Source organism: Roseovarius tibetensis (assembly GCF_050896375.1).
Classification (GTDB): domain Bacteria; phylum Pseudomonadota; class Alphaproteobacteria; order Rhodobacterales; family Rhodobacteraceae; genus Roseovarius; species Roseovarius tibetensis.
In genome coordinates, this window is sequence record NZ_JBPBBB010000022.1 from 1 (window position 1) to 56,940 (window position 56,940).

54 protein-coding genes and 4 pseudogenes are annotated in these 56,940 nt (G+C 59.9%); 34 read left to right on the plus strand and 24 right to left on the minus strand.

The features are described 5' to 3' along the window. Positions 1–132: 132 nt before the first annotated feature. Both ACROSR_RS13710 and ACROSR_RS13715 read right to left on the minus strand, forming a co-directional pair. A complete protein-coding gene (locus tag ACROSR_RS13710; protein WP_432685989.1) occupies positions 133–549 on the minus strand; it encodes a hypothetical protein in 417 nt (138 codons plus the stop codon). Positions 550–551: 2 nt separating this feature from the next. Next, a complete protein-coding gene (locus ACROSR_RS13715; RefSeq protein WP_432685991.1) occupies positions 552–761 on the minus strand; it encodes a hypothetical protein in 210 nt (69 codons plus the stop codon). A 75-nt stretch (positions 762–836) separates the two neighbouring features. Between ACROSR_RS13715 and ACROSR_RS13720 the strand changes: the two are divergent. Beyond that, positions 837–1,862 (plus strand): annotated as a pseudogene (locus ACROSR_RS13720) (integrase catalytic domain-containing protein); the annotation flags it as partial. A 315-nt stretch (positions 1,863–2,177) separates the two neighbouring features. Here the strand turns inward: ACROSR_RS13720 and tnpA are convergent. Continuing rightward, positions 2,178–2,642, minus strand: a complete 465-nt coding sequence (tnpA, locus tag ACROSR_RS13725) for an IS200/IS605 family transposase (RefSeq protein WP_432685993.1) — start codon at positions 2,640–2,642, stop codon at positions 2,178–2,180. 36 nt (positions 2,643–2,678) lie between these two features. Between tnpA and ACROSR_RS13730 the strand changes: the two genes are divergently transcribed. Beyond that, a complete protein-coding gene (locus ACROSR_RS13730) occupies positions 2,679–3,926 on the plus strand; it encodes an RNA-guided endonuclease InsQ/TnpB family protein (protein ID WP_432685995.1) in 1,248 nt (415 codons plus the stop codon). Here ACROSR_RS13730 and ACROSR_RS13735 read toward each other — a convergent pair. The 4 genes from ACROSR_RS13735 to ACROSR_RS13750 form a co-directional block, all read right to left on the minus strand. Then, positions 3,923–5,356 carry a hypothetical protein gene (locus tag ACROSR_RS13735; protein ID WP_432685997.1) on the minus strand — a complete coding sequence of 478 codons (1,434 nt, stop codon included), beginning with the start codon at positions 5,354–5,356 and terminating at the stop codon, positions 3,923–3,925. The genes ACROSR_RS13730 and ACROSR_RS13735 overlap by 4 nt on opposite strands. A gap of 10 nt (positions 5,357–5,366) precedes the next feature. Continuing rightward, on the minus strand, positions 5,367–5,972 hold the full coding sequence (locus ACROSR_RS13740; RefSeq protein WP_432685998.1) for a polysaccharide biosynthesis/export family protein: 606 nt from the start codon (positions 5,970–5,972) through the stop codon (positions 5,367–5,369). Between the two features lie 143 nt (positions 5,973–6,115). Then, on the minus strand, positions 6,116–8,572 hold the full coding sequence (locus ACROSR_RS13745; protein WP_432685999.1) for a tetratricopeptide repeat protein: 2,457 nt from the start codon (positions 8,570–8,572) through the stop codon (positions 6,116–6,118). Positions 8,573–8,704: 132 nt separating this feature from the next. Then, positions 8,705–9,385, minus strand: coding sequence for a sugar transferase (locus ACROSR_RS13750; RefSeq protein ID WP_432686000.1), 681 nt, complete (start codon positions 9,383–9,385; stop codon positions 8,705–8,707). Positions 9,386–9,967: 582 nt separating this feature from the next. On the opposite strand from ACROSR_RS13750, the gene ACROSR_RS13755 reads away from it, so the two are divergent. From ACROSR_RS13755 to ACROSR_RS13770, 4 genes are all read left to right on the plus strand, one after another. Next, positions 9,968–10,825 (plus strand): ExeA family protein, encoded by an 858-nt coding sequence (locus tag ACROSR_RS13755; protein WP_432686001.1) that lies wholly within the window; start codon positions 9,968–9,970, stop codon positions 10,823–10,825. Continuing rightward, positions 10,822–12,384 carry a GumC family protein gene (locus ACROSR_RS13760; RefSeq protein WP_432686002.1) on the plus strand — a complete coding sequence of 521 codons (1,563 nt, stop codon included), beginning with the start codon at positions 10,822–10,824 and terminating at the stop codon, positions 12,382–12,384. Before ACROSR_RS13755 ends, ACROSR_RS13760 begins: the two co-directional genes overlap by 4 nt. A gap of 132 nt (positions 12,385–12,516) precedes the next feature. Continuing rightward, on the plus strand, positions 12,517–13,335 hold the full coding sequence (locus tag ACROSR_RS13765) for a CpsD/CapB family tyrosine-protein kinase (protein ID WP_432686003.1): 819 nt from the start codon (positions 12,517–12,519) through the stop codon (positions 13,333–13,335). Positions 13,336–13,356: 21 nt separating this feature from the next. Next, on the plus strand, positions 13,357–14,217 hold the full coding sequence (locus ACROSR_RS13770; RefSeq protein WP_432686005.1) for a glycosyltransferase family 2 protein: 861 nt from the start codon (positions 13,357–13,359) through the stop codon (positions 14,215–14,217). A gap of 68 nt (positions 14,218–14,285) precedes the next feature. Here the strand turns inward: ACROSR_RS13770 and ACROSR_RS13775 are convergent, their stop codons facing one another. Then, positions 14,286–15,122, minus strand: coding sequence for a VPLPA-CTERM sorting domain-containing protein (locus ACROSR_RS13775; RefSeq protein WP_432686007.1), 837 nt, complete (start codon positions 15,120–15,122; stop codon positions 14,286–14,288). Between the two features lie 438 nt (positions 15,123–15,560). On the opposite strand from ACROSR_RS13775, the pseudogene ACROSR_RS13780 reads away from it, so the two are divergent. Further along, positions 15,561–16,346 (plus strand): annotated as a pseudogene (locus ACROSR_RS13780) (IS91 family transposase); the annotation flags it as partial. Between the two features lie 89 nt (positions 16,347–16,435). Here the strand turns inward: ACROSR_RS13780 and ACROSR_RS13785 are convergent. Next, positions 16,436–17,204 (minus strand): IS5 family transposase gene (locus tag ACROSR_RS13785; RefSeq protein ID WP_432686008.1). Its coding sequence is split into 2 segments (ribosomal slippage): positions 16,436–16,883 and positions 16,882–17,204, totalling 771 coding nucleotides; the frame shifts between segments, so codons are not numbered across the junction. A gap of 313 nt (positions 17,205–17,517) precedes the next feature. Then, a complete protein-coding gene (locus tag ACROSR_RS13790) occupies positions 17,518–19,185 on the minus strand; it encodes a hypothetical protein (protein ID WP_432686010.1) in 1,668 nt (555 codons plus the stop codon). Between the two features lie 199 nt (positions 19,186–19,384). On the opposite strand from ACROSR_RS13790, the gene ACROSR_RS13795 reads away from it, so the two are divergent. Continuing rightward, positions 19,385–20,689, plus strand: a complete 1,305-nt coding sequence (locus ACROSR_RS13795) for a UDP-glucose dehydrogenase family protein (RefSeq protein WP_432686012.1) — start codon at positions 19,385–19,387, stop codon at positions 20,687–20,689. Further along, entirely contained in the window at positions 20,689–21,687 is a 999-nt protein-coding gene (locus ACROSR_RS13800; RefSeq protein ID WP_432686014.1) for an SDR family NAD(P)-dependent oxidoreductase, read from the plus strand. The genes ACROSR_RS13795 and ACROSR_RS13800 overlap by 1 nt, the downstream gene beginning before the upstream one ends. 411 nt (positions 21,688–22,098) lie before the next feature. On the opposite strand, the gene ACROSR_RS13805 is transcribed toward ACROSR_RS13800, so the two are convergent. The 6 genes from ACROSR_RS13805 to ACROSR_RS13830 form a co-directional block, all read right to left on the minus strand. Next, entirely contained in the window at positions 22,099–22,509 is a 411-nt protein-coding gene (locus ACROSR_RS13805; protein WP_432686016.1) for a type II toxin-antitoxin system death-on-curing family toxin, read from the minus strand. After that, positions 22,506–22,733: an AbrB/MazE/SpoVT family DNA-binding domain-containing protein gene (locus ACROSR_RS13810; protein WP_432686017.1), complete on the minus strand. Its 228-nt coding sequence runs from the start codon at positions 22,731–22,733 to the stop codon at positions 22,506–22,508. The genes ACROSR_RS13805 and ACROSR_RS13810 overlap by 4 nt, the downstream gene beginning before the upstream one ends. Before the next feature lie 139 nt (positions 22,734–22,872). Beyond that, the gene (locus tag ACROSR_RS13815) at positions 22,873–23,070 is read right to left on the minus strand and encodes a hypothetical protein (RefSeq protein ID WP_432686018.1); all 198 of its coding nucleotides are present in this window, start codon (positions 23,068–23,070) and stop codon (positions 22,873–22,875) included. 1,274 nt (positions 23,071–24,344) lie between these two features. Next, complete coding sequence (locus tag ACROSR_RS13820) at positions 24,345–24,467, minus strand: hypothetical protein (protein ID WP_432686019.1); 123 nt, start codon at positions 24,465–24,467, stop codon at positions 24,345–24,347. A gap of 28 nt (positions 24,468–24,495) precedes the next feature. Next, positions 24,496–24,897 (minus strand): helix-turn-helix domain-containing protein, encoded by a 402-nt coding sequence (locus tag ACROSR_RS13825; RefSeq protein WP_432686020.1) that lies wholly within the window; start codon positions 24,895–24,897, stop codon positions 24,496–24,498. Between the two features lie 274 nt (positions 24,898–25,171). Further along, on the minus strand, positions 25,172–25,957 hold the full coding sequence (locus ACROSR_RS13830; protein ID WP_432686022.1) for a winged helix-turn-helix transcriptional regulator: 786 nt from the start codon (positions 25,955–25,957) through the stop codon (positions 25,172–25,174). Between the two features lie 359 nt (positions 25,958–26,316). Between ACROSR_RS13830 and ACROSR_RS13835 the strand changes: the two genes are divergently transcribed. From ACROSR_RS13835 to ACROSR_RS13845, 3 genes are all read left to right on the plus strand, one after another. Next, positions 26,317–27,138, plus strand: a complete 822-nt coding sequence (locus ACROSR_RS13835) for a metallophosphoesterase (RefSeq protein WP_432686024.1) — start codon at positions 26,317–26,319, stop codon at positions 27,136–27,138. Between the two features lie 174 nt (positions 27,139–27,312). Beyond that, positions 27,313–29,385, plus strand: coding sequence for a GumC family protein (locus ACROSR_RS13840; protein ID WP_432686090.1), 2,073 nt, complete (start codon positions 27,313–27,315; stop codon positions 29,383–29,385). Positions 29,386–29,484: 99 nt separating this feature from the next. Continuing rightward, positions 29,485–29,811, plus strand: a complete 327-nt coding sequence (locus tag ACROSR_RS13845; RefSeq protein ID WP_432686026.1) for a hypothetical protein — start codon at positions 29,485–29,487, stop codon at positions 29,809–29,811. A 113-nt stretch (positions 29,812–29,924) separates the two neighbouring features. Here ACROSR_RS13845 and ACROSR_RS13850 read toward each other — a convergent pair whose 3' ends face one another. The 5 genes from ACROSR_RS13850 to nusG form a co-directional block, all read right to left on the minus strand. Next, positions 29,925–31,316 (minus strand): polysaccharide biosynthesis/export family protein, encoded by a 1,392-nt coding sequence (locus tag ACROSR_RS13850; protein WP_432686028.1) that lies wholly within the window; start codon positions 31,314–31,316, stop codon positions 29,925–29,927. A 31-nt stretch (positions 31,317–31,347) separates the two neighbouring features. Beyond that, a complete protein-coding gene (locus ACROSR_RS13855; protein WP_432686029.1) occupies positions 31,348–31,920 on the minus strand; it encodes a YjbF family lipoprotein in 573 nt (190 codons plus the stop codon). 53 nt (positions 31,921–31,973) lie between these two features. Next, entirely contained in the window at positions 31,974–34,127 is a 2,154-nt protein-coding gene (locus ACROSR_RS13860) for a YjbH domain-containing protein (protein ID WP_432686031.1), read from the minus strand. 93 nt (positions 34,128–34,220) lie between these two features. Beyond that, complete coding sequence (locus tag ACROSR_RS13865) at positions 34,221–35,318, minus strand: MraY family glycosyltransferase (protein WP_432686033.1); 1,098 nt, start codon at positions 35,316–35,318, stop codon at positions 34,221–34,223. Between the two features lie 254 nt (positions 35,319–35,572). Continuing rightward, entirely contained in the window at positions 35,573–36,103 is a 531-nt protein-coding gene (gene nusG / locus ACROSR_RS13870) for a transcription termination/antitermination protein NusG (protein WP_432686035.1), read from the minus strand. Between the two features lie 291 nt (positions 36,104–36,394). Here nusG and ACROSR_RS13875 point away from each other — a divergent pair, with 291 nt between their 5' ends. The 20 genes and pseudogenes from ACROSR_RS13875 to ACROSR_RS13970 all read left to right on the plus strand — a co-directional run bounded on the left by ACROSR_RS13875 (position 36,395) and on the right by ACROSR_RS13970 (position 53,143). After that, positions 36,395–36,736 (plus strand): MarR family EPS-associated transcriptional regulator, encoded by a 342-nt coding sequence (locus ACROSR_RS13875; RefSeq protein ID WP_432686037.1) that lies wholly within the window; start codon positions 36,395–36,397, stop codon positions 36,734–36,736. Positions 36,737–36,916: 180 nt separating this feature from the next. Next, positions 36,917–37,147, plus strand: coding sequence for a type II toxin-antitoxin system VapB family antitoxin (gene vapB / locus ACROSR_RS13880; protein ID WP_432686039.1), 231 nt, complete (start codon positions 36,917–36,919; stop codon positions 37,145–37,147). A 120-nt stretch (positions 37,148–37,267) separates the two neighbouring features. Next, complete coding sequence (locus tag ACROSR_RS13885; protein WP_432686041.1) at positions 37,268–37,549, plus strand: PIN domain-containing protein; 282 nt, start codon at positions 37,268–37,270, stop codon at positions 37,547–37,549. 226 nt (positions 37,550–37,775) lie between these two features. Continuing rightward, the gene (locus tag ACROSR_RS13890; protein WP_432686092.1) at positions 37,776–37,943 is read left to right on the plus strand and encodes a BrnT family toxin; all 168 of its coding nucleotides are present in this window, start codon (positions 37,776–37,778) and stop codon (positions 37,941–37,943) included. Continuing rightward, positions 37,930–38,148 (plus strand): type II toxin-antitoxin system BrnA family antitoxin, encoded by a 219-nt coding sequence (gene brnA, locus ACROSR_RS13895; protein WP_432686042.1) that lies wholly within the window; start codon positions 37,930–37,932, stop codon positions 38,146–38,148. Before ACROSR_RS13890 ends, brnA begins: the two co-directional genes overlap by 14 nt. A 444-nt stretch (positions 38,149–38,592) precedes the next feature. Beyond that, positions 38,593–38,868, plus strand: a complete 276-nt coding sequence (locus ACROSR_RS13900; RefSeq protein ID WP_432686044.1) for a sugar phosphate nucleotidyltransferase — start codon at positions 38,593–38,595, stop codon at positions 38,866–38,868. Between the two features lie 46 nt (positions 38,869–38,914). Next, positions 38,915–39,649: a class I SAM-dependent methyltransferase gene (locus ACROSR_RS13905; RefSeq protein ID WP_432686046.1), complete on the plus strand. Its 735-nt coding sequence runs from the start codon at positions 38,915–38,917 to the stop codon at positions 39,647–39,649. 165 nt (positions 39,650–39,814) lie between these two features. After that, the gene (locus ACROSR_RS13910) at positions 39,815–40,090 is read left to right on the plus strand and encodes a UDP-glucose 6-dehydrogenase family protein (protein ID WP_432686094.1); all 276 of its coding nucleotides are present in this window, start codon (positions 39,815–39,817) and stop codon (positions 40,088–40,090) included. Positions 40,091–40,250: 160 nt separating this feature from the next. Then, the gene (locus tag ACROSR_RS13915; RefSeq protein ID WP_432686048.1) at positions 40,251–41,351 is read left to right on the plus strand and encodes a glycosyltransferase; all 1,101 of its coding nucleotides are present in this window, start codon (positions 40,251–40,253) and stop codon (positions 41,349–41,351) included. Positions 41,352–41,853: 502 nt separating this feature from the next. Further along, positions 41,854–42,611 (plus strand): IS5 family transposase gene (locus ACROSR_RS13920; RefSeq protein WP_432686050.1). Its coding sequence is split into 2 segments (ribosomal slippage): positions 41,854–42,172 and positions 42,172–42,611, totalling 759 coding nucleotides; the frame shifts between segments, so codons are not numbered across the junction. Between the two features lie 240 nt (positions 42,612–42,851). Beyond that, positions 42,852–43,535, plus strand: a complete 684-nt coding sequence (locus ACROSR_RS13925; protein WP_432686052.1) for a hypothetical protein — start codon at positions 42,852–42,854, stop codon at positions 43,533–43,535. Positions 43,536–43,717: 182 nt separating this feature from the next. Continuing rightward, a pseudogene (locus tag ACROSR_RS13930) lies at positions 43,718–44,083 on the plus strand (transposase family protein); the annotation flags it as partial. A 100-nt stretch (positions 44,084–44,183) separates the two neighbouring features. Then, on the plus strand, positions 44,184–45,452 hold the full coding sequence (locus ACROSR_RS13935; RefSeq protein ID WP_432686054.1) for an IS256 family transposase: 1,269 nt from the start codon (positions 44,184–44,186) through the stop codon (positions 45,450–45,452). Between the two features lie 33 nt (positions 45,453–45,485). Beyond that, positions 45,486–46,093: pseudogene (locus tag ACROSR_RS13940) on the plus strand (integrase core domain-containing protein); the annotation flags it as partial. A gap of 150 nt (positions 46,094–46,243) precedes the next feature. Next, positions 46,244–47,527 (plus strand): lipopolysaccharide biosynthesis protein, encoded by a 1,284-nt coding sequence (locus tag ACROSR_RS13945; protein WP_432686056.1) that lies wholly within the window; start codon positions 46,244–46,246, stop codon positions 47,525–47,527. Positions 47,528–47,741: 214 nt separating this feature from the next. Beyond that, positions 47,742–48,308, plus strand: a complete 567-nt coding sequence (locus ACROSR_RS13950) for an IS630 family transposase (protein WP_432686058.1) — start codon at positions 47,742–47,744, stop codon at positions 48,306–48,308. A gap of 154 nt (positions 48,309–48,462) precedes the next feature. Continuing rightward, positions 48,463–49,821, plus strand: coding sequence for an O-antigen polysaccharide polymerase Wzy (gene wzy / locus ACROSR_RS13955; protein WP_432686060.1), 1,359 nt, complete (start codon positions 48,463–48,465; stop codon positions 49,819–49,821). Between the two features lie 202 nt (positions 49,822–50,023). Continuing rightward, positions 50,024–50,854: a class I SAM-dependent methyltransferase gene (locus ACROSR_RS13960; RefSeq protein WP_432686062.1), complete on the plus strand. Its 831-nt coding sequence runs from the start codon at positions 50,024–50,026 to the stop codon at positions 50,852–50,854. A 79-nt stretch (positions 50,855–50,933) separates the two neighbouring features. Further along, complete coding sequence (locus ACROSR_RS13965) at positions 50,934–52,142, plus strand: glycosyltransferase (protein WP_432686064.1); 1,209 nt, start codon at positions 50,934–50,936, stop codon at positions 52,140–52,142. 26 nt (positions 52,143–52,168) lie between these two features. Beyond that, the gene (locus ACROSR_RS13970) at positions 52,169–53,143 is read left to right on the plus strand and encodes an NAD-dependent epimerase/dehydratase family protein (protein ID WP_432686066.1); all 975 of its coding nucleotides are present in this window, start codon (positions 52,169–52,171) and stop codon (positions 53,141–53,143) included. Between the two features lie 75 nt (positions 53,144–53,218). Here ACROSR_RS13970 and ACROSR_RS13975 read toward each other — a convergent pair whose 3' ends face one another. Beyond that, positions 53,219–54,124 (minus strand): tyrosine-type recombinase/integrase, encoded by a 906-nt coding sequence (locus ACROSR_RS13975; RefSeq protein WP_432686068.1) that lies wholly within the window; start codon positions 54,122–54,124, stop codon positions 53,219–53,221. Between the two features lie 434 nt (positions 54,125–54,558). Between ACROSR_RS13975 and ACROSR_RS13980 the strand changes: the two genes are divergently transcribed. After that, on the plus strand, positions 54,559–55,200 hold the full coding sequence (locus ACROSR_RS13980) for a hypothetical protein (RefSeq protein ID WP_432686070.1): 642 nt from the start codon (positions 54,559–54,561) through the stop codon (positions 55,198–55,200). Positions 55,201–55,202: 2 nt separating this feature from the next. Then, positions 55,203–55,817: a hypothetical protein gene (locus tag ACROSR_RS13985; RefSeq protein WP_432686072.1), complete on the plus strand. Its 615-nt coding sequence runs from the start codon at positions 55,203–55,205 to the stop codon at positions 55,815–55,817. Positions 55,818–56,213: 396 nt separating this feature from the next. Here the strand turns inward: ACROSR_RS13985 and ACROSR_RS13990 are convergent, their stop codons facing one another. Further along, positions 56,214–56,516, minus strand: a complete 303-nt coding sequence (locus ACROSR_RS13990) for a type II toxin-antitoxin system RelE/ParE family toxin (RefSeq protein ID WP_432686074.1) — start codon at positions 56,514–56,516, stop codon at positions 56,214–56,216. Next, positions 56,513–56,794: a type II toxin-antitoxin system ParD family antitoxin gene (locus ACROSR_RS13995; protein WP_432686076.1), complete on the minus strand. Its 282-nt coding sequence runs from the start codon at positions 56,792–56,794 to the stop codon at positions 56,513–56,515. Before ACROSR_RS13995 ends, ACROSR_RS13990 begins: the two co-directional genes overlap by 4 nt. Positions 56,795–56,940: the final 146 nt, after the last annotated feature.

Genomic DNA, 56,940 nt, shown 5'->3' on the forward strand with positions numbered 1-56,940 from the left:
GCGTTCGCTCGCCGGGCAATGCCGTGATCCTCGCGCTGGCGACGCACACAAGCCTCAAGGGTGCGACGATCTGCTTGGGACAGAAAACCGGGACGTATCATGGCCCCACATGAATCGCATGGCCTGCCAGCGTCAACTCAAAATCCGGGTTCCCGAGGACTCGCGGTATAACGCCTTTGCTGCCTCGGTCATTGTCAGCCATTCGCCATCTTTTTCAGCGGATCGGTAGACGTGGATGCCACGGACGCGCCGAACGGATGCGACGCGGTGCGCGGTCCAGGTTTTGCCTTGCCCGGTTGGCAAGCCCATCCGATTGAGCGACGCGGCGATATGCTCGTCAGACCAACGGCCCGCCATGCTGCGCATCACAGCCAACGCATCATCATTTGTCGCACACCCATGTTCCCCGGCTCGGGGCTTGCGCACGCGTAGCTCCGAGTGCTGGCCGCCCCGCCAGTGGGTCGTGAGGACGACGTCACGAACTGCATCGTCGACATCAACGATGATGTCGGCAATCAATGTGCGCAGCAACTGCTGACGCGCACGCATCTTCACATCAGGAGTATCCAGGCTGCCGACAGATTTTCGGCCATGTTGGCAAAAGCGGATGGGTCAACTTCGATGGTGGATGCGGTATCAGCCGGTTGGCGTGCTTCCAGATCCTGCACACGGCGCAACGCGATTTCCCAGTTCTTCTCCAGCTGGGCGGTGATCAGACGGTTGTAGCGCGACAAACTGGATAAGAAGACGCATTGCCGCACCAGAATTGTTCCCCAAAATAGTGCTGTTGCATCATTAGAAACGTTCCCGAGAGAGTTTCACTCAAGGGGACAGACATGAGGCGGATCAGCATGGGAACGATAGACGAACTTCTGGAGGCTTTGGCGGTGCGATACCGTGCCGCGACCCGGGCCGAAAAAGGTCGGATTCTGACGGAGTTCGCGGAGATCTCCGGATATCACCGCAAGCATGCAGAACGGCTGCTGCGACGTGACCATGTCGTGGACCGGTCGCGGTCCAGACCGGAACGCCGCATTTATGACGACGCGGTGCGCGAGGCGCTGGTCGTGCTCTGGGAAGCGGGTGACCGGATCTGCGGAAAGCGGCTGAAGCCACTCATCCCGTTGCTGATCCCGGCGATGGAGCGACATGGCCATCTTGCGCTGGACGAAACGGTGCGCCTGCGTCTGCTCGAGATCAGCGCAGCGACGAGTGACCGGATGCTCGCCCCGGCCCGGGCAGGCGCGTCAGGCGGAAGGCGACGGCGCAATGCCCACTCCTCGGCGGTGCGGCGCAGCGTGCCGGTCCGCACATTTGCGGATTGGAACGACCCCGCGCCCGGATACATGGAAGCGGATCTCGTGGCGCATAGCGGCCCGTCGGCAAGCGGGAGTTTCGTGCAGACGCTGACGTTGACCGATGTGGCGACAGGATGGACGGAATGTGCGCCTCTTCTGTTTCGCGAACAGGGCCTGCTGAGCGAAGTGATGACCGCGCTGCGCCCGGCGCTGCCATTTCCGTTGCTAGGCCTCGACACGGACAATGACAGCGTCTTCATGAACGAGACGATCAGGGACTGGTGCGAAGCTGCGCAGGTCGCGTTCACTCGCTCGCCCCCCTATCGCAAGAATGATCAGGCCCATGTCGAACAAAAGAACGGGGCGGTGGTGCGGCGGATGGTGGGCTATCGCAGATACGCCGGCATTGCCGCGGCCACCGAACTGGCACACCTCTATCGCGATATGCGGCTCTACGTGAACTTCTTCCAGCCCTCTTTCAAGCTGATGGAAAAGGCCCGCGACGGGGCCCGGGTGACGAAGCGCTATCACTCGCCGCTGACACCGTTCCAGCGAGTGCAGGCCCATCCCGCCGTCGCGCAGGAAGCCAAGGATGTGGATCGCCAGTATGTCTTGGTCCGCGCAGGCGGCCTGCGTGCGCGCAAAGGCCGATCCAATCATCTCGCTCAGGCTCACCGATGCGTTGCGCAGGAACCGGGTGAAGCGGATCTCGCCCGCTCGATCACCGCCGAGCCGACGCACCCGAGCGCCGCGTGCCCCATGCGAAACAAGCCGACCCAGTAAATCGGCTCCCCTGTTTCGAGGCGCCGATCCCCGAACCGACCCAAACTCAATCCATGATCTCCTCCATCTTTCTGAAAGAAAATAAGACCAAGTCACTCAGCGTAAGCGAGATGTGTGAATGTCATAGCCTTCAGGGAGGGGAGGAACGCGAGAGCGGCCCTTGGCCGCTTCCCGCTGTGATTTGACGTAATCAGCGATAACGGAGAGAGGCGCACCGCCGCAGCTGGCGGCGAAATAGGAGGGCGACCACAGGGCGCCCTTGTGGTAACGCCCGGTGATTTCGGGTCGGTGCTCGCGCAAGAGGCGGCTGGACACGCCCTTGAGGCTGTTGACCAGCCGGGACAGGGGGACCTTTGGCGGATAATGCACCAGCAGATGAACGTGATCGTCCTCGCCATCGCACTCTGTCAGTTCCGCCTCGAAGTCTCGGCAGACCTTGGCGAAGATGCCTTGCAGGTCATGAATCGCTGGTTCGGACAGCACGTCACGACGGTATTTCGTGACAAAGACCAAATGGACATGAAGCATGTGAACGACATGTCTTCCTGTTCTATAATCCATGCTTGTCTGCGTCAGACCAACTGATAAAATCTTTACATGATTTCTCGCGGCCATGTCTACAAGCTGAAACCCACGCCTGCGCAGTCGAATTTGTTCGCGCAGTTCGCAGGGGTGTGTCGTTTGATCTACAATCTGGCCCTTGAGCAACGGCGCGACCATTACCGCGCTTATCGTCGAGCCACCGGCCACGGCATCAGCTATCCGGCGCAAGCCCGTGAACTGACACAGTTGCGCCGGGACCATGACTGGATCGCGGCGGTCCATGTCACGCCTCAGCAGCAGGCCCTGCGCGATCTCGACCGGGCATATCAAAACTGGTTCAAGGGCCTCGCCCGCTACCCGTCTCCACGAAAGCGCGGGCGCAACGATACGTTTCGCTTTCAGGGCCGGGAGATCGAGACTCGCCGACTGAACGGTAAATGGTCTGAGGTCCGCCTGCCGAAGATAGGATGGGTGAAGTTCCGCGACACCCGCCCGCTGCGCGGTAAGATCAACAACGTCACGATCAGCCTTGCATCGAACGGCTGGCATGTCGCGTTCAGCCTTGCGATTGAGCACGAAGCCTTGGCGAATATCGCGCCTGCCGTCGGGATCGATCGGGGCGTGGCCAACACGCTCTCGCTGTCTACTGGGGAACATATGTCGATTCCGGCATCCCTTGCCGATCTGGATCGCAAGCAGCGCAGGGCGCAGCGCGTCCTGTCCCGGCGCAAGCGTGGGTCGAGACGCTACGCCAAGGCCAGACGGCGTGTGGCTGCCCTGTCGGCCCGCCGCGCCCGTATTCGGCGCGACTGGCATCATCGTGCCAGTCTCGATCTGTCGCGGCGCTTTGGCACGGTCGTGATCGAAGACCTGAACACCCGGAACATGACCGGTTCCGCCCGTGGGACGCTGGAAGAGCCGGGGCGTAATGTCCGGCAGAAATCCGGGTTGAACAGGGCGATCCTGGGTCAAGGCTGGCATATCTTTGAAACACTGCTGGTCTACAAGCTGGAAGAACGGGGTGGAGCGCTTTTGAAAGTGCCCGCCCACTACACCTCGCGCACATGCTCCGTGTGTGGCGCAGTGGACAGCCGGAGTCGCAAGAACCAAGCGAGCTTCGTCTGCACCACCTGCGGCCATCGAGACCACGCGGACAGCAATGCGGCCAAGGTAATCCTGCGTCGGAACACGGCGTCTATGCTCGTGGAGGAAGAGCATCGGCTCTCCGTTGAAACGAGAACTATCGGTGAGGCTGAGCGCCATACCGGAAATCTCCGGCCTTCAGGCCGGGGAAGATGTTAAGGGCGTACCGAGAAGCTCCGCTGCAGCGTCAGGAACACCCGGTTGGAGGTTGCCTCTCCGACGCTGTCCTCGTCGCGGATCCGGTATTCATATCCGGTCGAGAGCTGCCAGTCGCGGGTCAGGTCCCGGCGATAGGTGGCGCGCAGATCGGCGCGGATTGTGTCGTTCACCTGCGGGCCGCCGCCGGCGCGGGCCAGCTCGGCGAAATTGGCCGAGACCCCGATGCCGGAGAGGGAATTGATCTCGTAATCGTAACCGACCGAGGCGCGCGTGGTGCGCAGCTCGTTCGAGCGGTCGCTGGTCGTGACCTGCCGCTCGATCGAGGCGGTCAGCGTGCTGCGCAGTATCTCATGGGTGAAATCAAGGCTACCCACCGGGCGGATCGTGTCTGACACGTCGCTGGTCGCCCCGAGGCTGAGCGCGATCGCGCCACGCGGAAGGGGCAGGGTGCGGTTGAAGAGCAGGGTGGCGGTGCGACCGTTCTCGCTGCGGTCGAGGTTGAATGTCGTGCCGATCGTGCCGCGAGTCAGTTCGCGGGTCAGCCCGATGCGCCCGATCACCCCCTCCTCAGTGTCGAACCGGCGGAGACCGCTGAGGGTCTCGTCGGTCTCGATCCGCTGGAACCCCAGCGACAGGTCGAGCGTGTCCACCTGCGACAGCGCCTGGGTCAGGCCAAGATTGACGCTGCTGGTCTGCCGGTCGGTTCGCGAGTCATCTTCAGCGCTGTAATCCCTGTAATTCAGCACCACGCGCGCCTCGGTGATCGGGCTGAGGGTGAAGCGGGTCGTCCCCGACAGGCTGAGGGTCTCGCTGTCGAACAGATCGGGATCCGTGGTATTTTCATAGCCGCGGTCGCGGTAGCGCGCCGTCAGTATCACCCCCAGCAGGTCGTTGAGCCCGGTCTCGAGCCGGAACTGCGCCCCGATCTCTTGCTGGTCGCCCCGGTCTTGGGTGAAATCGGTCTCGTCCAGCGGGTCCTCTTCGAAGAGCGGGTCGTCTTCAGACAGGCGGCCTCGATCGAACGGATCGCGCGCCTCCACCGACGAGAAGCTGTAATTGGCCCCGAAGTTGAGCGTGCTGTTCACGCCTTGGCGCTGATAGCCAAGCCGCGCGTTGCGGTTGTCGAACGTGTTGCTGCTGGTCGGCGGCTCGACGGCGCGCAGGACCCCGCTCAGATCGAGGCTCAGCGTGTCATTGGGCCGCCGGTTGCGATAGCCGAAGGACAGCCGGTTGTCGAACAGATCGGCGCTGTCGCCGCCGCCGGGGCGCAGATCGTAATTGTCGGTGGCGCTGAGGGTGGAGCTGATCCCGAAGGTCAGCACCGGGCCGCCCGCCTCGGGGCCGTCGCCCTGCTGCGCCAGCACGGGCACAGCCCCCAAGGCCAGCACGGACAGGGCACCGGTGCCGATCAGGGCATATGTGCGTCTCACGTATTCCGCCTTATTCGAACAGGCGCCGCTCCGGGACGACGATCACGTCGCCCGGGGCCAGCACCGTCGTTCCGCTTATGCTGTTGTCACCGCCCATGCTGTTATAGTTGAAGCGGTAGACACGTTCCTGGCCGGTTTGCGGATCGATGCGGCGGAGCTGGATGCGCTTGCGGGCGGCAAAGCGCGACAGACCCCCCGCCTCGGCGAGGAATTGCAGCAGCGTGGTACCGGTCTCGACCTCGCGCAGGCCGGGCTGGTTCGCCTCGCCGATGATATAGACCTTCATCAGATCGACCGCCGTGTCGCGCTCTTCGCCTTCGGGGGCGAGAGAGGCCACCGATACGAGGACCGTCGGCTCGATCGCGAAATCGCCGGCCAGTCTCTGCGTGATGGTGTTCGCCACACCATCGACGGTGCGCCCGCCGGCCTGCAATGTGCCGGCCAGCGGAAAGCTGATCGATCCGTCTGGCAGAACCAGGACATTGCGCCCCAGTTCGGGGTCTTCGAGGACCTCGATCTGCAACGTGTCACCGGGCTGGATGCTGTAGCTGCTCTGCGCGGTGGCCGTCCCGGCCAGCCCCGCCATGACAAAAAGCGCTGCCAGAAATCTGATCATCTTGGTTCTCTGCCCCCGTATGGATTTTTATCCGGATCCTATGGCTCTTGTGCTAGGACATTTGACCAGATCGCGAAACATGCGAATGCAACAAATCCCGGGGCTGCGGCGGATTTGCAGCAGCGTCCCGGGGGCAAGCGGTGTCAGTTTCCCGCGTCGCTGTCCTCTGGATCGGCGCCTGACGGGGCGTCGAGCCGCGTGATCGCCGCCTCGACCTCGGGCATGAAGTCGGGGCCGGGGGCGTCGCCGACGATCTCGACCACGCGGCGGAACCGTTCCAACGCCTGTGCGTCGCGTCCCATTTCGTCATAGGTGCGCGCCAGATGATATTGCACCGTGGGGTCCGATGGCAGCCCCTGCGCGGCGGCTTCCAGCGCCGTGACAGCTGAATCAAGATCGCCGCGGCGGAAGGCGATCCAGCCATAGGTGTCCTGGAAGGCCGGCACGTCGCGCCCGCGCAGGCGACGTGCGATCTGATGCGCGCGTTCGAGGTCCTGCGCATCCTCGCGCCCGGTCGCCAGCAGGCTGGCCAAGTTGTTGGCGATGATCAGGTTGTCGGTGTTGGTCTCGTAGAGCCGATCGTAGATCGCGATCGCGCCCTCGATATCGCCCTCGCGCTCCAGCAGGCCGGCCAGCACCCAGTTGAGCCGCAGATCGTCGGGCACGGCTTCGATTCCGTCGCGCAGCACCTGGCGGGCTTCGGCATCGTTTTCCTGCACCGCGTGGATGTTGTAAAGTGCCAGCCAGAAACGCGGGTCCCGAGGCTCTGCCTCGATCAGCTCGCGAAACGCCGTCTGGGCGGCCTCGACCCGGCCCGTCACCGCCTGCACTGAGGCCATCAGGAAGCGCGCATTCAGGTCGTCGGGATTGGCGGCGAGGGTTTCGCGCGCATATTGCAGCGCGCCCTCTGCGTCGCCCTGCGCCAGGCGGGTGCGCACGATCGTCGCTGCCGCCCCGAGGCCGCGCGACCCTTCGCTGGCCAGCGTGTCGAGAAAGCTCAGAAGCTCGTCTTCGCGGTCCTGCGCGGCGAGCTGACGCGCGGTCAGCTCGTTGGCGATCCGTTCGGCCCGGTCGCCGTCCTGACGGCGCAGCGCCTCAATCACCTGGGTCAGGCGGGGCCAGTCCTGCTGGGTCATGTAGACATCGCCCAGGGCGTCCAGCAGGCCAACATGGCCCGACGCCAGGCGCAGCGCGTTGACCAGTATGGATTCGGCGCTGCGCATGTTCTCCTGGGACATCAGGTGCCGGGCATAGCGCAGGGTTTCCTCGGGTGCGTTGCCCGAGGCATCGACCGCGCGGCTCAGCATGTCGGCCATCAGGTCGCGATTGCCCGCGCGTTCATGCGCCTGCGCCATCAGGGTCATCGCCTCGGCATCGTTGGGGGTCTCGCCAAGTGCCGCGCGCAGGGCGACGATCGCCTCGTCGATGCGATCGCTGTCGATCAGCCAGCCGGCCCGCAGCTTGAGCGCCTCGGGGTTCTGCCCGTCCGCTTCGAGCACCTCCTCGACCAGCGCGCGCGCACCCACATTGTTGCCCGTGGTGTCCAGCATCCGGGCCAGCATCGTCATGATGCTGCGCCGCTCGTTCGAGGGCTCCATGCCGTCGATCAGCTCTTCCATTTCGGCGATGGCCTGGTCGCGGTCGCCCAGATCGAAGCGCAACCCGGCCCGCAGCGCGACCAGCCGCTCGGCCTCGGGCGGATCGCTTTCAAGGATGCGCTCGATCGCGTCCAGCGCGGTCTCACGGTCGCGGACCTCGGTGAGAAAGCGGATATAGGTGGTGATGTCCCCGATATCAGCCGGGGTCTGCTCGGCCCGCGCCCTGAGGAAGTCCTGCGCGGCCTCGGTATTGCCCTGCGACAGGTACCAGCGCACCAGGATGTTGGGCACGTTCGGGTCATCGGGGAACCGCGCGATCATGTCCTCGAGCTGCGCGCGGATCTTGCGCGTCTCGCCCAGCTGGTTGAGCACGCCAAGACGGATCGTGTAAAGCTGCCGGTCGTCGGGATCCTGAGCCAGCGCGGCGTCGATCGCCGACAGGGCCGCGGTCCAGTCCTGATCGCGGATGAGATCGTCGATCACCACCTGGCGCGCGATCATCAGGTCGGGATTGTCCTCGACCAGCGTCCGCGCCTTGCTCACCGCCTCGCGCCGGGCCTCGGCATCGCCGCCGCCCGACAGCGCGTCGCGGTAGGCGACGGTCGCGTTGACGGCTCGCACCACCGGGTCGTCGGGTGCAAGCTCTGCTGCAGCAGCACCGTGGCGGCGCGCCGAGTCCCAGTCGTTGACCCGCAGCGCCAGCTCGGCCATGGCGCGCTGGCCCGGCAGACTGTCGGGATATTGCTCCACCAGTCGGCCATACTGGCTGTACGCCTCGCGGATATTGCCACGCTCGCGCACCGCCTCGGCATAGCGCAGCCGCGCCTCGCGATGCTGCCCGTCGAGCTGGAAGACATTGCGGAATTCGACCAGGGCGCGGTCCACGTCGCCCTCTTCCAGCAATTCGAGCCCGGATTGATAATGCTGCTCGGCCCGTTCTTCGGCCGTGTCGCAAAAGGACAGAAGGCCCGCGGTGGCAAGCGCCAGAAAGGTCGTTTTCATCGTGTCAGTCGTCCTGCATGTTCACGCGCGCCTAATCGGCCCGCGCCTGTCGTGGAATCTACCGTGTCAGTCTAGCACGATATGGTCCGGATCGGGACGGGAAACATTCCCGTCCTTAACGCAAGGGACGGTTCAGTATCCGGTGCCGCGCAGGACCACCATCATCGTCCGGAAGAGGATGGCGACATCGCCGGTCAGCGACAGGGTGGCCAGGTAGCGGCTGTCGTACCCGGCCCGCGCGGCGAAGCTGGACTCGTTACGGTCCGAGATCTGCCAGGGGCCGGTGATGCCGGGGCGCAGGTCGAAATAGGCGGTGCCCGGATAAAGCTTTTCCTGGTCGATCATCATCGGCCGCGGCCCGACCAGCGACATGTCGCCCGTCAGCACGTTCCACAATTGCGGCAATTCGTCGAGCGAGCATTTGCGCAGGACCCGGCCCACGCGCGTGATGCGCGGATCGCATTTGAGTTTCTGGGTCTCGTCCCACTCGCGGCGCCCCTCGGGGCAGGCGTCGAGATGGCGCTCCAGCAGGGCGTCGGCCCCCGGCACCATGGTCCGGATCTTGAGCATGCGAAAGACGCGGCCGTCTAGCCCGATACGCCCTTGGCGATAGATCGGGTTATGCCCGTCAAGCGCGGCCAGCGCCATCAACACCAGGATGACCGGCAGCGTGATCGGCAGGGTCGCCACGACCAGCATGATATCAAGGACGCGCTTGGCACCGTTGCGATAGAGGGCGGGGCGCCGAGACGCCTGCCTGCGCTTGGCCACATCGCGCCGTGCCGAGGCCTCTGAATAATCCTGAAATGCCATTGCTGTATCCTCAGCTTTCCTAATCAACATCCAAAGTGCGTTTGCACAGTTACCTGACGTACGAAATGCGGATCAAGCCAAAGTTGCTTTCTTGGGTCGCGCATAACATACGGTCACCACCTCAATGCAAGAAACAATTACAAGTTCCCTCAAAACAAGATTTAATTTGACACGAAACGCAAGATTATCGCGGGCCCGCTTGAAATGCCTCATTTAAAGGTGTTTTTCTGGTGGCCTGATCAGGCCCGTTCGGGTCTTAAAACCGGAGTGTGGATGGCACGGCAACAAAGCCACGCGAAAGACAGGATCTTTTCCGGCCGTGTCGGCGCGATTCGCCTTGAAGGCGAGGGGCGCCGGGACGCGGGCGGGGGTCGAACAGGGCCGGTACGGGGCCGCCGTAGCCGCATCACGACCCCTGTGCCGCGTCACCAAAGCCGGGATTCTTCTGTTGCATAATCAACCTGTAACGGGCAAATGGCTTGCAGGCGGGACCGCGGATCCTGTCGGGAAATGCGTAGGCCATTTTCGTTTTCCGGGTGCCGGAGTGCAGGCCCGATTGCAGATTTCGTTTGAAAGACACCCATGAGACCGGAAACCCTTTACGCAGATCATTTCGGCCTCTCCGAGCGTCCGTTCACGCTGCTGCCGGATCCGGCATTTCTCTACTGGTCGAAGGCGCATCGCAACGCCTACACGATCCTCGATTACGGCATCTTCTCGCGCGCGCCGATCACCGTGATCACCGGTGAGATCGGCTCGGGCAAGACGACGCTGGTGCAGCACCTGCTGAAGAACACCGACGACACCATCACCGTCGGGCTGATCTCGAACGCGCAAGGCGGGCGCGGCGAGCTTCTGCAATGGGTGCTCAACGCGCTGTCGGTCGAGGTCTCGAACGAGGCCAGTTACGTGCAGAAGTTCCAGAAGCTGCAGGATTTACTGATCGCCGAGTATGCCGCCGAACGGCGCGTCGTGCTGATTTTCGACGAGGCGCAGAATCTGTCGGTCGAGGGTCTGGAAGAACTGCGCATGCTCACCAATATCAATGCCAACAAGGACGAGCTGATCCAGCTGATCCTGGTGGGGCAGCCGGAACTGCGCGACGTGATCCGCAGCCCCAAGATGAAGCAGCTGGCGCAGCGGGTGACGGCGAGCTTTCACATCCCGGCGATGGATGCCGAGACCGTGGCGCATTATATTCGGCACCGGCTATGTTCCGTGGGCGGGCGGGGGACTGAGTTCACCGAGGCCGCCTGCCGGATGGTGCATGCGCAGACCGAGGGCGTGCCACGGCTGGTCAACCAGCTTTGCGACATCGCCATGGTCTATGCCTGGAGCAACGACCAGACCTGCGTGACCGAAGAGACCCTGCAAAGCGTTCTGGATGACGGGCTGTTCTTCGCCACCACCGGACCCGCGCAAGAAAGCGACGCGAGATGAGCGAACTGAAATACTACTTCTCGATCTTCCTGAGGCGCCTGCATTACTTCCTGATGGTCGCGGTTGTGATATCGGCGGTCGCGGTGATCGCCGCCATCTCGCTGCCCCCGGCCTACGAATCCCAGACCCGACTTCTGGTGGAAGGGCCGTCGATCCCACGCGAACTGGCGGCCTCGACGGTGAATATCGGCTCCCGCGAGCAGCTCGAGATCATCGAACAGCGGCTGATGACCCGTGCCAACCTGCTCGACGTGGCGCGCAGCCAAAATGTCTTCGACAATATCGGCGGGATGAGCGCCGACGCGATCGTGGAGGGAATGCGGGCGCGCACCACCATCGAAGGTCCGGGCAGGCGGGACCCGTCGCCGATCCTGACCCTCACCTTTCAGGCGCGCCGCCCGGACATCTCCGCCGCGGTGCTCAGCGACTACCTGACCTTGATCGAGCAGCAGAATGCCGAGTTCCGCAGTGCGCGCGCCGGCAACACGCTGGAGTTCTTCCAGCAGGAGGTCGAACGGCTCGGTGCGGATCTGGACGCCCAGAGCGCCCGCATCCTGGAATTCAAGACCGAGAACTCGGAGTCGCTGCCCGAAAACCTTCAGCTTCGCCTGAATCAGCAGGCCTCCATGCAGGAAGAGATCCGCCGGATCGACCGCGACATCGCAGGGCTGCGCAACCAGTCCGAGCGTCTCGTGCAGATCTTCGAGGCCACGGGACAGGTAGAGTCCGGGGACGGGGGCAACCTGTCGCCCGACGAGCGGCGCCTGAGAGAGATGCGCGGGCAACTCGACGAGGCGTTGTCGCTCTATTCCGAGAGCAACCCGCAGGTGACAATGCTGCAGGCCCGGATCGATCGGCTGGAAGACCGCGTGGCGGCGCGCGCAGCCGAGCAAAGCGACACGCCCGAGGACGAGGCCGGAACGGATGAACCGACACGCGGATCGGCCACGCTCGAGTTGCAGCTCAACGAGATCGAGACCCGCATCTCGATGCTGCAGGAACAGCGTGCCGAGACCCGTGAGCGGCTGGACAACCTGAAGGAAACGCTTGAAAAAACGCCGGCTAACAGCGTCGCCCTCGACGAGTTGACGCGCAGCTATGCCAATATCGAGGAACAATACAACATGGCCGTCGACCGTCTCTCCCGGGCCAGCACCGGCGAGCGGATCGAATCGATGTCGCGCGGCGGGCGTATCTCGGTGATCGAGCCGCCCGCAACACCCAACCGACCTACCAAGCCGAACCGGGTGATGATCGCCGGGGGCGGCACCGCCTTCGGTCTCGTCGCCGGGCTGGCGCTGGTCGTGTTGATCGAACTGCTCAACGGCACGGCACGGCGGCCCGAGGACATCATCAAGCGGGTCGGGGTCCGCCCGCTGGCCACCATCCCCTACATGCACAGCCGCGGCGAGGTGGTCCGCAAACGCATGGTCAAGGGCATCGTCTACGTGACGATCCTTGTCGGTGTGCCCGCCGCGGTCTATGCGGTGCATGTCTTCTATCTGCCGCTCGACCTGCTGGCCGACAAGCTCATGAACCGGCTCGGGGTGCGCCTGTGACCGGTCGGTCCCACGCGGCCCTCCGGGAGTTCGGCATGGCCGTGACATGCCGAACCCTTTTGTCTTGCCGGGGTTTCGAACCGGAAACCTTCACCGGCCTTGTCCGGAATCGCCTTATCGGGAGCGCGTGACATGGAACGTATTCAGGAAGCACTGGCCAAGGCGCGGGCCGAACGCCAGCGGGGCAGCAGTTCGCGCGCCGATCATCCGGCCCCCGCCTCCCACAACCCGCAGGTCGAGGATGGCTGGCAGGCGCTGGCCCCCCTCAAGCGCGACATCGAGACGCTCAAGCGCAACCGGGTGGTCGCGGTCGAAAGCGGGCACGCGGCGGCACCCTACGACCTGTTGCGCACCAAGATCATGCACCAGGCCTTGACCAATGGCTGGCGCCGGGTGGCGATCGTCTCGCCCGATCCTGCCGCCGGCAAGACCACCACGCTCGCCAACCTCGCCTTCAGTTTCGAGCGTCAGCGCGACATGCGGGTGATGTGCGTCGATCTCGACCTGCGCCGCCCGAACCTGCACAAGGTGTTGGGGCAGACGATCGATCATACTATGGCCGATGTACTGGAAGGGCGGGTGCGCTTTGCCGAGCACGGGCTGCGCTTGGGCGAGCGCGTGGCCTTCGGTCTCAACCGCGGCCCCGCTTCGCGCCCGTCAGAGCTGTTGCTGAGCCGTGAGGCCCGCACCGCGCTGGACGCGATCGAGGAGGACTACGCGCCCGATCTGACATTCTTCGACATTTCGCCGCTCAATGTCAGCGACGACAACATCGCCTTCCTGCAGAATGTCGATTGCGCGCTGATCATCGCCGCCGCCGAGAAAACCCCGACCAACCAGATCGACCAGGCCGAGCGGCAGGTGGCAGAGCTGACCAACGTGATGGGGCTCGTGCTGAACAAGTGCCGCTATGTCAGCGAGGCCGACGGGTACAACTACCATTATCACTGACCGACGGACCCCGGACCGATCATGCCCGACATCGCGATCATCATCCCGCATTACAATGATGTGACGCGGCTGCATCGCTGTCTTGCGTCGCTGACCGAGAATGATCTAGTGGGCTGCGAAGTGCTGGTGGTCGATAACGGGTCGACGCAGCCGCTTGAGGATGTGCAAGCGGCCTTTCCCGCCATTCGCTTCGTCACCGAGCCTGAGAAGGGAGCAGCGGCCGCGCGCAATCGCGGCGTGGCCGAGACCGCCGCGCCCAGACTGATGTTCATCGATGCCGACTGCGTGCCCGCACCCGATTGGGTGACCGTGGGCCGCACGGTGATGGACCGTGCCGATCTAATTGGCGGGCGCGTCGAGGTATTCGATGAGACACCACCGCCTCGCAGCGGAGCCGAAGCATTCGAGGCGGTCTTCGCCTTCGATTTTCGTCATTACGTTGAAGTGCAGGGGTTTTCCGGCACCGGCAACCTGATCACACGGCGCGATGTGTTCGCGGATGTGGGCCCGTTTCGGGGCGGGATGTCAGAGGATCGCGACTGGTCATTTCGTGCCACCGCTAAGGGATATCGTCTGATTTACGAGGAACGACTGCGGGTTAGTCACCCGTCGCGGCAAGACTGGTCCATGCTTCGGGGCAAGTGGCGGCGGATCACGCAGGAGATGTTCGGCCAGACGGGGAGAGGGGCGGCGGCGCGGCTGAAATGGGCCCTCAAGGGGCTGATGATGCCCGCCAGCGCCCTCGTCCATCTGCCGAAGGTGCTGCGCAGTCCGCGCTTGTCGGGCTGGCGCGACCGGGCGCGCGCCGCGGCGACGCTGATTCGCCTGCGGCTGACGCGGATGGTCTGGATGCTGCGCCAGGCCGCGGGCCTCGGGATCTGAGCGGAAACGAAGAAGGGCCGCGCGGCGGCGTGGCCCTTCTTTTGCGTGCGGTGGGATGGCGTCCGGGATCAGCCGGCGCGCTTGCGCCGGCGCAGCGCGGCAAGCCCGCCGAGCCCCGCGATCATCAGCCAGCCGGCGGCCGGCAGTGGAACGGGCGCCACAGAGGCCGCATCTGTTAACTCAGCACCGCCGAGCACATCGGAAGAAATCCCACTTGTTTGAGTGCTCGACCCGGCGTCGAAATCGAGCGCGAAGATGCCACCCCCGCGTGAGACACCGAAGAGTTCGCCCAACTCGTCGAAAGCCAGGCCCACATAACGATTGAACCCTTTCTTCTCCGAAGTCCCGTCTGCATTAAACCTCTCCAGTACCTTGTTGTAGCTTGCAAACATAACGCTGGAGAAAGTGTCAAAGGCGATGTCGCCGAATATGCTGTTATCATCGGTTAAATCGTTTTGTGTCCCTACCACAGTCAGAGACTGGTCGAAGGTGATTTTATCGCCACCTCCGTTCACGACCGAAAAGCCGTCGGCATTGGCGTCGCCGGCAGCGAAGGCGCTGACGTTACCCGGTGAAAATGTACCAAGTTTAAAGTTCCCCGATGTCGTGTTTTTATCGAAGCTGTAAATGGTCTCATCATTGCCCGAGCTATTGAAAGTCGTTGCGTAGAACCTACCATCGAAGAATCCCAGCGAGTTGGGCGAGAAACCATTGTCTGGCCCTTCGAGAGGGTCGATCTTGTTAACTTCCGACGTGGCGCCCGTCTGCGTATTGGTGAGCAGCACTCGGCCATCATTCGTCAGAACGTGAATGGTCGATGCCGAAGCAGCCCCGGCCAGCCCCATCATCGTGACCCCGAGCGCCAGCGCACCCACGAAACTCATCATCTTGTCGTTATAGATCATCAAAAAGCACTCCTTTCGTTACTTAATTGGTACTTAATCACAATTCCATCACCTACGTAAAGCCACGATCAGCAGCTATCTAAACGATATTTGAATTTACAACCAAAGGATTTGAAATTACAACCATAGGGCTCCATGACGGTCGCTGTTCCTGCATCTCAGAGCGTGGTGGGAATGCTTATTGTTCGGCATTGGGAAACAACGTGGTGTGCGGGCCTGCGTGGACGCGAATCATTCCGCCCCCACGCCACCCGGTCCGTGCCATGAAAAACAGCCGCGCATGGCGCGGCCGTGTCCATGGATATGTGGGGCGGCCGAGATCAGGCGGCGCGCTCGCGGCGGTGCAGCGCGGCGAGCCCGTCGAGCTTCGCGATCATCAACCAGCCGGCGACCGGCAGCGGCACGGGGGTGGTGGTGACGAGGTTCTGTTTCTTCGGGGATCCCAAACATCTCGGTGCCGGGATCGGTCTCATCGCGGTGCTGCACAGCTGGGGTCAGACCCTGAGTTATTATCCACATCTCCATTGCATCGTTCCGGGCGGCGGCCCGTCACCCGATGGCACGCGCTGGATCGCCTGCCGCCCCAACTTCTTTCTACCGGTCCGGGTGCTATCTCGCCTGTTCCGTAGGCTGTTTCTTCAGGCGCTGCGCACTGCCTTTGAGGCCGGACAGCTACAGTTCTTCGGCGATATCGCCGAACTCGCCGACCCACAGGCCTTCGCCCTGCTTTTGACGTCAACCGGTCGTCAGGGCTGGGTGGTTTATGCCAAACCACCCTTCGGCGGGCCGGAACAGGTGCTGACCTATCTGAGCCGATATACCCATCGTGTCGCCATCGCCAATTCACGTCTGGTCAGCATAGCAGATGGCAAGGTAACGTTCCGCTGGCGTGACTATCGCTATGGTCCTCGGCCCAGGACGATGACCCGTGATGCCGGAGAGTTCATTCGGCGCTTTCTTCTTCATACCGTGCCGGACAGCTTTCACCGCATCCGCCATTACGGCTTCCTCGCCAACGGGCAGCGTGCTGCCCGCCTCACGGCGTGCAGAGCCTTGCTGGCCGCCGACCGGGCACCGGAAACCGAGATCCGTGCCAAACCCGCGATGAAGGCGGCACCCGCCGCGCGGCCATGCCCCTGTTGCGGTCGATCAATGGTCAGGCACCCCGTCTGGTATCACGGTCAAGCACCGCGCGAATGGCCATTCTGGAACAGCAGCTCATGATCGCCCACGACAGACAACAGGTACCCAATCGCGCAGGATTTGGCGATCCATGCCGCAGACCTCTGCCGCAGTTTTGCGGTCATAGCCTTCTAGGCAGCGGACTCGTAAAACTGGCACCATAGTCTGACGGCGGCGAGTTTGATCATGGCCATGAAGTTTCGAGACGTCTTTTCATACCTTGTCGCGATGCGCCGGAAGGAAGCTTTGAGGCGACCGAAGAAACGCTCGATCCGGTTGCGCTGCTTGTAAAGTTCGGCGTCGAAATCCTTCGGTATCTTGCGGTTGGCTTTGGACGGGATGACATCGGTGGCACCCTGCACCCAGATCATGTCCCTTATCCAGTCGGCATCATAGGCTTTGTCCGCCAGCACCGACTGGCCGGGCTGCAACCGGGCCAGCAGGTTCCGGCAAACCGGCGCGTCGTGATCCTGCCCGGGCGTGAGTTCAAACTCGAGCGGCAACCCGGTTCCGTTGACCAAGGCATGGATTTTCGTTGTCAGCCCGTCCCTTGAGCGGCCCATGCAGCGGCGCGCGTCTTTTTTTAAGCGTGGCTGCCGAGTGGTGGACCCGCACGCTGGTCCCATCCACCATGACGAGATCGACGTTATGCGCATCGGCTACGGCCTCCATTACCGTGTCCCAGATGCCTGCCTTCGACCACCTGTTGAAGCGGTTATACACCGTCGTGTAAGGGCCATATTGTGACGGAAGATCTCGCCACGGACAGCCCACCCGCAGCGCGTAGAAGATGCCGTTGATCACCCTGCGGTCATCGACACGCGGCACGCCACGGGACTTGTTGGGCAGAACACATTTGATGAATTCCCATTCAAGGTCGCTCATATCCGATCGGGACATTTCTCGGCTCCATGCTGCTTACACGCCGAAAGTGAATCACAAGCCGTTGAAAAAATGAAGATATTTATGGGTACGCTGCCTAGAACCATCGCAATCGACAACATCCAAAGCGCCGCTTTCGCATCCTTGCATTTCGCCGCGACCGCGCGAAGCTCGCCCGCCGTCCGGTCCTTTCGTGTGATTGTCACCGCCATCGAAACCTCCATTGCCTCGCTGGCAGTGAATCATTTCAGAAAGCGCATGCAAAGACCCTCGAGAGTCAGCGCAAAAGGTCGTTGGTATAACCATGAGCTCTGGGGATTCCAGGGCGGGCCTACTCGGCCCGCGACCCGGTTCGCAGCACCAGCCGCGGGGCGCCCTTCTCTGGGCGCTCGACCATGTGGCGGGCCACAACCGGACCGTGATCGGTGATCAACCGCCCGGCGGCATCGAAACGCAGCGGGCCGCCAGCCCCCGCGGGGCCCTCGGCGCCCTCGCGCCGCCAGCCGGTGAGACGACCTTCGGGATCGTAGCGATAGATATCGCGCCAGTCGGCGCGCGGAAAGAGCACCGGGTCGGCATAGACCCCGTCCGCCAGCCGGAAATCGCGACTTTCGATGCGGGGCTCACCATCCGGACCCGTCCCGTAGCGCCGCGTCTCGTGCTGCGGCAGCAGGATCGAGATCAGCCCCGGCATGCTGTCATGATCGCCGATGCGGGCGAAAACGCCGATATCCACCCGATCCGAGCGGATGTCGGGGCGTCCGGGCACCGGGCGCGGCTCCTGCCAGTCGAGGGTGATGCGCGCGCGCGCGCCGCGCGCGCCCAGCGGCTCGACCCGGGTGCGGGCAGGGTCGCCGCGCAGCACCCGCCAGGCGAAGTCGGGCGCGCGGCCCTGCATGTCGCGCGTCGCCTCGACCGAGACCACCATGCTGCGCCGCGCGACATGGCCGCGCCAGATCCGGGCGATCGCGGCGGGCGTGTCAAACAGCCACTCGTCCAGGCCTTCGCCGAAATAGTCGATGCCCTCGGTGCTGCGCGTCTCCGACAGGACCGCGAGGCGCACCATCGGCGGCACGGTCTCGGGCGTCAGCGCATTGGCCAGCCCCACCATCCGCGTCAGGTTGATCTCGTCGGCGGGGATGGCCGACGGGTGCGCCAGCCCCGAGCGATAGCTCTCACGGCCGCGCACCGATGTCAGGCTGCGGCGGAACACCATCTGCACCGTCGGCGCCAGAAGCTGGGCGTCGCGCAGGAAGGACTTGGTTTCGGGGCGCAACGAGGCGAGGATCATCGCCAGTGCCCGCAGATGGGGGCGGTCCGAGTAGGACGAGCCCTGCGAGATCAGGAAGAACGGCGTGTTGGCCGGGATCAGGTCGCCATGGTCGGGGTCGTGGTCGCGGTGTTCGGGATAGACATGGATCTGCCCGGCCAGGTAATTCTGGTACAGCACGCGCGGTCCGTCCTCCCGGGTCAGCGCCAGGCGCGGCAGCGAACGCCAGAACCGGCCATGCTTGAGGGCTGTCGAGGAATTGCCGATCAGCGGCGCGTCGAAGATCACCGGCCCGGCCAGCCCGTAATCGAGCCGCGCGGCACGCATCTCGGCATCATAGGCCACATGGGTCAGCTGAGGATGCGCCTCGGCCGGCAGGCGCGAATGCCCCCGGTCACGGTTCTCGTAGAGATCGCCGTGATTGCCCGCCGCGCGCCTCTGGTGAACGAGGCGCCGCAGCAGGCGCTGCGCCGCGCCGGAGGTCTCGGGTCCCAGAACCGGCGCGTCTGCCTTTGGGATGCGCACCCGTGCCAGCAGCCGCCCGCCGGGGCCGTTCCGCGACAGCGCCGACCCCCGCACCAGCACCGTGCCGTCCTGCGCCACCATCGGCCCCGCCTCCGGTAGGTCCGTATCCGGCTGTTCCGTGCCCTGCGGCAGCGCGGCCCCGGGCACGAGACCCGTCCCGGCCAGAAGCCGCAGCAGTGTGCGACGCGTAAAGGAGAGGCGCATGGCGGTGCCGCTTTCCAAAAGCTAAACTCTACCCCCGAAAATCTGTAATCAAAAGATCCTGTCGCCCGAAATCCCGGTAGGCGTGCGGGACCCTGCCGGGACGTCCAGAGAACAGGTTGCCTGACCCTGCCGGAGCGGGATATGCGACGAAACGTCAATGGCATGAATTTCTCAGGCAGCAACAGGGATATTTTTCGTTATGAAGATTGCGATGATCGGAACGGGCTATGTAGGACTTGTATCGGGGGTGTGTTTTTCGGATTTCGGGCATGACGTGGTGTGCCTCGACACCAATCCCGACAAGATCGCCATGCTGGAGCGCGGCGAGGTGCCGATCTTCGAGCCGGGACTGGAGACGCTCATGGCGCGCAATGTCGGCGCGGGGCGGCTGCGATTCACCACCGATCTGGCCACCGCGCTCGAGGGCGCGCAGGCGGTGTTCATCGCCGTGGGCACGCCCACCCGGCGCGGCGACGGGCATGCCGATCTGACACATGTCATGGCCGCCGCCGAGGATGTGGCGCGTGCAGCATCGGGCTACGTGGTGATTGTCACCAAATCGACCGTGCCCGTGGGCACCAATCGCCGCGTCCGCGAGGTGGTGGCCGCGGCCAATCCGGATCTCGATTTCGACGTGGCCTCGAATCCCGAGTTTCTGCGCGAGGGTGCCGCGATCGACGATTTCATGAAGCCCGACCGCGTGGTCGTCGGCGTGCAATCCGACCGCGCGGCCGCGGTCATGGCCGAGATCTACCGGCCGCTCTACCTGCGCGATTTCCCGATCCTGACCACCGATCTGGAATCGGCCGAGATGATCAAATACGCCGCCAACGCCTTTCTGGCGACCAAGATCAGCTTCATCAACGAGATCGCGGCACTGTGCGAACGCGCCGGGGCGGATGTCAAGGAAGTGGCGCGCGGCATGGGCCTTGACGGGCGGATCGGCAACAAGTTCCTGCATGCCGGCCCCGGCTATGGCGGGTCGTGCTTTCCCAAGGACACGTCCGCATTGGCGCGCATCGGGCAGGAACACGCCGTGCCGCAAAGCATCGTCGAGGCGGTGATCCGCGTCAACGATGCGGTCAAGCTGCGGATGATCGAGAAGCTGCGCGATCTGTGCGACGACAGCTTCAACGGCAAGACGGTGGCGGTGCTGGGCGTGACCTTCAAGCCCAATACCGACGACATGCGCGCGGCCCCCAGCCTGACCATCATTCCCGCGCTGGTGGGCGGCGGGGCCCGCGTGCGCGTGGTCGACCCGCAAGGCCGGCGCGAGGGCGAGGCGCTCTTGCCCGGGGTAAGCTGGCACGACGACCCCTACACGGCCGCGCAGGGAGCCGATCTGCTGGTGATCCTGACCGAATGGAACGAGTTTCGCGCGCTCGACCTCGCGGCACTGGCGGGCGCGATGGCCACCCCCCGCATGGCCGACCTGCGCAACGTCTATGTCGCAGCCGACGTCACGAATGCCGGCTTCACGGCCTATACGGGTGTCGGGCGCTGATGCGCGTCTTCATCACCGGAACGGCCGGATTCATCGGCTTTCACCTGGCCGAGCTGTTGTTGCAGGAGGGCTGCGATGTAGCAGGCTATGACGGGATGACCGATTATTACGACGTCACGCTCAAGCAGCGCCGCCACGACATGTTGCGTCAGCACGAGCGCTTCACGGCAACCGAGGCGATGCTGGAGGAGGCGCAGACGCTGACCCGGACGGTGGCGGCGTTCGCCCCCGATGTGATCGTGCACCTGGCCGCGCAGGCCGGCGTGCGCTATTCGATCGACAATCCGCGTGCCTATCTCGAGGCCAATATCGTCGGAACCTTCAACCTGATGGAGGCCGCGCTGGCTGCCCGTCCCGCGCATCTGCTGATGGCCTCGACCAGTTCGGTCTATGGTGCCAACACTGAGATGCCCTATTCCGAGGTGCACAAGGCCGATACGCAGATGTCGTTCTACGCGGCCACCAAGAAGGCCAACGAGGCCATGGCCCATGCTTGGGCGCATATTCACGGAGTGCCGATCACGATGTTCCGGTTCTTCACCGTCTATGGCCCCTGGGGCCGACCCGACATGGCGCTGTTCAAGTTCACCCGAGCGATCCTGAACGGCGATCCAATCGACGTCTACAACCACGGCCGGATGTGGCGCGATTTCACCTATGTCGATGACCTGGTGCGCGGCATCCGCCTGCTGATCGACGCCATCCCCGGGCAGGGAGCGCCGGTAGCCGACGACAGCCTGTCACCCGTTGCGCCGTTCCGGGTGGTCAATATCGGCAATTCCACGAAGGTCCGGCTGGAAGATTTCATCGAGGCGATCGAGGCCGCGACCGGCAGGGCGGCGATCCGCAACTACATGGACATGCAGCAGGGCGACGTGCCAGCCACCTGGGCCGATGCGTCGCTGTTGCGAGCCCTGACCGGCTATGCCCCGCAAACCGATCTGCAGAGCGGTGTCGCGCGCTTCGTCGACTGGTATCGGGGATATCACAGGGCCTGACGGCAGAAAACGCGGCGACACAGGTCTGCAAGACAATGGGAGCTTTCGCCACGGGGCGCTCCCGGCGCCAGAATCCATCCCCACCGCGCTCGACGGGAAAACCTAGGACTTCGCGACCGGTCCCGGGCATCTGCGCTGAGGTATATACCGGGATGTCGAGCCATTCCCCGGCGGGGAAACCCGAAGCACATTCTTCGGACCGCGCGCCGGAAATAAAGCGAGCTGCGGCTGGGTCGTTGGTGAACCACGAATGCCTCCACCTCATCACGTTGAAACTCACCCCCGTTCCGCGTCCGCACTGGCAAGACGGTTTCGGATCCACGCCAAATCGCCGCTATGTCACTTTGATCTTTCAACCAAAGTTCCCATCTACACCATTGCGTTGCTTCAGGCACACCGGGATCACGGGGTTCATAACTGTCGATCGCGAAACCAACCGGCCAGCTCGGTTTGTGTCACTGTGCTCCCTGCGATACCTTCCACGATACGAATTGCGTCAAGCGGGTCGAAGCTCAGACGGTATCCGTTATCGGCCAGGAACAGGCGAGCCGTGATCCAGGCCGTGCGCTTGTTACCATCCACAAAGCCACGGTTCTTTGCGAGGCCGTAGGTATAGGCTGCGGCCAGATCAGCAGCATTGGGCGCTTCGTATTTCGCGAGGTTTACTGGGCGGGCGAGCGCGCTCTCGAAGCCGCCGGCATCGCGGATACCCTCGGAACCGCCATGTTCGGCCAGCTGCCGATCATGGACGGCGTTGATGACGGTCGGGTCGATCCAGCGCCAGTCCTTCCGGGGCGGTTCAGTGCTGGATGGATCGCTCACTTCGCCGGCGCACGCAGAACTTCCCGATCATCATGCATGATGTTCTCAGCGAGCGCCATTTGCCGCGCAAATTCCGGATTGTAAGGGGTCAGGCGATAACCACCGTCAGCTGCCTCGGTGAGATAGAGCGTGTCGCCCTTCTTGATCTTCAGGTGCGCCATGACCTCTTTGGTGAGGATTACCCCCGAAGAAGCCCCAACTGTAGTTACTTTGAGCGTTTGCATGAAGACCTCTGAACTATATAACCCTCATTATATAGTATGTATTGCGGCACGCCACAACAACGGCGCAGTGGAGAACCAACACGGTTTGCGGACACACCCCTCGGCCAGACGCGTTACCGTAAGGCATACTTTTTCAGTATCAGGATCGGGAGACTTCGTCATCTTTTTGGATGGTCTTGCGCATGGACTGCTCCTCGAGGTCGAGGTCAGCCGCCCTGCTGACCGTATGTTCGTCCCGGTGGTTCTCCTTGCATAACAGCTCGCGTGCTTTTGTCGTAAGGCCATAGAGTTCGACGTATTCCAGTAACGCGGCTTCAAGCTGGCTGTCCCTGCACATCCTCACGCCTTTCCCTTTCTGTTTCTGGCCAAATGAGGTTTCGCTGGAAAGGCTTAAGAATTGATTAACTTGCCAACTGCAACCGAGTGGCAAGCGAAGCCCGCCTTCCAGCCGACTGCACGCTACCGGACTTGTTTCGGGAACCACCAGTAAGGTTTCACGACGCTATCGAACAAAGGGCCCTTTGTCGCACGCCGACGTCGTTTACGGAGTCTTGCCCGGTTCGGTTGCAAGGGGGAAATGTCTCGGGCGCGCCACGTTATACTCCCATGCTTGGATTCTCGATCATGCCCGGTCTCATGCGCCATGCCACTCTCCAAGCAAGGAGTCATCATCCATGGCCACGCACTTACACGGCCGCTCATTGCTGTCTGACATCTATGCACCGGCCGCAGCCCCTGATGACACAGGTCATCACCACGCTCGCACAGGTGGTCGCTGGCTGCGATCCCCCGGCTGTAACGAGTACACACCAACATTGCTCCTGCGACGTGCCAGCCAGCGCGCGTCTCTGACTGCCTGCGTCGACACTCCACAAGCACATTTGCCTTGTTTTTAAGGGCCTACAGAGCCGCAAGGTTTACATAGAACCCAGAAAAACGCGATTTTAGGCGGGATTTGTCAACTTTACGTAAACCTTGCGGAAACCTTTTCCGGGGATTTCGGGCCATCTGAAGGGATTTTGATCCGCCCAAGGTTTCCACCTGTTCTGGTCGGGTAACCCTTTTGGCAACCCTATGTAAACCCGGATGCAGCGAGGAGTGACAGTCCAGCCATTCCTCGTCGACATCATCCTGGTTCTTGTCCTGCCTATAGGCGTCTATGCCTGCCGGGGTTCGCAGACGCGCCTCAGCAGCTGCACGCGGACGAACGGTTCCTGCGGTCCTCGCAACTCCTGGCGTTCGCGCGCCTGAGCACTGGCCTTCCCAGCAAACTTCCCCGCTCGCTGAGCTCTGTGATCGACACCTTCCAGCCGGATGAACTGATGATGACCGGAATACTCCGTGACCACAGCGCACGGGTCCGCTCGTTCAAAATCGCGGCGGAGGTTCTGGCAGATCTTCGCGAGGACGCCGTGGTTGCCTCAGTGTGGGACTGTCCGGAGCGACTGCTGGTGTTGGTCTCTGCACTGCATCGCCGCTTTCCGCGAAGTAGTCGTTCAGGCTACGCTTCTGATGCCGATCGCCGACAGCCTCTCCCAAGCTTCTCACGGATCCGGAGAGGAGTGACAGTCCAGCCATTCCCCGCCGCGATCCTGGTGCTTGTCCTCCTTCTTATGCCCGCCGGGGCTCGCAGACGCGTCTGAGCAGCCGCACACGGCGCGGGGTGATGCCCGGGTCCCGGCCCATGGCGATGATCCGCAGGAAGTCCAGCCAGGCACGCTCGTTCTCTGTCATGTTTTCTATCTCCACACGCTTCATCACATCACTTCCCGAAGATCGTGTTGATCGCCGCCTGCGACCGGCTGGTCAGACGCGGATCGCTGTTGCCAGAGGCCTCGCGGATGGCCTTGACCCAGCCCAACTCGTTGTCGGTGATGGGATCGCCGAAGACCTCGATCACTGCCGCAGCCGCGGTCTTCTCAATGGCCTGCTCAAGGGCGAGGCCCATCAGGTAGGCAGGATCGACGTCCAGAGCCCGGGCCATGGCGGGGATACGATCGAACGGCGCCTTGGTGCGGCCCTGTTTGATCATGGTGATCATGTTCGGATTGACGAAGCCGCACTGCGCGGCGATCTCGGCCTGGGTCTTCTTCGGCTTCAGTTCCAGAATGCGGCGCTCGACGTATTTCGCGAGGCGTGTGTCCTCGAAAGGTTTCTTGATCATTGTCGTTCTCTCCTGTGTGACGCAGCACATGCTGCATGCATTCATTATAGAAATGCGTGCATGGGGATGTGCGGCAGGAAGAGAGAACCCGTGATGGTCTGCGTTTTTCTTTTTGGTAGAGCATCCTGTAGCGCGACAAACTTGATGAGAAGATTCTCAGCCTGTTTGTCGCGCGGCAGCATCCGCTATGTTCAACGAAAGTTTCTGATGACGGACACAGGTGGCATATCCAAACTCATTTCAAATGTTTGGACGATTTGCAGCGCTGTCCCTGTCAGCTTGCGCGGCGCAAGCCAACGGAACCTGTATCAAGTCCTGACGCAGATTCGCTTTTTGCTGACTCGTTCATCCGGCTGGTCGCCGCTGAGACAAAGAATTTGTATCCCACGCCATAGATCGACTTTATCCCGTCAAACGCCGGGTCAATCGCACGGATCTTGCGGCGAAGACGCTTCATGTGACTGTCTATCGTACGGGCATCAACATACACATTTTCATCATGAATATCAGCCATGAGGCTCTCTCGACTTTTGACGATGCCCGGATATCTGGTCAACGAAACCAGCAAGTCCATTTCCATACGGGTCACCCCGATATCCCGTCCGGCCCAACGGGCAATGTGGAAATCGACATCGAGTTCCAGTTCATCGTAGATCAGGGTGTTCTGCGATCCGGGATCGCTATCCTGGTTAGCCGCGATTGCACGTTCGTTCAGTACATGCAGAATACGTCTTGCGATCAAATTAGCGCTTGCGTCTCCCCGCAGAAAATCCGATGCGCCAGCGTCCAGCGCTTCCAGTTCTTCAACTTCGGCCCACCGGTCTGAAATGATTATAATGGGAACAGTCCGCCGTAGCTGCAGTTTGTCCACGAGATCTGTGGCCGAGCAATCAATTCCCGATACAGATGCGATAACGGCTTTGGGTTGCAGTCGTCTAGCCTCGGACGCGCAGCGTTCTGCAGATGTCATCCTGAAGATGTTCAGATTATGGCAAAACAAAGCATTTGCGATCTTCTGCGCGCGCTTCATGTCGTCATCCAGCATCAGTACTGTGTTCATGGTCACTCCAGTGCCTCATTTATTTCCAGAACTTACCGCGCTCAGAACACAATTCACTGTAACGTATACAACCTAGGGCTGAGTGGATTGTTTGTAAATACCATAATTTGCGCTTTGCAAGGCCCGGCTTAGCAAGATAGCGAAGATGTGTCAGTGCGACATCCGCACGCTTCTGGTCTCTGGCGCGATGGCCGTTCTCCCGGCTGATCGCGGCCTCGCGCTCGGCGCTCACATAGCCCTTGTCGGCCCCGACCGAAGTCTCCTCGCCGTAGAGCAGTTTGTCTCAGGCTGTGCACGACATTGCTTCCGGCATGCTCCTTCCATAGGGAGGTGAAAGACCCCAACGACCCGGCTTAGGGATGTTATTTTCCGAGCCAAATCGTATATACGAATGCATGTGGAAACGTCTGAAACAGATCAAGAGTGGAGCATCGCCACGGTGGAACCAAGAAAAACCGGCTTGGCCACCACAGCCGATCGAACCTTTTCTGGCCATCGGTGACATCCATGGTCGCGCCGATCTACTGAGCGATATCGACCGGCAGATCGAGGCGCAATGTCCCGACTGGCCGGTGGTGTTTCTGGGCGATTACATTGATCGCGGCAATCAAAGCCGCGAAGTTCTGGAGATTCTGATGAGCGTCTCCGAGGATGACACGCCACCGGTCAGATGTTTGATGGGAAATCACGAGCGCATGCTGCTCGACGCGCTCGACGACCCCGAACGTGCAGTGCCGCGCTGGCTGCGCAATGGCGGGTTGCAGCTGCTGGCCAGTTTCGGCGTCTCCCCCCCGCGTGGCAACAGTACTGATCCGGCCCCATTATACGACATGCGCGACGCACTGATGACTGCCATGGGCGACGAAATGATCGCATGGCTCCGTGCCCGCCCGCTGATGTGGCAAAACGGGAATGTCTGGGCGCTGCATGCCGGGGCAGATCCGCATAATCCCCTGTCTGAACAGGCCGCGAATGTCTTGCTTTGGGGCCATCCGGAGTTTCTGCACAGCCCGCGCCAGGACGGGCAGTGGATCGTGCATGGCCACACTATCGTCGATAACCCGCATGCTGCGGACGGGCGTATCGCGGTGGATACCGGTGCCTATGCCACGGGCCGCCTGAGCGCAGCCCTGATTACCGAAGAAGGTGTTCGTTTTTTTCAGACAGGGTCGGACCGGTAGGGGGTGCCCCGCCGCAAACGGCGTTTACCCGCCCGGTTTTATCCGCTAGGGGCGTCACAGCCGTCCCCAGTGTGAACAGGTACGCCCCTTCTTATGAAAGATTCCCAAAGTTCCTTTTCTGACCGTTCAGGGGCGCAATCGACGTCGTCGCCGCCCGAAGACGACGAGATCGACCTGATGGAACTGATCAGGACGCTATGGCGCGGCAAGTGGACCATTCTGCTTGCGACCATCATCGCGCTTTGTCTCGGCGGATATTACGCGCTCGGCCTGGCGGACCCGGATTATCAATCACGCGCCGAGCTGACGCTTGAGGTGCGCACCGGTCAGGTCGTGGATATTGAAAGCGTCATGTCGGGCGTCTCGACCGAGACCGCAGCGCTCAACACCGAAATCGAGATCATTCTCTCCGGGAGGCTTCTGGGCAAGCTTGTGGACGAGTTGGCGCTAACGGAGGATCCGGAATTCAACCCCGATCTGCGCGAGCCCTCGCCGATGGCCATCGTGACGGGCACTCTTCGCGGCTTGATCGCGCCGCTGACCGACCGGGAAACCCGCGAGGACGATCCGCAAGTGCCGCGCAACAAGGCGATCGACCTTCTGCGAAACACCCTGACGGCCTCGGTCCGGCGTGACACCTACGTGTTCACTATCGCGGCCACCACCGGCGATCCCGACAAATCCGCACGGATCGTCAACACGCTGGCCAATCTTTACCTGGAAGATCAGATTTCGGTAAAATTCGAGGCCACCGAACAGGCGGTCGCTTGGCTGTCACAAAGGGTGACCGAACTGGAACAGGAGTTCCGCCAGAAAGAAGACGCGCTCACGACCGCGCGCGCCGAGACGGAGCTGATCAGCCCCGAGGCGCTGCAGGGCCTCAACGTGCAGGCCAAGGATCTGCGCGAGCGTCTCGAGGATATGCGCGCCAGTGCGGCCAGAGCCGAGGCATCGGCCGAGCAGTTGCAGGATCTGGCGGTTGCGGGGGATCGCGCCGCGATCGTCGAAGAGACCGGTGACCCCACGCTGCAGGGGCTGTTGGCGGACATTGCGGCGGGAGATGCGGACGCCGAGACCCTGTTCGCGCAGCGGCTCGACACGCTCGTTGAGAACGCCCGCAACACCGCTGCGCGCATACGCAGCCAGGCCAACGCGCTTGCCGATTCGTATCAAACCCTGCAACAGCGCATCGACCGACAATCGGTCGATCTGGCGCGGATCCAGCAAATGGAACGCGAGGCCGAAGCAACGCGCACACTCTACGAGACCTTCCTGACGCGTCTCAAGGAAACCACCGTGCAACGCGGTCTGCAGCAGGCCGACAGCAGGATTCTGTCGGATGCAATCCCCGGCGAGAAGGTCGCGCCTCGCACAACGCGGATCGCGGCGCTGTCGCTGGTGCTTGGCGCCATGATCGGGATAGCGATCGTGCTGGTGCGTCAATTCATGCATAACAGCTTCCGAAGCGCCGAAGAGCTTGAAAGCGCGACCGGCCTGCCGGTGCTGGGTCAAATCCCGAAGATGCCGTTCGAGGCGCGCGAAGGCCTGATCGGCTATCTGCACGACAAGCCCACCTCCGCCGCTGCCGAGGCGGTGCGCAACCTGCGCACCTCGCTGCTTCTGTCGGATATCGACAATCCACCCAAGGTCATCATGTCCACCTCGGCGGTGCCCGGAGAAGGCAAGACGACACAGGCTATCGCGTTGACCCAGAATCTCGCCGGGCTGGACAAGAAGGTGCTGCTGATCGAAGGCGATATTCGCCGCCAGACCCTGAGCGAGTATTTCCGTGATGTGCCCGAGGGCGGTATTCTGACGGCGCTCTCGGGCGAGAAGCCGCTACACGAGGTGGTCTTTCACGACGACCGGCTGGGGGCTGATGTGCTGATGGGCGAAAAATCACGCGTCAACGCGGCCGATCTGTTTTCGTCCGACAGGTTCCGCGACTTTCTGAACCGGGCACGGGACGCCTATGATTTCGTCATCATCGACACGCCACCGGTTCTGATGGTGCCGGATGGCCGGGTCATCGGCCAGCATGCCGACGCGATCCTGTTTTCCGTGGCCTGGGACCGGACAAACCGCACACAGGTGATGGCCGCCCTGCGCGAATTTGAATCGGTCAAACTGCGAATTACCGGCATTGCGCTTGCCCAGATCGATCCCAAAGGCATGCGCCGTTATGGCTATACCGGAGGTTACGGAGCATATTCCGGCTATGGCAAGGGCTATTATGACGCGACCTGATGCGCATGTCGCCGCCCGGCCCGGTTCTGGCGCCATTAGCGGTTTCGCAATGCCCCGTGATGGATTATACTGATGCATATCTATGAAAGGATTTGTGCCATGAAGAAGATCCAAGCCTTGATGTCCGCAGCCGCGATTACCGCGGTGACGGCGCTTCCCGTCCTGGCCCAGCAGAGCGCGGCCCGTGTCGGGAACGAGACCGCCGTGCAGATGGCGCAGCGGATCGATGCCTGCGAGGGTACCAGCGTCTCCGCCGCGGCCTTCGAACAGTCGGGCGACGTGCTGCGCGTGACCTGCGTCCGCGGCGGCGCGAACGGCATGGAAGGCAGCCTGAGCGCGGGCAGCGGGGTTGCCTTGGGGCTTGGCGCGGTCGCGATCATCGCCGTGGCAACCGGCGGCTCCAGTTCGAGCACCACCACAAATTGAGCGGTCTGGCCTTTTTGGATCAGGACCTCAAATCCGAAGGGCACCGCGTCGCGGTGCCCTTCTTGTACATGAATTTACATCTAAGCGGCTTCGTGCCTGTCATGTGACAGCTCTCACCGCGTCGCGATGCTTGCGGGCGTGGTCAGGAGCGACGGAACAACTTGCTGGACCACGCGGTTCCATTTGGTGATCGGCTGTTCCTCGACAAAGATGATATCGTTGGGCCGCATCTCCATGCGTGTGGCAAGCGAGATGTTGACCGCGTTACTTGCATCGAGATGCCACGCGGTCACCGCCCCGAACTCCGCCGGATCGGTCGAGGGACGCAGCACGTAGATATTTTCCGGATTGCCGGTGCGTGTCGGAACGCCGCCGCCGTCATAGATCACATCGGCCAGCGTCGCCGTCTGGCCGTAGGGCAGCGCGACGCGGGCCTGTTGCGCCACCTCGCCGGCCAGGTAGACGTAATCGCGTGCCTCGGCCCCGAATTCCATGCGCGCCTCAAAATTGCCGCGGCGCTCATCGAGCCGGGCGCGGCGCATCGACATTTCCGTGCTCATCATGTCGAGCACATCCATACGCGCCTGGCTGCGCAGGCGGATCACATCCACCTCCTGGCGGTAGAATTCAAAAGCCCGGTCGAGATCGAAACGGGTATCCACAAAGACTGCATCACCGTTGCGCAGCCGCAGCTCGCGCAGATCCGGGCGTTCGAGATAATCCTCATAGGGGATCTGGTAGAGCGTGCCATCGCGGTAGATGCGGATCGAGGCGAACTGCTCGTCCCGGACCGTGACCCCACGGGTCGCCGTCAGCGCATCGCCCAGGGTCAGTGGCACCAGCGTGATCGGGACCCGGGCGGCCTGTTGCACCGCGCCACCGACGGTCACGCGCTGCGAGTTGAATTCCGCTACCTCCAACGAGAAGGCCGGATCCACTTGGTTGTCCAGAAGGAACCTGAAAACGCGGTCCTGCGCTTCCGCCAGGGTCAGGCCGGCGATCTCGACCCGACCGACATCGGGGATGGAAATCGCCCCGTCATCGGAAACGACATAGCCCTGCCGCTGCTGTTGGGCGGCCAGAAGTCCGCTCAGCTGCTCCACGGAACTACCCGCCTGCCGGGTCGCCAGCAACACCACGTCGCCCACGCCGATCTCATAGGGCGCGGGTGTGACCGAGGGCGGCACGCGCAGCTGAAGCGATTCGGGGCGTTCGTCCGGGACATCGGGAGCCTGCGGTAGCGTCCCCATACCGGGTCCCTGCTGTGCGGTGGCGTTGGTATAGAACTCGCGTGGCAGATCGCGCGGGCTGTAGGGGCTGCGATTGGCGAGAATCACGGTTTCCGGGGTTAGCCGCACCTCGCGCACATCGACCCCTGTCCCGGCGCTCCGGCTGACCGTGGGGCTTTGATAGACTACGCCGCAGGCAGCCGGAAAGACCAACGCCGTACTCAGCGCCAGGGCCTGCCCAAGGCGGGCGTACCGTCTGTCCTTGCCATCTCGCATCGCATATCCTTTCTTGATCGCATGCACCCGTCTAGCGCGGCACGCGCGCAGTTTCCATGTACTGAATCGTCGGGCTGATCCATTGCCGCGAGCGGATGACCTCACCACCCGACCCCTGCCAGTAGACATTGGTGAACCGATCCGCCGGAGAGACGCAAAGCTCCTCGATCCGGCGCAGTGTGCCGTCGCGTTCGGCACCCGTCTCTGTCTGTGCGACACGGCGGCACTGGTAACTGCGGAACACCGTGCGGTCCTCGCCGTCGAGATAGCTGCGGATATGTGGATAGTATCCGGCCCCGCCGGGCTCCCCGACACCGCGCAGCATTTCGAGCCGCCCCGCGACATCGGCCGACATCAGATCGTCGCCAAGCCCCCGCGTCGCGATTAGGCTGCCCCCCCGAAAGCTGAGCGTGATGCCGCCGAGCGTCTGCCAGACGGTTACATCACCCCGACGCGCCACCGGCCCAAGCGTGGCCTGTGCCCCGATCGCGGGGATCGAGACGCGCAGAAGCTCGGGCCCGACAAGCTGCGGCTCGGGGGCGGGAACCGTGCCGGTCACCCCGAGCGACCGGGTAATCTGTTCGCAGCCGCCAAGCAGCAACATGATCACAAGCGCCAGCCCACAGACCGGTCTGAAAAGAAAGGATCCGCACCGGGTCATCGCCAGAACCTCCCCCAGCCGTCCTGCAAAGCCGGCTTCTGCAAGGGCCTGACACGATCATAAAGCCGTCCAGGCGCATCAAGCCGCGCCCCGCCATCGCGCGTGAGCGGGCGGATCGTCGTGCTGAAGTTCCTCTTGTTGGGCTCCCCCGTCACCCAGGACAGCGGAATCGTGATCCGAATCCCCTTGTCGAACGAGCCTTCGCCAAACTCGTCGAAGGGGACATCGGTGAGGGTCGCGAACGCGCCGATCTTCCAGCCATTGCCGAACTCGCGATCCACTGCCAGCGTGGCACCCCAATCCTTGGCGAGATACCGCCCGGCATCGAGCTGGGCGTGAAACCCGTTTCCCATGTCCCAATAGGCTGAGGCATGACCCGTGGCGACCTCGTAATCGCGGAACCCGAATCGCTGATCAAAATCGCGCTGCTTGACGTAGTTGACCTCGACGCCGAGAGCGAAGGGGCTGTCATTACGTTTCCAAAGCAGTTCCGATGACAGCCCGCCGAACATGCGCTCCAGATATCCGATGGTCACCCGGCCATAGAGATCGCGCCCGGGCTTGAAATACCGCGCCGCGGTCAGCTGCGTGAGGGCTGCATCTTCGCCCTCGCGGTCGTAGATCGAAAACTCGCTGCGCACGCGCGGCAGCACGGAATTCGAGCCCCGCGTCGCTTCGTCGAGATTGCCCAGGACCTTCTGGCGCAGGATTCCCGAGATTTCGACCCCCGGCATCGGTGTATATGACATGCTGAGCTGGGCACCGAAATCGGCGCGCACGGGCTCGTCGGGGTCGAAGAAGCTGGGGCTGAGATAAGGGGTCACATTCCAGTCGAAATCCGGATAGCGCCCCGGGACGGGACGCACCGGGTCCGAAGGCGAAAGGATGCGGGCCCGCGCAAAGCTTTTCCAGCTGCCCTCGAGATCGTGTTCCAGCGTCTCCATGTCGGCGCGGCGGATACGCAGTTCGGTGACCGGCAGACCCGCCTCGACAAGCGTGATGTCGAAGCGGTCGATCTGTGCCGGCAGCAGCCGCGAGAGCACCCGCGCCGTGCGCCCGACGGCCTGGGCCGACTGGTTGTAAGTGTTGTTCTCGATCTCGACCCGCGCATGACGCGTGGCCAGTGATACGCCATGCAGCCTCAGCCCTTGTGCCTCGAGCGCATCGGCGACGCGATCACGCAAATCGGCCTGCGCCTCGATGCTGCCCGGAGTACCCGCCCAGGACAGGGCGGCACCGCTTTGCGGGGGCCGCGACAGAACCGGCGGCGGGGCCGGCTCGCGCCCGCTCTGATTTGGCCGGATCGCGGGGTTTACCGCGGTCGTGAGTTGCACGCCGATTACGCTGCCGTAGAGATAGCGCAGGGACAGATCGGCCGTCGGGGTGATCCTGTAGCTGGCCCCGAGATTCAATTGTGTGTCACGCCGGAACGCCGACGGGTCCTCGCTTGGGTAATCGTCCGAAGAGTATTCGGCCGTCAGCCGCAGCTTGTCGGTGGCTTGCCATTCGATCCCGCCGAAAAAGGCCATGTCGCCGCGAAACCACTGCGCCGCTTCAATCTCGCCCCCCACGCCGAAATCACGCGACGGGCGAGTTTCGAAACGGTCGTCGAGGATCCCCAGCGGATTGGTGAACCCACCGGCCCCGCCAAGCCGGCCCCACCCGATTCCGCCGCTCACACGCACCGATTTGCCCAGTGTCTTGGTCGCGACGAGATACTCGGACGAATAGACCCCGGTGCCAAGAAAATCATTGAGCCCGATCGCGAAGGCCGGGCGCAGATCCGTTTCATCCGCGATGCGGTAGTGCAACGAGAAGCTGCGGTCATACAGTGTACCTGTGCCCCCCGACGTAAAATTGTCGAGCACCGAGTACCGGAAGCTGCCCGACAGGCGTGGCAGCATCTGGAACGTCATGGTGTTGCGGGTCTGCCCGGCGAAATGGCTGACCGAGAAGGCCAGCTCGCCATCAGGCCGACTGGTCGCCACCGGCATGTCGATCATTCCCGGATAGCCATAGCTGTTATAGCCTGTACCGATTCCCGGATCATCCTGGGATGAGACAGGAACCGCTACGGCTATGCAGGCGAATGTGGCGATGCCCGCCACCAATACGGCCCGTTTCTTTTGAACGCTACACCCCATGATCATCGCGTAGCCGGATTGCTGACCGGCGTGACACGGGGATTTGCCTCGAAGACATCTTTTTATCAAAACTGTTGTGCAGGGGTCACGGCGAACAGATCAAATTTCAGATCGATTGTATGAGAGTTCACGTGTCGTCGATCGCCGCAAAAGAGTCACTTGGCGGTAAGCCCAGAGATAGAGGACGACAATCATCACGATACCGATCAAAATCGCAGTGGAACTGGTGTGAAAAAGGATCATCAAAGTCACGGACAGGATAGGCAAGGGCCAGATGAGAACTGCGCTCATGGGATTGCGCAAGTTCGGCGCATTCATCTTGTACGCCAACTGTTTGGCTTGGCTTCGAAAGATCAGGCTATGAAGGTGGAGCCGATCTGGCTGACCAGGATGAGACCCCTTGCGCACACTGCGACGGTGAATGGAGACCAGCATCTCGAAGATGGGATAGCAAAGCCCCAAAAGCCCCACAAGAGGAGAAATTTCCGGGTGTCGCAAGGGCAACATCATGGCCGTGACAACCACAAACATGCCGATCAGATAAGCTCCTCCATCACCCAGAAAAATCAGCCCCGAAGGAAAGTTGAGCAGGAATATTCCCATCAGGGCTCCGATCGAGATCATGCAGATCATCAGGATCTGCATGTCGCCATATTGTCCGGCAATGACAGCCAGACCCATAAATGTGATGATGGCCGTGCCCAGACAAAGCCCGTTCACACCATCGATGATGTTGAACGCATTCGCAACGCCGGCGATTACGATGGCAGTGAGCGGAACGGCAAACCACGTGAAGCTCAAGAGCCAATCGATCCCAGGCAGGTCTGCATATGTAAGATGATATCCTGTTACAAAGCAGAAGATGAGCCCGGCGCAGATCGTGGCAATGAGACGCCATTTCACGCCAACACGGTTGGTCACGTCTTCCAGAAGACCTGAGCTGAAGGCGGGGATGCTCGACAGGAACAGCATCAGCCATAGCGTGCGCAGATCCGGAGACAGTGTGAGACCACCGGCGATCTGGCCGCCGATCAAGGCCAGCCCGCCAATACGCGGCACTGTATCTGTGTGAAGCTTTTGGACGCCAACATGTTTGTCGTGGCTGAAATGCGCGTAAAAACATTGCGTTGCAACAAGAGCAGCAGCGATGCCGACACTGACCAGAAGGGCAGCGATGAAAGGAACAAGAAAATTCATGTCAAAATTCCTTCGAAGATGTGACCCACGATTGTTTTTGAAATTTCAGTGACCCGGATGACGAGAGCCTGATCGTGTCGCAAAATGAACTCCTCAATTGCGCAGACCATGCATCGTGAACGCATGTGAGAAGCGTACCTGAAACGAACACAAGATCACAGGCGAATTTCGCGTTAAAGTTGTAAGATGCACGTCATAAAAGACGCGGGGGTAGCTCCGAGCGTAGCATTTGTGCAGATGACGCAGCGTCAAGTTCAGCGCTGGCGGATCAGACGCGTTGGGTCCAGAGTGACCTTGGTGTGACCGCCGAGCATTTCGAGCAGTACATGGATCCGTTGATTCGCGTCGATGGTTTCAATTTCAGAGACAAAATCTGCGAACGGGCCACTTGTGATACGTACGGTATCTCCGACGGCGAAGCCCTGATCGGGTTGCAGGCGTCCTGACGCGTCGCAGCGTTCCATGAGCCCGGCAATGATTTCGTTGGGAACGCGGGCCGGTCCGTTCTTGCCGAACCCGACGATCTGAGACACGCCGGGGGTTGTTCGAACCGGTCTCCATGCAGCCGGAGCCAAGCCGGTGCTGAAGAATATGTATCCTGCGAAAACAGGCCGTCGCTCTATGCGAACACGTCCTCGCCATCGCTGCTCGACATCGTGCTGTGGCATGAAGAGGTCAATACCCAAGCGCGACAGATGCTTGAACGCGATGTGATTCTGATTGGGTTTGCACAACACGAGATGCCAGTCGGCGGTTGTGAACTGGTCAGAAGATAGCGATAACATGGCACTGTTGCTTCCTAGGACTGGACCCTGTGCGTTCACGGATGAACGAGTTCTTCTGGATGCGCAACCCCTTGTAGGGGGCATTGACGACGACCTGTTCTTCAGGTGTTGGCAAGCCACTGGTTTTGAGTTAGTAGACAACTGATCATGAACATGGTCTTGAAAATAACGTTGTATTTCAGGTACTTGGGACTCCAATCAGATTTGGGTGGCCGTGCGTGAGCCTGCGCAAACTCCTGTGAACCCTTTAAGACGTTCCGAGATGTTCCGGTGAAGTCCGTACAAGAGGACATGCATTTTCGCGTGCTGCGGATTCTGGAGCAACGACCCGAAATCAGCCAAAGAGAGCTGGCGAACGAGGTTGGGATCAGCCTTGGAGCCGCGCATTACTGTTTGACGGCGCTCGTGGACCGGGGGCTGGTCAAGCTGGGCAATTTCCGCGCCTCATCAGATAAGCGACGCTACGCCTATGTCCTGACGGCAAAGGGCGCGTCGGAGAAGGCAGCGCTTACAGGAAGGTTTCTGGCCCGCAAACATGCGGAATATGCCGCACTGAGAGAGGAAATCGAGATTCTGGAGCATGAGGCGGGTCTGGGTGCTGACATGGGGCCGTCGCCGCGAGAAGAGCAATGATGGTTTGCGTATCACGCCTGCCGCTTCGCTCCTTGGGGCGTCATCTTGTCGGGAAGTTGACCACGAGTGTATCGGTAGCGGGCGTCGGCAAGGTGCACTCCACCAGCTTGCGCAGGTTGACGATCGCTTTAGTGTATACGAGCGGTCAGGGCGCGCGGAGTCGCAAGCGGGAGGTGTGACATGGAACGTGGATCGGTGTTTATGACGAATAAGACGCAAGCCGTCCGTTTCCCGAAATCGGTGCGCCTGCCTGACGGCGTCACGAGTGTGGATATTCAGCGCCGCGGCCGAAGCTGGGTCATCACACCCTCCGAGCAAAGCTGGGCGGCATGGTTCGATGGTGAGGGTGTCAGCAGCGATTTCATGACGGATCGTGAGCAGCCGGCAGACCAGGAGCGTGCAGAGCTCTGATGCTGCGGTACATGCTGGATACAAATATCCTGATATACACCGTCAAAAACAAACCTGAGATGGTTCGGCAACAGTTCCGAGGCGCATGATGGCGAGATCTGTGCATCAAGCATCACGGCCATGGAGCTTCTCTACGGTGCGCACAAGTCACAAGCCGTTCGCCGCAATCTTGACGTCATCGAGGGTCTGCTTGGGCGCATCGAGCTCCTGGACTTCGACCTCAGCGCTGCTGAACAGGCCGGGCAGATCCGTGCCGAGCTTGCTGCGGCTGGAAATCCGATTGGACCCTTCGATGTCATGATTGCGGATCATGCCCGCTCCAGGGGCATGTGCCTCGTCACGAACAATGAAAGCGAGTTTATCCGCGTCAGCGGGCTGCGTCTCGCGAACTGGGCAAAGTGACAACGAGGCGTTTGCATTTTGGTCATCACACTTTGGTTCATCGGGGGTTAGGCGGCTTTGAAAAAGGCCTTGAAACGGTATCTGGCGAAAAAGTATAGAAACTATACCTTTTCGCCAAATTTTGCAGTATACGAAGTTTGAATATGACCCTGACAAGAGTGCAGCCAACCGTGAAAAGCACGGCATTGACGTCGATGAGGCACAGACCCTCTGAGATGATCCTTACCTGATCGAGGCTCCGGCGAAAGACACGGAGGAGCCGCGCTTTTTGGCTGTTGGCGTGATTGGACGCAGGCACTGGTCGGCCATATACGCATATCGCAACGGTCGGGTACGGATCATCTCGGTACGTCGCGCCAGGAAACGGGAGATCGACCACTATGAAGGCGACTGAATTCGACGAACGCTTCGATGCGGGTGAAGACATCTCCGCCGAGGTCGATTGGACCAGGGCGCGCCGTCTCAATGTTGAGGCCAAAAGGGTCAACGTGGATTTTCCCAGCTGGGTTGTCGAAGGGCTAGACCGGCAGGCCCAAAAGCTCGGTATAAGCCGGCAGGCGTTGATCAAGATGTGGATTGCTGAACGCCTGGAGAGATAGAGGTTTCATCGGGAAATCGGGATCAGAGCCGTTTGTCGCTGACCCGCGTGATGTGAGGCAGGTGCAAGCTTCGTGTTATCGGCCTACCGCTTCGCTCCTTGAGGGTTTGCGTTATCGGGCGTTTGGGGTGGACCGTCGGGGCGGGCACAACCCTGGATGCGACTTAAATAGTGAGATTTAGTCGTTTTTGAAAATCGTATTTAACAAAATCAAAGGCTTACATGTTTTTCATCCGTGACTGAATGGCGCACCAAATTTACGATGCAATCTATAGTTGTTATCCCAACACATGCGGCTCTTTCGTTAGCGCGATGAGCGGTAGATTTTGCATTTGTATCCCCACCCTTCCTTGCCTTCGGGCACAAAGTCCAGATCGATGGATCTTGGACATGATTTGGCAATAGGAACAAAGACTGCGCCGAGCGGGCATCTAAAGGACCGCGAATGGCACGTGTTACTCGGGCTGTATTTCCCGTCATAGAGCTTGGGACGCGGTTTTTACCGGCCACTAAGGCGATGCCAAAGGGACTTCTGCCCATCATCAACAAGCCGATTATCCAGTATCCCGTTGAAGACGCAATCGCCGCCGACATCACCGATCTAATCTTCGTGACGGGACGGACAAAGCGGGCAGCGTTAAGGACGGTTACCCGAGATCGCCCCGCACGCGATGTGTGCGCCGAAATGATCCCAGCGCCGCCAAACGTCATGCCCTGCTGATGCAGCACGGGCTTGATTTGCCGATTTCAGTGGAGTGATATCTATCATGTACCAGCCATTTGACAAACACTTTGCAGGCCTTTCCCCGACCGACGGAACGGTGGACTTCTACTTCCGGGTCAACGCGCTTGCAGATCCTGCAGGCACCTATTTGGACTACGGGGCCGGACGCGCCGGCTGGTTCGAGGACGACCCGATCGCGCCCCGGCGGGCGCTAAGGTCCATGAAGGGAAAATTCGCCAAAGTCATCGCGGCCGATATCGACCCCGTCGTAATGGAAAACCGTTCCGCGGACCGGACCGTCATGATCTCCGAAGATCGCGTGGAGCTAGAGGATGAAAGCGCGGACGTCATCGTCGCCGACTATGTCATTGAGCACATCGCTGATCCCGGAGCCTTCGCGGGCGAGATTTCGCGGCTGCTGAGACCCGGTGGCTGGTTCTGCGCCCGCACGCCTCACAGGGCGCATTACATCGCCCTCGCCGAACGGATCATTCCCGAACGGATCGAAGGCCGCGTTCTTGGAACGGCACAGCCCGGGCGTAAGGCCATGGATGTCTTCCCCAAGACCTATCGCATGAACACGCTTGTTGACATCGCAGCGGCCTTTCCGGGGTGGACGAACCGATCTTTCTGCAGGCGATGCGATCCGGCCTATTTTTTCGGGTCGCGTCCAATATATCAGATTGCCGATTTCATGCATCGGGTCATGCCAGCACCGTTTTGCGGCAACATCTTCGTATTCCTTCAGAAGCCGTCCCCGGGTGGGAGCAACCAATGACCGGGGCCTAACTCGCGGGCCACTGGGGCATGGCCAGAGCCGAGGTCCTTCTTGCCACGGGCATCTCTACAGGCCAGATATCACTGCCGCCACCTTCCCCTAAAACCACATAGAAAAGAACTGACCGCGCTTCATGGCTGAAAAAACAAAAATTGCGACGTCGGACTGGGATATGTTGGCATGTCCCTGGCCGTGCTCCTGGGGCGCACTCAGGACGTGTTTGCGCTCGACATTGATCAGGCGCGGGTCGACAAGGTGAACAGCGAGCGCCCCACCATGGTCGATGCGGTGATGGCCCGCGAGACACTTTCGCTGATCGCCAAAAGAGATCCGGCAGTGGTCTACCCTGAGGCGAAGTTCATCGTGGTGGCCACGGACTACCATCCCGAAAAGAACCACTTAAACACCACGTCGGTGGAGCGGTTGATCGATGGCCGATAGTCCAGAAAAAATTGAAACCGTTATTGAGGCGGCCTTGGCCGCCTGTCACAGATTTGTCTTGTTCATTTGAAGAACCCTGAGGAGCTATTTCTGATTGAGACGAGTGTCCGATAGCTTACATTCGCAAGAAAAATGTGCTGCTTAAGTGCCAGAGGTGACAGTGGAAAATTTCGTACCAGGCTGCAGCAAGGCAAAAGTGCTCCATGTGATCTCGCATATGGAGAAAGGCGGCGCCGAGCGCCAGATGATGCTTCTTACGAAAAACTCCAAACACAACCACGTAATATTGGTTCTCGATGGCAACGAACGCCCTACTGAAGTGCGGGTGGAGCTACTATCCTCGCTGAGAAATCCGATCTCGGTCATGCGCTTCGCTCGGGAGGTTATCCGTCACCATCGCATTGATACTGTGCAGCTTTGGCTTCCAGATCGCATGACCGTTCCAGCAATGATCGCAGCCAAGCGCGAAGGTTGCTCTATCATTAGTAGTGATCGTCGCAAGGTGCGAAATTTTGGCATGGGGGCGTTTCGTGACAGGGTGCCGTATATCAACCATGTGGTCTCAGATATTGTCATCCCCAACTACCCATACTTACCACCGAAGTTATCACTGAGGCGCTTACTTCGCATACCTCGAAAAGTACATCCAATTCTTAATGGCCTGGCACCTGACTTTCGTCGGCCGGACTTGGCTTCTCGCCCAGACCGTCTACTCTTCGTGGGTCGTCTGGTGTCGCAGAAACGTGTCGTAGAGCTGATCGACACACTTCCCAGGCTGATCGAAAAGGCGGGCGTGACAGGACTCGATATCGTCGGTGAAGGTCCACTGGAGGAGGCCTGCAGAGATCGGATCGCCATTCTCGGCTTAGCCAAACGTGTCACTCTGCATGGTAGGCTCTCCGACTGGGGAGAACTATTCTCCCCTTCGAAAAATTTGCTAATCCTGCCCAGCACTTCCGAAGGTATGTCCAACACGCTCTTTGAGGCTATCGCTTGCGGATTCCTGCCACTGGTCAGTCAAAGCCCAGAGTTGGATATCATCCTTGAGGGTTGGGAACGCAAACCCGAGATGTTCGACCCTTGGAAGACTGATACCATTGTAGCTGCCGTCACGCGTGCAATGAAATTTGATACTGAAGAAATTCACGACCGCGTCAATGTCATGCAATCCCGACTAGCAGAGTTCTCGGTTGCCAAGATGGCGTCGCGATATGATGACGTATATGATGAACTCATGATGACAAAGCAACGTCCTAAGTGAGGCTCGAACGACTATTAATACCCTCATTCCCAGTTGGGTATACGAGGTCCTCTGTGATCATCCTGAACGTGACGTCTAAACCTAGACGGTAGTCATGCCGAAAACCAGGCAGCACTGGCTCGTCTGAACGAGAAAAGGATCGACCGTGTTCAGGACGGCATTGCGATTGAGTATATCGTGTTGGATATGGATAGGCTAGCTCGCCGCACCCATGATGACCAGAAATCGCCCGCCCGGAGCGGATATTTCGCCGACATCTGCTATCGTCCGAGTTTTATGTTCAATACGAAAAGCTGGAACGCTGCGGTTTACGCAATGGCAAAGACCACAGAGCTTGCGGGATGTCCTCGATGCAATCATCGCTCATGATGTCGGCCTCAGCGTTCGGGATCAATTACGCCGACGCGGACGGAAGCAACCTCGCGGTTCTTCACACTAGGGTCAGGATGCATTGATTTCCGCTGCGCTGCGTGATTCACGGCTCCGAAAACGGAGCGGTGACATGAGCGAACTTTACTGGCTGAGCGATGCGCAGATGGCCAAGCTGGAGCCCTTTTTTCCGAAGTGCCACGGCAAGCCCCGTGTGGACAACAAGCGGGTGTTGAGCGGCATAATCTTCATCAATCGCAACGGCTTGCGCTGGCGCGATGCGCCTGCGGAGTACGGGCCTCACAAGACGCTCTACAGCCGGTGGAAGCGCTGGAGCGAGAAGGGTATCTTCGCCCGTATGCTTCTCGAACTGGCCGATCAGGGCGGCGGCACCGATACGCTGATGATCGATGCGACCCATCTAAAGACGCACCGCACGGCCTCCAGCCTGGGGCTGAAAAAGGGGGGCGCGGTCGCCTGATTGGGCGCACCAAGGGCGGGATGAACTCGAAACTCCATGCTGTCACAGATGCGGCTGGCCGCCCGCTGCGGATGTTTCTGACGGCCGGCCAACGGAGCGATTACATCGGCGCCCGGGCGCTGCTGGACGGCCTTCCTCCCGCCGAACACTTGTTGGCAGACCGTGGATACGATGCAGACTGGTATCGCGAAGCCCTTGAAGACAAGGGGATCACGCCGTGCATCCCTTCCCAAAAGAACCGCAAGGTTCCAATCCCCTATGACGAAGCTCGATACCGCAAGCGCCACAAAATTGAGAACAGCTTCGCTCGCCTCAAGGACTGGCGACGGGTCGCGACCCGTTACGACAGGTGCCCGAAGGTCTTCCTGTCGGCATGCGCATTGGCTGCCGTGGTCATGTTCTGGTTATGAATCCTGACCCTAGGGCGTCCTCGAAGTGGCGAAATATTTGTACGCGATGGGCGATCTACAAGAATGGATCAAGCGGTGATCAACCACGTGATAGTTATGAAGAGCGAACTGTATTCCAGTTAGGGCCGCTGGTCATGTGTAGGGCGCTACAATAAACGTGGATCTGATTAGGTGACTGATTTTACGGTATATTATATAGTTGGTCTTCCACGTACGGGTAGCACCTTCGTGGGAGACTGGGTGGCGCGCAAGCTTGATATCATAAACGCCGGTGAGGTCTGGCAAACCTTCCGGTCAGTCGGCCTGGTCAACGAACCAGGTTTTGACGGAGGTCAAGGTCGATGGGCCCGAGTCGAAGAGCGTGCAACAAAAAACTCCGAAATCGTAGGTGATCCCTTCTGGTCAAATGTCTTGGCGCGGGTTTCTGACAGTGATCCCTACGCGGCGCTTTTGGCCGAAGCGGGGGCGCGGGCAGTTGGATTGGTGGATTGCTCCAAGACCGATCGCGGCCTTGCAAGATACGATGCTTTGCGATGCCGTATCGTCGTCGTCCACACAATCCGCTCGTTCTCGAGCTGGGCGGCCTCCATGAGAAAATATCAATGGCGTTTGGGACTGCCTGTTATTTCTCGCTCCCGCCTGCTGATATCCTACGTACGCATCAATCGTCGGATGCGGAAGCGTTACATGGGGCATGACTATGTACCTGTGTTTCAGGAGCAGCTTGATCGGATTGACACGATACTCGAGTTCCCCTCGGAAGCGCATGGTAAGTCTGGCCAATTCCTGCGCGCGGAGATGTTCGGCACCCCCAATTTCACTAGTAAGTTCGATTCTTCACGCAGCACAGAGGATTTTAAACTAATTGACCGCATTCTCTTCTATGCAGTCGGAGTTGACCCGTTGGTGAGCAGCACTCCATAATTGCGACTTTGAGAGCATTGGCTATCCCCGTAGTTTTCTTACTCGCCGCACTACAGTGCAACTTAATTTGTGAAAATTCAGTTGGCTAACTGTCCCATCCCGGACGATCACATCGGCCCTCGCCGGAGTGCGTTGTTCATGGCAAGATTGATCCTGCGCGCAGTTCGGGACGGGGACATTACATGCTGATCTCTCTTCACAAGCAGGCCACCACGGCGCTGAAGGTGCGGGCGGCGATCCAGGCGAGCACCGAACCGGCGTGGGTGGTGGCAGAGTGCTACGGGATCTCTGATCAGACTGTTTGAAAATGGCGCAAGCGCGACAGCGTGCATGACCGCAGCTACACGGCTCGTCGGTTGCAGACGACGCTGACGCCGGCGCAGGAGGCTGTGGCGGTTTCTTTGCGCAAGAGCCTGTTGCTGCCGCCCGACGACCTGCTGGCAGTTGTCCGCGAGTTCCTGAACCCAAACGTCTCGCGCTCTGGGCTCAACTGCTGTTTGCGTCGGCATGGCGTGGGCAATCTGCGCGACCTGAAGCCGGCCGCGCCGCGACCGAGCTATGCGTGAATCTGGGTGACGGGGTTTGAGAAGGCGGCGTATCGTGGCGGGTGTCGAAGCCTGCCAGAACTTCCAGAAGGAACGATACGCCATGAAGAACGATACAGACATCATCGCCCTGCGTCAGCCGGAATCTGTTGACGATCCGCTGACCGAGATCGCCCGGGACGGGGCGCGCCGGATGCTGGCCGCCGCGCTCCGCGCCGAAGCCGACACCTTCGTCGCGCAACATGCCGAAAGCGTCCTGCCGGATGGCCGGCAGCGGGTTGTGCGGCATGGGCACGGGCCAGAACGGTCCATCCAGACCGGGATCGGCGCACTCGACGTGCGTCGCCCGAAGGTGCGTGATCGCGCCGCCAACGTGGCGGACGAGAAAAAGATCCGGTTCACCTCTGCGATCCTGCCGAAATGGGCGCGGCGCTCGAAAAGCCTCGATGCCTTGCTGCCGGTGCTCTACCTGCGCGGCCTTTCGATGGGCGACTTCCAGGAAGCGCTGGCTGCGATCCTTGGTAAGGACGCGCCGAACTTGTCACCCAGTGTGATTTCGCGGCTGACCGGGGAGTGGCAGCAGGAGTATGACCACTGGCAACGCCGCGATCTCTCGGCGCGGCGCTACGTCTACATCTGGGCCGACGGCGTTTACCTTCAGGCCAGGATGGAGCCGCAGGCCGAGTGCATGCTGGTCATTCTCGGGGCCACACCCGAGGGCAAGAAGGAACTCGTCGGATTCCAGGTGGGCGTTCGCGAGAGCGCGCAGAGCTGGCGCGAACTGCTGGTCGATATCAAGGCCCGCGGCCTCAAGGTGCCGCCCGAGATCGCCGTCGGTGACGGGGCAATGGGGTTCTGGAAGGCCCTCGACGAGGTCTTCCCAGGCACGCGTCATCAGCGGTGTTGGGTGCACAAGATCGCCAATGTCCAGAACAAGTTCCCAAAATCGATGCAGCCCACGGTGAAGGTCGACCTGCGGGAGATCTGGCATGCCGATACCCGCGCCGCGGCGGAAGCCGCCATGAACACCTTCGCCGAGAAATACGGTGCCAAGTATGAGAAGGCAGTCACCTGCCTGACCAAGGACCGCGACGCCTTGCTCACGTTCTACGATTTCCCGGCCGACCACTGGGATCACCTGCGCACAGGCAACCCGATCGAAAGCGTGTTCTCCACCGTCCGGCACCGGACCGTGCGGACCAAGGGGGCGCTGTCGCAGAAAACAGCGAAGCTGATGGTATTCAAGCTCGTTCAGGCCGCCGGGAAGACATGGCGCCGCCTGAAAGGCGCGAACCAGTTGCCTTTGGTCATCGAAGGCGTCACATTCACCGACGGTGTCGCCGCAAACGACACCGAAAACCGCGCCGCTTGATCAGGCCGCGTCACCCAAAATCGCGCATAACTCCCGCGGCCCGCCCACAAACCCTTCAAGACCTAGGAGCCGGGTTATCTGCATGTCGACGTCAAATACCTGCCGCAGATGGGCGACGAGGATCGCCGCCGGTATCTGTTCGTCGCCATCGACCGCAGCACCCGCTGAGTCTTCGTGCGCACCTACCCGGTCAAAACGGCGGCCAACACACGCCGCTTTCTGCGCGACCTTGATCGTGCCCTGCCGATGAAAATCACCCGGATGCTGATCGACAACGGCAAGGAGTTCACGACAGGCTCTTTGGCCTGCGCCGTCGCGCCGCTGCCGGCAATCATGATTTTGACCGTCTCTGCGCCGATCTCTACATCGAGCACCGCCTCGCCCCGCCGATATAGCCACAGACCAACGGAATGGTGGAGCGTTTCAACGGCCGGATCGAGGACGTCATGCAGAGCCACCGGTTCCGATCAGGCGAAGAGTTGGAGACAACGTTACACCGCTACGTCTGGCTCTATAACCTGCGGCTCCCGCAATCAGCCTTGGGCAGTAAGACGCCCTTGCAGGCGATGAAGGACTGGCACAAACTCAAGCCAAAGCTGTTCAAAAAACAGCCATCTTACCTTCCGGGATGTGACATCTAAGGAAATGCAGGACCGACACCGCAATTATATTCGAAATCCACTACTAAACCCAGGAATAGAAGCGTTGCAGAAACAATACCTCTCTAAAATTCATGCATTCCCCAGTTTTGCAACCGCCGGGCAGTTCTTCGAATCTGCAAGCGTACGTGCATGGCACCGCTGAGGGCTGTTACCTCGATCGTCGCGCTACAGATTCTGGGTGCGGCCACTGCATTGTTAGTGGTTATGGTGGTAGTCGGGGCATTGGGACCGGATGGCTACGGTCGCTATGCATGGGTACTTTCCATCGGGGGCGTAGGTGCCCTATTATTGCAGCGTGGCTTGCCTATGACGCTGATAAAACGCTTTGCGCCACTGGATATGGATGCGTTGGCGCCGCCATCCGCTATTGCAAACACCTTGTGGTTTTATGTACTGCTGTCAGGCGGGTCTTTCTTTGCCGCGATGATTATCATGCCCGCGTCGTCAGACATATCTGTGAGTCGACCGGAGATTGTCTGGGTGCTTCCCTTAGCGGCGGCTTTGGCGTGTCTCGCGATTTCTGACGCGATCCTCCGGGCAGCCGAACGCGCTGTGCGCGCCCAATTTGCCAGCCAGGTTTTACGCTCAGGGGGCCTTTTGGCGGGGTCGTTTTTGCTAACCCTTGTCGGAGTGGATCAGCCCGAAGCCTATCTGGCGCTTTATGCCGCTAGTGCCTTGCTGTCGGCGCTCGTGTTCACTTGGCCGCTGCTGATCATTGCTTCGCAGCATTGGCGCAACGGTGCGCATGTATCGTCCACGCCGGCGCACTTCCAAGTATCGCTCTCGCGCAGTATTGGGAACCATCTACCGGTTTTTATTACGGGGTTCTTTGTCCCTCCGGATATTCTCGCCTATCTCGCGATCGCGGTCCGGATAACTGGGCCGGTCCAGTTCGGGCTTACTGCAAGCCGCGCGCATTTTGGCGCGCGCATCAATCATCATGTCAAGACAGTGGATTTTGATGCGGTACGACAAGACTACCGCGCTGCAAAGATGTACTCCGCAATCGTTGGCGGCCTAACAGCGTTGGCGGTGCTCGGCCTCGTGACGGGCCTGACCAGGTTGCCAGTTGGTCCATTCACGGAATTCACTGATACTGCCCTTCTGCTGACGCTCTGTGCACTGGTTACGGTCTTTCAGATGAGTTTGGTAATACACGGGCCGGTGCAGCTTGTGGCGATCCTTCTGGGAGGCGACCGATTTGCGCGTAACCTTAACCTCATCATGCTTGGCCTGCTTGCCTGTGGCCTCGTGGTTGCCGGGTTAATCGGCCAGATATTGCTGTCGGCGGCCTTTATGATCCTCTATGGTGCTTTTTTGACTAGTGGCGTTGCGTTAAGCGTCTCCAAGATGTTGCATGCGTCCAGCTTGAAGTTTCTCTCGACCAAGCAAGACTTAGATGGACAAGAGTGACAAGAAAGAAACCACAAAATGGAACGCTCCAATGAGAAAACGATGTTGGAAATCTCGTTGGCTTGGGAAACGTGCGATGACAAGCCAAATTGAACTTTCGCCGCGTTACATTTGCCGTGGTCTACGGGGCTGACATAAGGCATGGGGCGGTGTCCGCAAACCGTTTTTGCTCCTGCTATTGTTGTTTGCTCCGCCCAGCCACCACATCTACAACATGAACGCTCTGTTCATCCGCCTTCATGCCTTCATGGATTCCTTTGGAACCCCACACCCCAAAGGACCCTCGCAGTGTACTGCCAATGGCACGCCGCGTCATGGCACGACCACGCTTTTTGCCGCGCTGGACGTCAAGTCCGGCCTGGTCATCGGGGACTGCATGCCGCGCCACCGCGCAAAGGAGTTTCTGAACTTTCTGCGCCGCATCGACCGGGCCGTGAAGAAACCCCGCGACATTCACTTGGTTCTCGACAACAACGCCACCCACAAGACGGCCGAGGTGCAGGCCTGGCTGGAGAAACATCCGCGCTTCAAGCTGCATTTCACGCCGACCAGCGCGTCCTGGCTGAACCTGGTGGAACGCTTCTTCGCCGAGATCACTACAAAACGCATCCGCCGTGGCAGCTACTCCAGCGTCGACGACCTCGAGGGCGCGATCTACGACTACCTGCTGCAGCACAACGCCAAGCCGAAGCCCTTCGTCTGGAGCAAGACCGCCGAAGACACCATCAACCGCGAGCGCCGCGCACTCGATGCGCTCGACCAAATCACGGGAAATCGGTAGCAAATGTCGGACTCGGAACACTAGAAGACCTATGAGCAAAAACGTAAAGAATATTTTAGTGGCACTTCTGAGCTTGGAAGTTCTGTTTTTGTGTATATTTTCCTTACTTCTAGGGCCATCGCTTGACATTAGCTTACTTCAGCCATTGTCCTGGGTGGCGATCTGTCTGTTTGCCGGGCACCTTGTTTTGCTGGCAATGACGCCTGGGATCAACGTGGTCTCAATGCCGTTCCTCTATGCTGCCGTGCTGGGGTTGTACATGATCGGGCCTTATATTCTGTACCTGTCGCTGGGGCCGCTGGGACTCGTCTATTTCCGAATTATCGATTACGGCTATTTGACCGGTTGCCTTCCGCTGATAATGCTGGCTATTGCAGGATTCACACTTGGCGCATTTGGCGCAATGGCCTGGCGCGGGCCGAAAAAGGATATGTATGCTCAAAGAAACAGGATTATATCGCAGCACTCCGCCCGTCAGCGTCTCGAAGTGATGACTGCCGTGATAGCGCTAAGCTTGATTGTATTTTCGTTGCTAATCATCGCCGCCGAAACAGCTGCCGGGCGCGGCTTAGCACCCATGATATCAGGCAATTACCATGTGTATTCCGACGCCCGTAAAGATGGCAACCAGAGCCGGTTGTTCATAGCGGCAATGACTTGGTTCCTACCTATTGGGTCGCTCACCTACAACGCAGTCCGCAAGCACCGGCTTCGGCGGGTGGGGTCTTCGGACGTGCTATTAATGGCTCTTTTGGCCATCCCGCTGATCGCTGGCGACCGTGGCGGTCTTCTTGCAACGTTGGCCGGCTGGTTCATAATACATCAATCAATCTGTCGCAATATCGGTCCCGGAAAACTGTTGCTGGCCGCTGCAACAATTTTGGTGTTCGTTCCGCTGCTTGAGGTTATGCGAAATCTTTCGGTCGCGGACTGGTCGCTGAGTGTGATGCTCGAGACAGTATCCAACCTGTCTTCGTCCAGCGATAAGTTTGGCGGCAGCACGCTGCTATCATTACTTGGGCCGTTTTCCCCGGCGCTGATGACTTTTATGGGCACTTTGATGCGCGTCGAGGGTGGCGAAACACTGCGGCTGGGCACCGATTACATCGGCACCATGCTTGCAGCGATTCCGCTCAACTCGGGCACGGCGCCCAACAATAGCGGCCAGATCCATGACTACCTGATTCCCGGACGCAAAGGTGGGCCGGGCTTCATGGCCATCGCCGAGATGTACATCAACTTTCACGTACCGGGTGTAGCAGCAGGACATGTGCTTTTGGGCTATGTGACCACGCGGTTGCACAGGACCCTGAGCGATACGCGGACGTCGGCCCATGCGCTGGCCTTCGCGGGTGTTTTATTTTTTGCCCTACTGATCTGGGTGCGCAACGAATTCACCTTTGTCACACAAATCTGCTTTTTGTGGGGGGTGCTGTTTATGGTATTTCCGTTCATCGCCCGGTCACTGGTTCCTTGGCGAAAGGTGCCGCGTCGGCGCCTCTCAGATACCTGATCTTTAGCGGCAGCAGTGCGCAACAGCTCGCCAGAAGCCTTTACATCCCATAGGTTGGGCGCACGCAATCATCCGCGCCCATTAGGACCATCTCGCGTCGGCAAAGGAGTACCGGTCATGCCACCTCACATAGGAATCAAGCTGCATAAAAGGTGGTGTAGTTTAGCACCAATTACCTCGCCCATGAACGAGGAGCATTGATATGACAAAAGATGCTGAAAGAAGCTTCGATGCCGACGAGGTCAAGAGGATATGCAACGGGATGCTCCCTCCCGACGTATACGTGGCGATGTATGAGGCGGCCCGCTGTGCGCCTGAAACGCTTTTCGTCGAAGTTGGCACGGCACATGCGGCGGGCACTGTGAGCCTAGCGATGGGACTGCGTGATAGTGGTCGCAACGGGAAAGTGTACACTTTCGAAAAGATCGTCGGGGGCTCGCGTGAGGCATTCGGAGGCATGGACGAAAACATAGAGATCATCAGGCAGAACTTGAAGGCATTCGGCGTTGATGACTTCGTGCACCTAACAATTGGAGATGTAGCGGAAACCGCCGGTGTTGTACCGGATGACGTGTCGATCGGGCTTCTCTGTCTTGATGCGGATGGAGCGATTGATCGTGATTTTGGGCTTTTCTTCGACCGCCTCGCCGCTAACGCACCGATCATTATTGACGACTCGCGTGATCACACGCGCATCAAGCGGCTGGGGCGGAGCGGTTTGAGCCACCGCTTTATTGTCGATCAAAAGCACCGTCTCACATTCCGCCTGCTTCAGGAGTTCCAGCAATACGGGTTATTAAACAACGGCGAAATTTACGGTACAGATACCTGGATTGGGAGAAAGGGGGAAAGCCATTTCGCAAACATACCTTCGGAGAATATTCTGGGGGTTTATCGCTCTCTTGTCTTTACAGAGACAACGCATTCCTTTGTACCGTTTCGTGGACTCCTGGCGAAAGGCCTGCGCAAAACGCTGCCGACTAGATTGCTCACACGATTGATCGCCCTTGAAACTGGAAAAGCTTGTTCATAGCAACACTCTATTGCATGCGGACACCTAACCAAAGTGGCTCACGATATGTGATGCGATGAACAAGAAAATTGGCTGAATCATGACAATCCGTGCTCTATTTATAACACATGCATTTGCTCCATTATATAAAGACGGTGGACCAGCTTATTCTGTTACTCAACTCGCCAAACATCTTACTAATTTTGGGGTAGAAGTTACTGTACTACATTTTTTGGCAGACGGAGATCCGCAGAAGCTGCACGATGATGATATCTCTTGCAGTGGGGTCACGATTTATCGTTACCAAAACTCCAGAAAGAATGGCAACCCTTTCGTATCGAGGCTGGGAAGTGGGTTTAGATATAATCGTGACGCATCTAGCCTTATCCTTGAGCACTTGGACAATGTCGACGTAATTCATATTCAATTATCATTTCTATATCCCGGTTATGTTGCTGCGAAATTGGCAAAGGAGAGAGGGATACCGCTTTTCTACAGCCAAAGGGGCGTGTTACACCCCAATCGTATGCGGCATGGATACGTCAAGAAGTCTCTTTACTATCGCTTTTTTGAAAGTAAGATTCTTGAAGTAGCGAGTAAATTGGTGGCGCTGAACCAAATAGAAGTTGAGACTTATGTGAACCTTGGCTTCGAGCCAGGTAAAGTAACTTTAATACCAAACGGAATTGACCTTCCTGGCGTTGACCGAAAATCTGATAGCCAAGCTAACGTTACTACTGACGCACCGTTTAGGTTGTTGTATCTTGGGAGATTGGATCCAACCAAGGGCATTGACTTGCTAGTCGATGCTGTAGGGAATTTGGTGAATATTCATGGATATGAAATTGAACTTCGAATTGCGGGTGGTGGAAATGATAATTATCTGCTTGCACTACAAAAGCGCGTAAACGCTTTGAATTTAGATGATTGCGTTTTGTTTCTTGGTTATGTTGAGGGGCCGCGTAAATTTGAGCTATTGGATTACTGTGACCTTTTCGCATTGCCAAGCGCTGCGGAAGGATTGTCTATTGCGATACTTGAAGCTATTCAAATGGGGTCACGATTTCTTATCACTAAAGAATGCGGCTTTTCTGAAGCGGTTGATCTGGGTCTAGGTAATTATTGTGTCCGGAATGTTGATGACATCACCCATAAAATCGCTGGTGAAATAAAAGCTGAAACCAAGAAATCTAATCTAAGTGTAAAGGATCGCTATTTGGAGCAGTATCGCTGGCCTCGCATCGCATCTCGACTTGCATCTGAGTATATAGCAGTTGCAGATAAAAAGAAGTCCGGAAAAAACTCCTGAGCATTTGTAAGGTTGGGTTTGGCAATATGAGAGTACTGGTGACTGGCGCTAGTGGCCTGATTGGACGATGGACCTGTGAGTTGCTTCATGATGAGGGCCATACGGTTGTAGGCACAGATATTGACCCGAAACCTCAGGGTACTGCGAATTGGCATTTCGAGCGATGCGATATTTTACGTTCTGATGACATCAGGTCGCTCATGCAAGACATCGCCCCCACGCATGTCCTGCATCTTGCGGCGCGAACTGATCTAGCGGGGCGATCCCTCGGAGAATACGCCGTAAATGTCGAGGGCGTGTCAAACCTTCTCGCATCGGTTGCGGAGACGCCATCGGTGGTCCGTGCCGTCTACACCTCATCACAGCTCGTTTGCAAAGTCGGTCACGTGCCCATCCATGATGAAGAATACCTGCCCAGCACCATCTATGGCGAGAGCAAAGTCAAGACCGAAAAATTGGTCCGCACGGCGGATGGTGGCGGCGTGAGTTGGTGCATTGCGCGGCCCACTACCGTCTGGGGACCTCACATGAGCTACCACTACCGCTCGTTGCTGGACTATATAGAGAAGGGTAGGTATTTCCACTCTGGCGGTGGCGCGCTTTATAAGTCCTACTCCTATGCTGGCAACATCGCCTATCAATACGCGCGTCTGCTAGAAGCCGACGATTCGGCCGTGAACCGAAAGGTGTTCTACATGGCCGACTACGAACCGCTCTCACTGCGCGACTACGTGAATTCGCTAGCCCGTGAACTTGGTGCGCGCCGGCCCATCACCCTTCCGCTTCCCATAGCACGCATGCTCGCCTTGACCGGCGACGCAATTGGCGCGATGGGCCTGCGTTTTCCATACAATTCGTTTAGGCTCAAAAACATAAGGACGGAGTATATTTTCGACATGAGCCGTACCGAAGCCGTATGCGGGACGCTCCCGTATGGATTCGAGGACGCAGTTAAGGCGACGGTTGCTTGGCACAGAGCGGAAAACCCGGGCAGCCGTTAGAACGAGGCCCAATGTTATTGAAGAACTTCGAAAGCGGATTTCTGCTGCATTCCAGTTAGCCTGGAGCTATGCAAATCATTCCCAAACATTATGCTCCACATGGGCGAGGTAGCGGGAGAGCACGTTGATTGAACTCCAGCCGCCTGCGCGCATGATGGCGGCGGTGTCAAAGCCCCGTCGCAACAGATCCTGTGCCGCCCCAACGCGCATCGAATGTCCCGAAAACTCCCGCGCTTCATTTGGATCGAGCCCTGCGAGACCTGCCCCTTCCTTGACGAGCCGTTTCACGGTGTCGGGCGAAAGCGCCCGATCAATCGGCTGGCCATGATAGATAGGGCAGAAGAGCGGCACGATCTCCGGCCCACGCCAGGCGAGCCAGTCCGAAACGCGACGCGCCGTACGCGCCGAGGTGAAGGCAATCCGCCCCTCACCAAAGGGGTCGTTCTTGGCGCGGCGGATGAGCACGCGCAGCGTGCCATCCTCGCGCTCCTCGAGATCATCCACCCGGAGCGCGACGAGTTCCGAGCGCCGGGTCAGGAGCTCATAGCCGAGGCAGAGCATGGCCCGGTTGCGCAGGCCCCAAGGCGTCTCCGGCTGGCCGGCGAGAAAGCGGTCGAGATAGGCGCGGGTGAGCCCCTTTGCCTGTCGTGGGCGGCCGGGTTTCGCCCGGCGCACGCGGCGCAGTGCGAGGTTTATCTCCTCGTCCTGCGTCGGGTCGGGCAGACGCAGAAGCCGGTACGCCTTGCGGATCGCGTAGAGGCGCCGCCGAACCGTTGACGCCGCCTTGTCGCGCCCTTGGTCCTCGAGAAAGGCACACACGGTTTCAATACTTGCCGGAAAGGCGTTGTGACCTGCGCCCACGCACCAAGCCTCGAAGGCCTCGACATCGCTGAAGTAACTGCGCATGGTTGCAGGTGAATAGGCGCCCTCGAGACGTTGGAAGGCGGTGCGCCAATCTTTGGGTTTGTATGGCGTGTCCATGCGTTAAATATGATACCAAATGGATCACAATGCAAGACTCGTCGATCACTTCCGAGCAAATAAGGGCAGCTAGATCCGCTCTAGGTTGGACTGTAAACGAACTGTCTTTGAAAAGTGGTGTTGGGACAGCGACGATCAAACGATATGAAGCGGTAACTGGCTTACCAAAATCTCGGAAAGACAATCTTGGCCTTCTGAAGCGGTGTTTTGAGACCGCCGGCATCGAGTTCATCGGCACGCCTGACAAAGCCCACGGCATTCTCATCCATCGCCCTCCCTCAACTGACTGACCGGCCTGGCCGCTTGAGCGTGATTATCCCCATCGGCGGGAAAAGCAGCTTCACGTATGACCCTCGTCGCGCGGGCTCCTTAAGTGGCCAAGGCGCATAGATTGTGGTATTTCACCATTAAAGCACAATCTGTAGAGGCGCCCCATGCCGCAAGATCTGCCCACCACGTCACCGACCACCTTCGGGCTCGAGAGCTTCGCTGATCTTCTGCCGGTCCGTGACCCGATCCCGGGCGAGGACCCCGGCAGCTTCGCGACGTTTCATGCGGCCATGATGGCCTCGCTCGGACCCGCCACACCCTATGAATGCGTGATCGCTGAGAACCTGGTCGCAATCGAATGGGAGCTGGCCCAGCACAGGCGGATGCGGGACGCTGGTCTGCGGGATATTATTCGCAGATCGGTCAGCAAGGCGGTGGTTCGCCGGAAAGAGGCAGAGCACGAGGCCGAACTCGATGAAGAATGGGAGCGGCACGTGGCGGCCGGTGGCGACGAGGACGACTGGAAGCCCAGGCGCTTCGACCGAGACGCCGCGGAGGCGGCCGGCGAGGATCTCGCGGTGCGGGCCATGACCCAAGACCTCGGAGAGCAGGCCCGTGCCTACGAGGAGGTGCGTGCCCTTGGCATGGATCCCGTCGAGATCATGGGCGAAGCGTATCGCAGTCGTAACAGCTCGGTGACCCATCATGATGGCAAGCTGCGCGAGCTCGAGGGGCGACGGCGCGAGGTCAAGCGCGACTTCGACGCGTTGCAGCGCGCCCGGCCGGTCGAGGCTACGGTGATTTAGCCGTGAGCCGGTCCGCGATTACCATACGCAACCGTGCCAATGCAGCAAAGAGCACGGGCCCGCGCAGCGCCGCCGGCAAAGCTACGGTGGCGCAAAATGCGCAGCGTCACGGAGTAACCGCGCAGCCCGATCCGGAGCGTGTCGCAAGCTGGATGCGGATCATTCTCGATACGCCGGATCTTGGCCCGGGTGATCTTTTTGCGGATGACACCCGCACGCGCAGCGCCTTGGCCCTCGCTGGGGCAGAGGCGCGGCTTGCAGAAGCGACCAGGGCGCTGGAAGAATTCGAGGCGGGCACGGCGCCGCCCTCGGACGTGGAAGAGGCCCTCACGGACCAGATCATTGAGTTTCGCGCCATGCTAGCCGAGATGCCGATGTCCGCGCGTGAGCAACGTGAGGGGCTATCGCTGATCAGACGATTGCAGAAGGCGCAGATCAGGGAGACCCGGCCGGGCGGCCGGCGCCATTGCCTGCTCAAGCGCTACTTTCGCGAGGCGCGGGCGCAGCGCAAGAGGGCCTTTCAGGACTGGCTGGCCTGTATTCGGGATCATCAGCCAGCGCAGCCGTCGGAGAGCAAAACATTCAAAATCCCGAAACAAAGCCAGATTTCACCTTAAGGTTGTTATTAACGGGCCCGATAATTATAAGCGCCTGATTTTTAATGATTTTCATTCGTCTAAATCTCTCTATTCAAGACGTACCTCTGCCCCAAACGCCCGATAACGCCTCGCCTCAAGTAGCGAAGCGGTAGGCTTGATAACGCCTCACCTTGACAGCGCATCCCGATATGGCAGGTTTTGCCAACAATTTTGACGAAGTGCGTCATGACATGGCAAGCCAAACGCGTTCAGGAGAATGACGAATGGCAACGATGAATGTGTCCCTTCCCGATCCCATGAAGACCTGGGTTGAAGCACGGCTGCGCACGTGTTCGGACGCAGTCTGCGGCGTGCGCGACAGCTCGTCGAGGTTTCTGATCATCGCGTGCCGGCGGGGCGTTCGAGTCTGGAAGATTATCTCATGATCTCCTCCCAGTTCCGCCCACCGTAGAAAATCCGCAAGATTGTGACGCGCTCTTCGTTGGCGGAAAACGCTATCGTCACACGACGTTCAAATCCCACGACGCGCATGCCCGGCCGGATATCATCACGACACGTGCCCCGCTCGGCGGCATGCGTGAACCCAAGACAGTAGGTTTCGATACGTTCGATGTAGGAAAGCGCGGTGTCCGAGGACGCCGCGGCGGCAATCCAGTCATAAAGGGCGAACAGATCGTCTCTGGCTTCCGGCGCAAAGATGACTTGGTATTGCTTCAAGTATCATCCGGCCGGTGTTCTGCGTGGCGGGCACGCACCTCGTCGAAGGCCTGTGACGCCGGAATGCCCCGATCAGGATCGGACTGCATGGCGTCATAGACGGGTGCGACCTCCTCCTGAAGCCAGCGGTCAACGGCGGCTTCGCGCTCCTGAAGCGCGCGCAGTCCGGCCCGTACGACCTCACTGGCAGACGCAAAGGCACCCGACGCGACCATCTGATCGATATAGGTGCCATGTTCTTCGGGAAGACTGATAGTTCTTTTTGAGATATTGGACATGGGCTTTTTGGCTACATTGGTATGATATCATCATACCGCGCCTCACGATTACAGGTCAACGTGTTTGAGCGTCAAAGGCCCGGACTGACCGTTCGGTAGAGGCGAGAAAGGGCGCGGTTGCAGGCCGTTTAGGGTCTGGACTGAAC

Bases quoted from the DNA above. Each gene is read 5' to 3' on its own strand.
- vapB (WP_432686039.1), top strand. From the start codon at position 36,917: ATGGAACGTGGATCGGTGTTTATGACGAATAAGACGCAAGCCGTCCGT.
- ACROSR_RS13810 (WP_432686017.1), bottom strand. From the start codon at position 22,733: ATGCAAACGCTCAAAGTAACTACAGTTGGGGCTTCTTCGGGGGTAATC.
- ACROSR_RS13710 (WP_432685989.1), bottom strand. From the start codon at position 549: ATGCGTGCGCGTCAGCAGTTGCTGCGCACATTGATTGCCGACATCATC.
- ACROSR_RS13765 (WP_432686003.1), top strand. From the start codon at position 12,517: ATGGAACGTATTCAGGAAGCACTGGCCAAGGCGCGGGCCGAACGCCAG.
- ACROSR_RS13820 (WP_432686019.1), bottom strand. From the start codon at position 24,467: ATGACAGAGAACGAGCGTGCCTGGCTGGACTTCCTGCGGATCATCGCC.
- ACROSR_RS13800 (WP_432686014.1), top strand. From the start codon at position 20,689: ATGCGCGTCTTCATCACCGGAACGGCCGGATTCATCGGCTTTCACCTG.
- ACROSR_RS13935 (WP_432686054.1), top strand. From the start codon at position 44,184: ATGAAGAACGATACAGACATCATCGCCCTGCGTCAGCCGGAATCTGTT.
- ACROSR_RS13835 (WP_432686024.1), top strand. From the start codon at position 26,317: ATGTTATTTTCCGAGCCAAATCGTATATACGAATGCATGTGGAAACGT.
- ACROSR_RS13855 (WP_432686029.1), bottom strand. From the start codon at position 31,920: ATGTTGCTGCTTGGCGGCTGCGAACAGATTACCCGGTCGCTCGGGGTG.
- ACROSR_RS13950 (WP_432686058.1), top strand. From the start codon at position 47,742: ATGAACGCTCTGTTCATCCGCCTTCATGCCTTCATGGATTCCTTTGGA.
- ACROSR_RS13995 (WP_432686076.1), bottom strand. From the start codon at position 56,794: ATGTCCAATATCTCAAAAAGAACTATCAGTCTTCCCGAAGAACATGGC.
- ACROSR_RS13900 (WP_432686044.1), top strand. From the start codon at position 38,593: ATGGCACGTGTTACTCGGGCTGTATTTCCCGTCATAGAGCTTGGGACG.
- ACROSR_RS13860 (WP_432686031.1), bottom strand. From the start codon at position 34,127: ATGATCATGGGGTGTAGCGTTCAAAAGAAACGGGCCGTATTGGTGGCG.
- nusG (WP_432686035.1), bottom strand. From the start codon at position 36,103: ATGTTATCGCTATCTTCTGACCAGTTCACAACCGCCGACTGGCATCTC.
- ACROSR_RS13815 (WP_432686018.1), bottom strand. From the start codon at position 23,070: ATGTGCAGGGACAGCCAGCTTGAAGCCGCGTTACTGGAATACGTCGAA.
- ACROSR_RS13845 (WP_432686026.1), top strand. From the start codon at position 29,485: ATGAAGAAGATCCAAGCCTTGATGTCCGCAGCCGCGATTACCGCGGTG.
- ACROSR_RS13980 (WP_432686070.1), top strand. From the start codon at position 54,559: ATGCCGCAAGATCTGCCCACCACGTCACCGACCACCTTCGGGCTCGAG.
- ACROSR_RS13795 (WP_432686012.1), top strand. From the start codon at position 19,385: ATGAAGATTGCGATGATCGGAACGGGCTATGTAGGACTTGTATCGGGG.
- ACROSR_RS13905 (WP_432686046.1), top strand. From the start codon at position 38,915: ATGTACCAGCCATTTGACAAACACTTTGCAGGCCTTTCCCCGACCGAC.
- ACROSR_RS13975 (WP_432686068.1), bottom strand. From the start codon at position 54,124: ATGGACACGCCATACAAACCCAAAGATTGGCGCACCGCCTTCCAACGT.
- ACROSR_RS13755 (WP_432686001.1), top strand. From the start codon at position 9,968: ATGAGACCGGAAACCCTTTACGCAGATCATTTCGGCCTCTCCGAGCGT.
- ACROSR_RS13740 (WP_432685998.1), bottom strand. From the start codon at position 5,972: ATGATCAGATTTCTGGCAGCGCTTTTTGTCATGGCGGGGCTGGCCGGG.
- tnpA (WP_432685993.1), bottom strand. From the start codon at position 2,642: ATGGATTATAGAACAGGAAGACATGTCGTTCACATGCTTCATGTCCAT.
- ACROSR_RS13945 (WP_432686056.1), top strand. From the start codon at position 46,244: ATGGCACCGCTGAGGGCTGTTACCTCGATCGTCGCGCTACAGATTCTG.
- ACROSR_RS13850 (WP_432686028.1), bottom strand. From the start codon at position 31,316: ATGCGAGATGGCAAGGACAGACGGTACGCCCGCCTTGGGCAGGCCCTG.
- ACROSR_RS13970 (WP_432686066.1), top strand. From the start codon at position 52,169: ATGAGAGTACTGGTGACTGGCGCTAGTGGCCTGATTGGACGATGGACC.
- brnA (WP_432686042.1), top strand. From the start codon at position 37,930: ATGAAGGCGACTGAATTCGACGAACGCTTCGATGCGGGTGAAGACATC.
- ACROSR_RS13875 (WP_432686037.1), top strand. From the start codon at position 36,395: ATGCATTTTCGCGTGCTGCGGATTCTGGAGCAACGACCCGAAATCAGC.
- ACROSR_RS13865 (WP_432686033.1), bottom strand. From the start codon at position 35,318: ATGAATTTTCTTGTTCCTTTCATCGCTGCCCTTCTGGTCAGTGTCGGC.
- ACROSR_RS13730 (WP_432685995.1), top strand. From the start codon at position 2,679: ATGATTTCTCGCGGCCATGTCTACAAGCTGAAACCCACGCCTGCGCAG.
- ACROSR_RS13960 (WP_432686062.1), top strand. From the start codon at position 50,024: ATGACAAAAGATGCTGAAAGAAGCTTCGATGCCGACGAGGTCAAGAGG.
- ACROSR_RS13745 (WP_432685999.1), bottom strand. From the start codon at position 8,572: ATGAAAACGACCTTTCTGGCGCTTGCCACCGCGGGCCTTCTGTCCTTT.
- ACROSR_RS13885 (WP_432686041.1), top strand. From the start codon at position 37,268: ATGGAGCTTCTCTACGGTGCGCACAAGTCACAAGCCGTTCGCCGCAAT.
- ACROSR_RS13830 (WP_432686022.1), bottom strand. From the start codon at position 25,957: ATGAACACAGTACTGATGCTGGATGACGACATGAAGCGCGCGCAGAAG.
- ACROSR_RS13760 (WP_432686002.1), top strand. From the start codon at position 10,822: ATGAGCGAACTGAAATACTACTTCTCGATCTTCCTGAGGCGCCTGCAT.
- ACROSR_RS13825 (WP_432686020.1), bottom strand. From the start codon at position 24,897: ATGATCAAGAAACCTTTCGAGGACACACGCCTCGCGAAATACGTCGAG.
- ACROSR_RS13770 (WP_432686005.1), top strand. From the start codon at position 13,357: ATGCCCGACATCGCGATCATCATCCCGCATTACAATGATGTGACGCGG.
- ACROSR_RS13965 (WP_432686064.1), top strand. From the start codon at position 50,934: ATGACAATCCGTGCTCTATTTATAACACATGCATTTGCTCCATTATAT.
- ACROSR_RS13790 (WP_432686010.1), bottom strand. From the start codon at position 19,185: ATGCGCCTCTCCTTTACGCGTCGCACACTGCTGCGGCTTCTGGCCGGG.
- ACROSR_RS13775 (WP_432686007.1), bottom strand. From the start codon at position 15,122: ATGATCTATAACGACAAGATGATGAGTTTCGTGGGTGCGCTGGCGCTC.
- ACROSR_RS13750 (WP_432686000.1), bottom strand. From the start codon at position 9,385: ATGGCATTTCAGGATTATTCAGAGGCCTCGGCACGGCGCGATGTGGCC.